This window comes from Rhizobium sp. BK181, assembly GCF_014193305.1.
In the GTDB taxonomy this organism is placed as follows: Bacteria; Pseudomonadota; Alphaproteobacteria; order Rhizobiales; family Rhizobiaceae; genus Rhizobium.
In genome coordinates this window covers 1-56,852 of record NZ_JACHZA010000014.1, presented here as the reverse complement: position 1 = coordinate 56,852, position 56,852 = coordinate 1, and the positions used below count along the sequence as shown (strand labels likewise).

The following is a 56,852-nucleotide window of genomic DNA, read 5'->3' as shown; positions in this document are numbered from 1 at the left end:
CGTGCTGGTCTTTCCACAGCTTGTGTTTCCCTTCGCGCCCGACAGACTGACGGCGACACTCTATTCTTTTGCGCTGTTTTCACTTGCATTCCTGGCACGACCGGTCGGATCGGTCGTGTTCATGACGATCGATCGCATCTACGGGCGCGGTGTCAAGCTGACGATCGCGCTCTTCCTGCTGGGGGGCTCGACGGCCTCAATAGCCTTCCTGCCCGGCTATGCCGAGATCGGCGCATGGTCGATCGCGCTGCTCGCGCTCTTCCGGCTCGGCCAGGGCTTTGCCCTTGGCGGTGCATGGGACGGCCTTGCCTCGCTGCTTGCACTCAACGCGCCCCCGAACCATCGCGGCTGGTATGCGATGATCCCGCAGCTCGGCGCCCCGATCGGCTTTGCGCTCGCAAGCGCGCTCTTCGGATACTTCATCGCGAACCTCTCCAGCGAGGATTTCCTGAGCTGGGGCTGGCGCTTTCCGTTCTTCGTCGCCTTCGCCATCAACGTCGTCGCACTGTTTGCGCGGCTCCGCCTTGTCATGACGCCCGAGTTCGGCACTGCCCTGGAGCAGCATGAACTCGAGGCCGCACCGATCCACTCCGTGCTGCGCGTTCATGGTCGCGACATCCTGCTTGGCGCTTTCGTGCCGCTCGCAAGCTTCGCCATGTTCCACCTCGTCACCATCTTCCCGCTTGGCTGGACGTCGCTCTATGGCACCCAGCCGGTCGGAGCCTTCATGGTGGTCCAGATCGTCGGCGCCGTCGTTGGCTTGATCGCCATCATCGTCTCCGGCATGATCGCCGATCGGATCGGCAGGCGCGCCCAGCTTGCCATCTGTGCCGTCTTGATCGCGGTCTTCAGCTTCGTGGGTCCATACCTTATCGCAGCCGGCCCGAAGGGGCTGGATGCCTTCGTGATCATCGGTTTCGGAGTTCTTGGCTTGTCATTCGGCCAGGCAACGGGTTCGATTTCATCGCGGTTCGGCAGGGGCTACCGTTATACCGGTGCAGCCTTTACCTCCGACCTCGCCTGGCTTGTTGGCGCGGGCTTCGCGCCACTCGTTGCCCTGACGCTCTCGAGCCGCTTCGGCTTGCCCTTCGTCGGCTATTACCTACTTTCAGGCGCCATCTGCACGCTCGCTGCCCTCGCATTCAGCAGGGCACTGGAACAGCGCGACTGAGCACTCGCCGCGCAGGCACCAGAAAGACCCGCTTCGCAGTCGCGAGGCGGGTCTTTTCAATTGACCAGTGCTGTTGAGCGGATCGGCCGGAGGCGACTACATCGCCGCAGCTTGCGTCTGCTTGGCTGAGCGCGCAGCCGTCAGTTCCGCTGTCGTGTGATTGAGGCGGTCGGCGAGCACGCGCATGATCTCGACTGCCATCTCGGGGAAATCGCTGAGCAGCTTCAGAAAGTGTTCCTTGCTGATGCGCAGGACCTCCAGCGACGAGGTGGCGCGCACCGTCGCGGTACGGGAAACGTCGCACAGGATCGCAATTTCGCCGACGATGGAGTTCAGTTCCACATCGGCGACCTTGATATCGCCGGCCGGCGAGTGAACGAGGATGTCGGCGGTACCTGACAAGATGACGTAGGCTGCATCACCCGGATCACCCTGATGGAAAAGATCCTGCCCGGCCTTGTATGACATTCGATCGGATGTGAAAGCCAACAACTTGAGTTTTGCCGGCGCAATCCTTGAAAAGATTGGCACGCGCCGCAGCATTTCGACTTCATCTCTCAAGAGCATATACGTACTACCCCTGCCGCACTTCTCCGGTGCGCGGCGCTAGACCGTGGCGCCTCTCAGGGGGCGCCATCTTTGTTGTCCCTCCTTAGAGTATTACGATAACAGTTCCTTGAACATACCGTTTTGCTCGGAAAGCTCCGGAAAGTTGCCCGCCTCGGCCAGCGTTCCCCTGTCGAAGAGCAGGATCCGGTCGAAGATCTCCGCCAGTTTCGCGTTCGACAGCACCCAGATGATGGCCGGTTTTTCGCCTTCCTTGTGCAGGCCCTCGACGATGTTCCTCGTGATCGCGTCCTGCACGCGCTGATCAAGCGCCGATAGCGGCCTGTTGAAGATCAGGTAATCAGAGCGTTTCAGGAGCGCGCGAGCAAGGTTCAGCTTCTGGCGCTGCACCATGGTGAGCCGCTTTCCGCCGGAGCCGACGTCGAATTCGAGGCCGATCGACATGACGTCGTTGGCAAGGCCGAGCGATTCAAAGAGGTCCCCCATCATCGACCGGATGCTGTCGGACGCATCCGCCTGCTGGTAGGCGATGCGTCCGAAAAGGACATTGTCCATCAGGCTCGCGGACGAGATGAAGTTCTCCGGATCGTAGCGTTCGATCACGGCTGCAAGATCATCCGGAATCTTCTCGTGGAACTGCTTGCGGGCGCTGACGATCTTGTCCATCAGCTCCTCGGTCAGAAGACCGAAACGATGCCGTGGCTCGATATAGGCGAAACTCAGCCGGATGATGGCCGAGCGTTCCTCGGGCGTTGCGTCGTCGAACTGCCGGCTCTGCAGCTTCTGCAGCAGCGCCTGGTAGGTCGGGATGTCATCTGCCGTCATGAAGGTCAGCTGCTGGAAGAACGGGTGGTCTGGCGGCAGGTCGTGGAAGAGCTCGACCGCGTTCTCCGCAATCTCCAGGCCCATTTCCCACAGATCGTTGCTCAGCCCGGTCTCCCGGAACAGCGTCTGGAAATAGGGATGCGCCGCTAGCCTGCGGTTGTTCATCAGCGGCCGCTTCATCGATCCGAACAGAAGGTTTTCGCCGACCGTCGCCTGGGGATTGTAGGCATCGAAATCAAAGGGCACGACGATGTTGCCATTCTCGGACTCCCGCATGCGCTGGCGCAGCGTCTCCCTGAGTTCAACGATGTGCTCGGCAAGCGCGACATGGACCGTGGTGTCGACGGTCGAGCGCAACGCAAGGTCGAGAATTTCCTGCGAAATCAGAACGGCGTCGAGCACCGGGCGGATTGCCGTCAGAATGTCGTTCGGACCCGTCGCACCGGCGGCGTGGTAATCTACCCAGTCGCTGTTGATGTCCATCGTCGGATTGCCGGCCTTGATGGCCTCCTCGGCATGCCACTTCGCCTCCTGGGCGGCCTTGCCATCGTAGTCAGGCTGCTTGAGCGGCGCGTGCTTCAGGCCGTAGAGCAGGTTGTCGCGCAGTGTTCCGTGGAAAAAATAGGCATCGGCGGACGCGTAGGAAATCCGTCGGCCGGTTACGGCCTCCGGCAGGTCGAGGAGATCCTTGCCGTCGATCGTGACGCGGCCTGAATCGGGCCACACCAGTCGACCGAGCGCTTCTGCGAAGGCCTCCGCCCCGCTGGAGTTCGGGCCGACCACGGCAACCGTCTCGTTCGGCTTGATCTCGACCGAAACGTGGTCGACCAGTCGCGCGCCACTGTCGTCGCTGACGGTCAAATTGGTGACGACGAGTGGCGCCGTCAAAGCGCCAACCGCCTCCGGCGATAGGTCCTGGATCCTGCCCTCGATCAGAGGCTCGACATTGAACTGCTCGTAGACCTGCTGGTACTTGACCTGCACGTCCTGGCGCATCTGGTCCCAGTCGATCAGTTCCTTGAGCGGACCCGGCAGGTCCTTGTAGGCGCTGATGACGGCGACGAGCTGGCCGATATCGAGCCGGCCCTGCAAGGCAAGATAACCGCCGATGGCGTAAAACAGGAAGGGTGTTACCTGGGCAAGAAAGTTGTTCAGGAACTTGACCAGGAACTTCCACTGGTAGAGGTCGTAGCGGATCGAGAAGATCAGGCCTAGGCGGGCGGCGATATCGGCGCGCTCGTAGTTCGACGTGTCGTTGCCATGGATCGTTCCGATGCCATCTACGATCTCGCCGACACGACCCGACAGTTCACGCGCCGTCAGCTGACGCTGGCGACCAAGCTCGAGCAGCCGCTTTCTCATGCGCGGGATTACGACCGCCTGGACGCCGACAATGGCAGCCGCAATCATGCCCAGCCAGAAGTTCTGGACGATGATGAAGGCAAGCGCAGTCACAGCCTGACCGCCAAGCAGGGCCGGCGCGACGAAGGCGTCACCGGTGAAGCCGCCCATCGGTTCGACCTCGTCCTTGATCATCGTCGCGATCTCGGCCGACTTGACCCGCTTGAAATGCGATGGCGGGAATCGCAGGACCCGGTCGATCAGCTCAAAGCGAATACGCCGCAGCATGCGCTCGCCAAGCCTGCCCTTGTAGGTGTTGATGTAGAATTTGAAAAGCCCGTTCAGAACCACAAGCGCCAGAAAGACGAGGCTCAGCCCCATCAGCATCTGCAGACGGTCAAGTTGAACGCCCTTGAAGAATTCCACCTCGCCGAAGAAGGGCAAGGTATAGGCGATCCGCATGAAGGTCTGCGTCGCGCCCTCGCCCTCGAAGCCCGCCCCCTGAATAGGACCGTTGACGATCTGTTTCGGCAAGTCAAAAGACAGGAAGTACGGGATCATGGAAATCGCGACAACCGCCAGGATCCAGAGCTGCTGCAGCCGCGTGTTCGACCAGATGTAACGCGCGAGGCTTTTTTCCATTGCTAACCGTCAATTGCCTGGGAAATCTGGGGGGCAATGGACCTGCGGCAGAACGATGAGGAATGCCGAATAGGGACCATGCAACCGGACCGCCGGATTTCAATATGAAAACAAGGCGAATCGACGTGCCGTCGTCATGTCGATTCTCGCCGGGATGTTTTTTATATCACATGACTTTCGAAAAGTGCGAGGGTTTCAGCCAGCCAGTGAACGAATGATTGCCGCCGTCTTTTCTGCTCCGGCAAGGTCGAGAGCCATAGGACCGCTCCGGAGCGCCGACAACGCGGTCTCGACGGCCTCGGCAACGATCCCCGGCGTCAACCCGGCCTCCGGCAGGATATCGGCAAGTCCAAGCGCCCTCAGCCGCTCGGCGCGCACCGTCTGCTCTGTCTCGCCGCCGGCAACAAAGGGGACGAGGATTGCCCGGCAGTCCGCCTGCAGGAGATCGCCGACCGTGTTGTAGCCCGCCTGCGAGATCGAGACACGCGCGCCCCGCAGAAGTGACGGAAAGTCCTTGCGGAAGCGCTGGAGCGTGACATTCTGAGGCGCAGCAGAGGCAAGCTCTGCAAAATCACGCTCCGGAAGATTGGGACCGCTGATCAACAGCCAGCGCAACGTTTCCGGAAGCCTTTCCGCCGCCCCGCTTGCCGCCCGAAGCAGGTCGATGCCGACAGCACCACCACCGGCTGACGCGATCACATCGAAGACCTCGGCCGGTTCTGCGGCCCGGGGGGCTGTCACCATGCCGGTGTAGTGCACTTTCGCGGCAATGTCGGCAGCCAGCGGAAATGTCTCTTCCAGCCGCACGAAGCCGGGGTCGCCGTGCACCAGCACACCATCGAAATGATCCCGCACGAGGGCTGCAGTCTCCTCGTTGCGTCCTGGCTTGCGGTTTTCCTGCAGGATATCGCGAACCGAACTCAACAGCTTCGGCCTTGGATGCGACTGCTCGATCGCCCCGATGAGCGGCAGAAGCTCGAAGCGCATCTGGCGCCTGCCGAAGGGAAACGCCTCGACGATGACGATATCGGGCTTCGCGCGATCGTAGGCCGAGAGCAGCATATCCCGACGCCGGCCAAGAAACGCCTCGTCCGCTGCAACCCCGTTTTCATCCGCAAGTCCGGTAAAACCCGCATTGCTCGCCACGACTGGCGGCAGTTCCACCGTGGTGACGCCTTCACCCGGAAAGCCCGGGACCGGCAGGCCGCCGGTGACGACGGTGACGTCGAAGCCGTCGCGAACAAGGGCGGACGCAATGCGGCTTGCCCGGGCAATATGCCCGATGCCAAGCAGGTGCTGGACGTAGAAGAAGACGCTTTGTCTGGTCATGAGGCTTTTCGCCACTCCTCCTCGAAGAGCTGTCCAAGCTGGTCGATGCTTGCCTGGTGATCGAAATGCTCGCGCACGCGCCGCTCTGCGGCATCGCCAAGCTGCATGCGCCTTGTAGGATCGCCAATCAGCGCAGCAAGCGCCGCCGCAAATGCCGCTGGATCCTCCGGCGGCACGACCATGCCGTTGACGCCGTCAATCAGAAGCTCCGGAACTCCCGATACCGATGTCGACACGCAGGGCAGGCGCTGGCTCGACGCCTCCACCAGCACGTTCGGCAGGCCGTCGCGGTCGCCGTCTGAGGCAATGCGACAGGCAAGCGCGAAGACATCGGCCCGCCGGTAATGCTCGAGCACATCTTCCTGGGCAAGCGCCCCTTTCCAGGTGACCCGATCGCCTACACCGAGTTCTCTCGCAAGCGCCTGCAATCTTGAAAGCTTGTCTCCCCCGCCAATATGCTCGAAGCGCCAATTGAGATCAGGGGGCAGCAGGGCAAGCGCTCTCAGGAGCGTTTCGTAGCCCTTCTTCTCCACCGCGCGCCCGACGCTCAAGAGAAGCACGGGATCAGCCGGGTCGCCGCCGTCGCGCCTCGATCGCGCGCCAGCGAAATGGCCGAAGCGTGCGAGATCGAGGCCATGGTAGCTCAGATGCACCGCATCCTTGCGCGGCGTCAGGGTGCGCATGTGGTCATATCCGCTGCGCGTGCAGGTCACCGTCCAGCGGGCGCTGCCGAGTTTTTCGTGCAGGTCCCAGTCAGGCGAGGTCCAGATATCCTTGGCATGCGCCGAGCAGGTCCAGGGAACGCCGGTCAGGATGCTCGCATATTCGGTGACCGAGGCCGGCGTGTGGATGAAATGCGCATGCAGCCAGCCGCCGTTGTCAGGCCATTCACGGCCAAGGACGAAGGCCTGCCCAAGCCGGCGGAAGCGATTGCGCGACACATCGCGTCCGAGGTCCTTCAGGAACCGCTTCCAAAGCGCCTTTATCCCCGGCTTGCCAAAGCTCGCAATAAGGCCCTTCAGGACGCGCAACGGCTCCTCGTGGAGGTACTCCGGAAGGTAGATGACGCGGGCCTTGATCTCGTCATGGACCGGATGACGCTTCTTGTCCGTGGGCCGACGCATCGAGATCAGCGTCAGGTCGAAGCCGGCCTTCTCCAGGCCGAGCAGTTCCTGCGCGATAAAGGTTTCCGAGAGGCGCGGATAGCCTTTCAGAACGACGAGAATCTTGCGGCGTTGCATCAGGATCCTGGACTTTACTCGGCCCCGACGACCGACAGGTGGCGGCCGCGGCCATCCAGCCAGCGACCGACGGTCTCAGAGATGTGATCAAGGCCCTGGAGCTGCAGGGTACAGCCGCTTTCTGAAGGCGGTGCGCGATTTGGAAGGCGCTTGAGCGCTTCGGACATCACGGCCGGATCCGCGGACTGGTCCGGCAGAAGCATGTCGATGAGACCAAGTTCGCTCGCCCGCTGGGCGCGCAGCAACTGCTCCTCGCGCGGCTTCACGCGGGGCACGATCAGAGCAGGCTTGTCGAAGGACAGGATCTCGCAATAGGTATTGTAGCCACCCATGGCGACGACACCGGTGGCACCGACGATCAGCTCTTCCATGTGATTGTCGAACTCGATGACCTCGATATAGGGAATGCGCGAACCCTTGGCGACGAGCTTGGAACGTTCGGCCGCCGGCATGTACGGCCCGAGGACAACGAGCGCCTTCAACTGTAGGCTGGCGTCCTGCTCGTAGGCGTTCATGACATCGTGAACCAGATCCGATCCGTCGCCGCCCCCGCCTGTCGTGACCAGGATGTAGTTGTCGGAGCGCGCATTGATCGACGTCTTGCTCGACGAGACGCTGCGCTGGAGGAAGCCGACGAAATCCATTTTCCGGCGCACACTCGCGGGCACGTCGAGCCCAATCAGCGGATCGTAGAAATCCGGCGGGCCGTAGACCCAGACGGAATCATAGTACTGGTCGATCTTCTGCATGATGCCATTGCGCTTCCACTCGGCATCGAGCAGGTGCGAGGCATCCATGATCTCGCGCAGGCCAAGCACCAGTACTGTGCCGCGGGCCTTGAGATAGGCAAGCGTTTCCTCGACTTCACCCTTCAGTCCCATCGGCTCCTTGTCGACGATGAAGATGTCGGGCTGGAAGGTTTCCGCAGTATGGCGAATGCTCGATTCGCGCATCTTGAGCGTTTCGTGCAGGTCAATATGGCTCGCCATCGACGTATATTCGCCGTTGCGAAGCTTGATGACGCTCGGAATTTTCACGAAGTCAACGCGTGCACGGTAATCAAACGCACCCGCAATCGTCGCCCCTGAAATGATAAGAATGTTGAGACCGCGATAATCCTCGACCAGGGCATGCGCGATGGCCCGGCACCGACGCAGGTGACCGAGCCCGAACGTGTCGTGGCTGTACATGAGGATACGGGCATCTTCCAGGCGCCGGGCCATGGGCGCTCCTTCTGCGCTTGATGTCATACTAGCACCGCCGGTTTCCGCTCGCAGTCAGCAGACAGAGCGGTGCTCCGCCGGGCTGGCCGCTATTTGTAGGGATCTGCCGCATCACGCAAGCCGTCTCCCAGAAAGTTGAACGCCAAAATTACCAGAACGACCGGTATAATCGGAAATAACAACCATGGATAGAACGCGATGACACTTACGCTCTTCGCCTCGGTCAGGAGAATACCCCAGCTGGTGATCGGCGGGCGCAGACCCAGTCCAAGGAAACTCAGTGCCGTCTCGCCGAGAATCATGCCCGGGATCGAAATCGTCGCCGAGGCGATCAGATGGGACATGAAGCCGGGAACCAGGTGCCTGCCGATGATGCGGGGCGTGCTCGCTCCCATCAGCTGGGCAGCCTGGACATAGTCTTCCTCGCGCAGCGCCAGAAGTTTCGAGCGCACGGCACGCGCCAGTCCCGTCCAGTCGATGATCCCGAGAATCACGGTGATCCCGAAATAGATGACGATCGGGCTCCAGGTCACCGGCATGATTGCCGCAAGCGCCATCCAGAGCGGCAGGCTCGGCAGCGACTGCAGCACCTCGATCAGGCGCTGGACGATCAGGTCGAAGATGCCGCCCCAGTAGCCGGCAAGTCCGCCGATGATGATCCCGAGGCAGAAACTGATGGCAATGCCGATCAGGCCGATCGTCAGCGAAATCCGAGCCCCGTACAAAATGCGTGAGAGCACGTCGCGACCGAGGCGATCGGTGCCAAGCAGAAACATCTGCCCGCCGACCGCCGGGCAGACCAGATGCCGGTCCATGCTCACCAGTCCCCAGAACTTGTAGCCGTCACCGCGGCAGAAGAAACGGATCGGCTGCACATCGTCAGGCTTGTCGGTGTAGATCCGATGGAGCGTGTCGAGGTCGAGCGACATGCTGCGGCCATAGACGAACGGGCCGACGAAATTCCCGTTGTGGAAGAAATGCACCCGCTGTGGCGGCGCATGGATGAAGTCGACATTCTTGGTGTGCAGCCCGTAGGGCGCAATGAATTCGACGATGATGATCATCAGATAGGTGCAAAGCAGGAAGACGCCCGAGGCGAGCGCCAGCCGGTGCTGCTTGAACTTCCACCACATCAGATGCTTTTGCGAGGCGAGATGGATGCGCGACTGCGCAGCCCCCATTCCCTCCGTCGCGGTGGGATCGAAGGGCGCCGTGGAGACGTAGTGTGGCATGGGTGCGCCGGGCGGTGGCAAGGGCGACATCTATTTGGTGCTCCTGCCTTGCAGGCGAATACGCGGATCGAGGAAGCCGAGTGCGATGTCGGAGACGAGAACCCCGATCACGTTGAGGAAGGCGAGGAACATCAGGAACGAGCCTGCAAGATACATGTCCTGGCTCTGCAATGCCTTGATGAGCATCGGGCCTGTCGTTTCGAGAGACAGGACGATCGCGACGATTTCCGCGCCGGAAATAATCGATGGCAAAATCGACCCGATGTCGGCAACGAAGAAGTTGAGCGCCATGCGAAGCGGATATTTCACCAGCGCCCGCAACGGGTGGAGACCCTTGGCACGGGCGGTGACGACATACTGTTTCTGCATCTCGTCGAGCAGGTTGGCCCTGAGGCGCCGGATCATGCCGGCTGTCCCTGCCGTGCCGACGATGATCACGGGTATCCACAGATGCGACAGGATCGATCGCGCCTTTTCCCAGCTCATCGGCTCGTTCAGGAACTTCTGGTCCATCAGGTGCCCGATCGAGACGCCGAACCAGATGTTGGCGAAGTACATCAGGATCAGCGCCAGCATGAAGTTCGGGATGGCGATGCCGAGAAGGCCGAGGAATGTCAGGCCGTAATCACCCCAGCTATACTGGTGGGTTGCCGAATAGATGCCGATCGGGAAGGCGATCAGCCAGGTAAGCAGGATCGTCGAAAAGGACACCAGCATCGTCAGCCATAGGCGATCGCCGACCACCTCCGAGACGGGCAGCTGGTATTCGAAGGAGTAGCCAAAGTCGCCGTGCAGCATGCCGCCGACCCAGTAGAAGTAGCGCAGGATCTCGGGCTTGTCGAAACCGTACTGCTTGCGGAGCTCCTCGATTTCCTGAAGGTTTGCGCTTTCCCCCTGCGCCCGCAGTTCGGCGATCTGGCTTTCGAAGAAGTCGCCTGGCGGCAGCTCGATGATGGTAAAGACGAGTGCCGAGATGATGAACAGCGTCGGCACCATCGCGGCAATGCGCCAGAGGATATATTTCAGCATTCCTCAGGCCTCCTTGAACCAGAAGGAATCCGGCATGTAGAGGCCGAGATAGGAGGTCGGATCGAAGCCATAGAGCGCCTCCGTCGGCACGTTCTGGAGCTTTGCCGAGCTCAGGATCGGCTGCAGGGTGCTATTGATCAGGCCGATCGAGAAGACCTGCTGGGTATAGAGCGACAGCATCTGGTGCCAGATCACCTCGCGCTCCTCGAACCGCATGGTATCGCCCCAATGCTTCAGGAGATCGACGAGCTGCTGGACCTCGGGCAGGTCCGGCGGACTGCCTTCCTGTCCGGCCGAGAGGTAATGCATTCCCCAGAGTGGCCATTGCAGCTGGTCGTCCATGGTCGGCGCGAGCTGGCCCGGGGACATGTCGGCGGTTGCGACACCGTTTTCGATGCCGTACCAGATCGACATCATGATCGTGCCGCTCATGGCGCGGCTGCGGAACACATCGCGCTGCGAAGTGCGGGTGTAAAGCGCGATGCCCACCTCGCGCCAATGATCGCGCACCAGCTCCAGGACATCGGTATCGAGGTTGCTCTCGCCAGCCGTCTCGACGGTGATCTCGGCGCGGCGGCCATCCGGCAGGAGACGGATCCCCTCGTCGTCCCGGTCCTTCAGCCCGACCTCGTCAAGGAGCTTGTTTGCCTGATCCTTGTCATGCGCGATGAACGCATCCGCATATTCCTGCCGGAAGAGCGGGCTGTCGGGCAGTACGGTGTCGGCGCTTGCCTTGCCGAGACCGTAGAAGGCTACCATGTTGATCTCGTGCCGGTCGATCGCGAGCGACAGGGCGCGCCTTACGCGAGTTTCGCGGAAGAGCTTGCGCCAGACATCGTCGGCACAGTTTAGGTTCGGCAGCAGCGCCACGCGCGACCCACGCACCTGCTTCCAAAGGTTGACCTTTACGGGGAACCGCTTTTCTGCATCCTTCAGGAAGGTGTAGTCGTTGAAGTCGACGCCGGTGGCCTGCAGGTCGGATTCACCGGCACCCGCCTTTGCCGCGATGATCGAGGACGAGCTGACGTTCAGGATGAACTTGTCGATATAGGGAAGCTGTACTCCGTTCTCGTCAACCCGGTGGAAGAAGGGATTGCGCACGAACACGAACTGTTCCGAGGGCAGGGGGGTGGTGTTCTGCCATGGATCGAGCGTCGGCAGCTCGGGATTCTCGGGGCGCGATGCCCGCGACATCTTGATGTGCAGGTCCGCCCACTTCTTGACCCGGTTCTGCTTCATCAGCGCCGAGAGACGAAAATCGTCCTGGTACTTCTTGTGAAACTGCTTGAGGTAGTGGCCAGGCCCGAAAATCACGAGAGGCAGCGGGCCGGCGAGGGCCGGCATGAACATCGGGTTCGGCCGCTCCCAGCTGTATCGTACCGTCAGGTTATCGACGACCTCGAATTTCGGCAGGTTGCCATGCGGCCTGAGCTCGAGCGCGCCACCGCCCGGTGTCAGGTTCTTGTCGAGGATCACGTCCTCCCACCAGTATTGGAAATCGTCGACCGTGAACGGGTGGCCGTCGGACCAGCGATGTCCCTCGCGCAGGTGGAAGGTGAAGACCGTATCGTCGGTCGATTCAAAACCAAGCAGGATATCGGGCTGGAACACCAGGTGCTTGTCGTAACCGACCAGGCGGGAATAGCCATAGACGGTCATGTAGCGGATGTCCTTCTGGCTGCCGATGATCGTGCGCACCGTGCCGCCATAAACGCCGGGTTGCCGCCCCGCCGCCCTCATGTTGACGATCCGCGGATGTGCCGGCAGCCGGTCCGCCATGGGAGGAATGCGACCGGCCCGTAGCCAGTCCCGCAAAAACTCCGGCTCTATGTCACGGTCTTCCGAGGCCGCCTTCACGGCAGCGGGAAGGACGGTCGAGCCAATCAGGCCAGTCAGAAATGTGCGTCGCGTTACCATGAGCGGAGCTCCTTTGCGTCCGCACCCTTGCGGGCCCTGACAAGGTGACCGTTGCCGAGATCGGCGTAGTCGAGCTCGGAAGCGTCGTCGTGTTCAGCCGTAAAGGTGACACCCCAGTTCTGCTTGTCGGCGGCGCCGTTCCTTCGCAGCGCCTCGAAGTCGAGTGGCCGGTCGAGGTCGGGGAAGGGAACGGCTGCCAGAAGCGACTTCGTGTAGGGATGGACAGGATCGCGCAGAATGATCGAGCGGGGCGCGATCTCGACAATGCGTCCCTTGCACATGACGGCGATCCGGTCGGCCATGTAATCGACGACCGCAAGGTTGTGCGAAATGAAAAGGTAGGTGAGCCCGAGTTCCTTCTGCAGGTCCTTGAGCAGGTTCAGGATCTGCGCCTGGACCGAGACGTCGAGCGCCGACACAGGCTCGTCGAGGATGATGAGCTTCGGCCCGAGCGCCAGTGCGCGGGCAATGCCGATGCGCTGGCGCTGGCCTCCGGAGAAGCTGTGCGGATAGCGGTTCAGGTAGCGCCGGTCCAGTCCGATCGCCCCCATCAGCGCCTCGACGCGCTGCTTGCGCTCGTCGCTGTTGCCGCGGTCATGGATCTCCAGCGGCTCGCTGAGGATGTTCCGGACCGTCATGCGCGGCGACAGCGAGGACACCGGGTCCTGAAACACCATCTGGACCTTCGTACGCAACTCCTGCAGGTCGTCGCCGTTGACAGAGAGAACATCGATGACGTCCTTGCCGTCGTTGAAGATCACCGAACCGCTATCGGGTGTCACGGCCCGCATCAGGATCTTGCTGACGGTCGTCTTGCCGCATCCGGATTCGCCGACGAGCCCGAGGCATTCACCCCTGCGGATGTCGAAGCTGACATCATCGACCGCGCGGACGACAGCAGCTTGGCGGGTTCCGAACAGGCCGCGATTGCGCGTCTTGAAGCTCTTCGAGAGATTGTTGACCGAGAGCAGCAATTCCGGTCCCTCGGCCTTCACCTTCTTCTTGCCGATCAGGGATTCCAGATTTACGGGAACATCCCTGAGCGCCTTGAGGCGCTCGCCTTCCCGCATGTCGAAATGCGGCACTGCAGCCATGAGCCCTTTGAGATAGGGATGCTGCGGGTTGCGGAAGATCGGACCGACCGGTCCCGCTTCCATGATCTCGCCGTGGTAGATCACCACGACCTCGTCGGCCATGTTGGCGACGACGCCGAGGTCGTGGGTAATCAGAAGCATTGCCATGCCGAGCTTGTGCTGCAGGTCGCGCAACAGCTCGAGGATCTGCGCCTGGATTGTCACGTCGAGCGCCGTCGTCGGCTCGTCGGCAATCAGAAGCGCCGGGTTGCAGATCAGGGCCATCGCGATCATCGCGCGCTGCCGCATGCCGCCCGAAAGCTCGAAGGGATACATGTCGAAGGTTCGCTTCGGATCGGCAAAGCCAACGAGGCCGAGCATTTCCTCGGTCTTCTCGCGAGCCTCCTTCTTGTCGGCTTCCGTATGGATCAGAAGTGCTTCACTGATCTGGTTGCCGACCGTGTGCAATGGCGACAGCGATGTCATGGGCTCCTGAAAGATCGTCGCCATGCGTCGACCGCGCAGGTCACGAATTTCCTCGCTGTCGCGCGAATACCTCAGGATGTCGGTGGTCTTGCCGTTTAGGGGGTCGGTAAACAGGATACGGCCTTCAGCCGTCGCGGCATTCGGGAGGATGCCCATGACGGCCTGGCTGATGACGGATTTTCCAGAGCCGGATTCTCCGACCAGGGCCGTCACCTTGCCTGGCAATATGCGAAGATTGGCGTTTCTTACGACGCGCAGTCGATCGCCGAAAACCGAGAATGAAATGTCGAGGTTCTCGATGCGCAACAGATCCGAGGCGGACGCCATACCAATGATATTCCCCAGTTTTTCTTTGTTCCCGTGCAGGCACACTACCGTACCGCAATGAGGGTGTCCAGTTGATGACGGACACGCAAAAAATGGGGCGTTTCAAGGGATTGAAAAGGCCGGCGACCGGCCCTTTACCGCGCGTCGGGACCCTGCTGGACGAACGTCTCGACAGCAGGCTTCACGGCCTGCCGGCGTGCGTCGCGATGAAGCATGATGACCTGCTCGGCTTCCGAAAGCGCTGCCGGCGCCACCTCGTGAAAGCCTTCCTCGACATGGATCGCCGGTGCCGCAATGCGGGGCTGCAGGACGGTAACCTTCTGGCGGACCCCGCGCAGCTTTTCCTCGCCGAGCGTATGCCATTCGCCGCCGCAGTAGCCGGCAAAAGCCTGGCTCGCCACGACCTCGCTCGAATATTTCTTTGTCAGCGACTGCAGGCGCTGCACTTCGTTGACCGCGGAGCCGAAGGCCGAGAAGGTCAGCCGGTCCTTGAGACCGACATTCCCGAACATCACGTTGCCGACGTGCAGGCCGATGCCGTAGGAAACCTTGCTGAGGCCCTGCTCGAGACGCTCCCTGTTCAGCTCGGCGACACGCGCCTGCGCCTGGTGAACAGCCGTCAACGCCGCCTGGCAGGCAATCTTGGAGGGGTCCTTGTGCCGGCCACAGGGATAGACCGCCAGGAACCCGTCTCCGAGGAAGCTCAGGATTTCGCCACCATTGCGGTTGAAGGGCGCGGCGATTGCGTCGAAGAACTGGTTCAGCGTGTCGATATAGGCCTGCCGGCCCTCCTTCTCGGCATAGACCGTCGATTGCCGCATGTCGCCCATGACGAGCGCGGCGCGGATCGTCTCGCCGTCGCCGCGCCGGATCTGGCCGTTCAGCACCCGCTTGCCGGCATCGCCGCCCAGGTAAGTGGTCAGCATGTTATTGGCGAGCTTGCCGAGGACGGCCATCTTCGCTGCGACGGCCAGGTGGTTCTGCATGCGCAGGAGCGCCTCGATCATGTCGTCGGAAAAGCCTACATGGCTGTCCGTCGACCATGACCCCATCATCCCCTGCACCGACCCGTCGCCGAACGGCTGGACGAAGGCGAGGTAGTCGGTGATCCCCTCCTGCCTAAGGTCGATGAACACCGGAAATTCCGCCGGACCCTCGGCCGGGATGCGGCGTCTTATGTGCTGCAGGTTGTTGTCGAGGAGATAATAATACGGGCTCTGCAGAAAGCGGTCCGGTTTCTGGCCGACGGTGTGGCGATAGCCTTCGATCGTGACGCCGCTCGCACGCCGCCAGGTAAAGCTCAAGGCATCGTAGAGCGGGTGCAGCATCGAGAAGGTCAGGTGCACACGCGCGATCGGCAGGCCAGCGGAGGCGATCCGCTCACAAAATCCGCGAACGATGGTCTCGAGATCATCGCCGGCAAGGGAGGAATTGGTTAGCCATTCGGCAACCCGGTCCAATAAAATAGACGAGACGCTGGATTCGATCGTGCCCATTCTCGGTAATATCCTCATAGAGCACGTCCAACCCAAAAAAACGCCAGAAACCCTGCCTGCAGCATCTTTTGCGCAAGAGGGGGAGGAGGATGGACGAGCGGTAATATAGTGTCAACGATCTGCCGGGAGCACGGCAGTGGCACCTGTCAACCCGTTGATGTGATGGGCAGGGCAGGCAATCCTTTCTCGTTTCGTTACTCCACGTAAATAGGCAGCGCGCAGGTTTCGAACAATGGTCTTGGCGCAGTTTTTGAGGCCCGACCGAATCTCCCGGGACGGGCTGAGTCATTTTTGTCACACTCACCGCAGGCGACAGGATCATCTCGCCGCCCCGGCGCAAGGCCTGTCAGAGTGGCTCTGTCAAAGCCGGTTTCCGGCATCGAACCATGTCGATTGAAGGCGGGTTTCAATTGCCACGGTCTTCCATTAGATCAGGAGAACCTTCAGCATTCACGCGAGATCTTCCTTGCCACGTTCCCCCGCCTATGACGCCCTTTCACGCAAGATTGAAGCACGCACCGCCCGGGCTGGTGTCATCGGGCTCGGCTATGTCGGCCTGCCGCTGGCGATCGCCATTGCCCGTAGCGGCTTTGCCGTCACCGGTTTCGACATCGACCCCGCCAAAGTCGTCTCGCTCGACGCGAAACGCTCCTATATCGATGCCGTCACAAGCGGCGACCTTGCGCTCGCGATCGACGAGAAGCGCTTTTCGCCCACCATAGATTTTGGAGAGCTTGCCGGCTGCGACGTCATCATCATCTGCGTTCCGACACCGCTCACCCGCCACCGCGATCCTGATCTTTCCTTCGTCGAGGCAACGGCCCGGTCGATCGCAGTGCATCTGAGAAGCGGCCAGCTCGTGGTGCTGGAATCGACGACCTATCCCGGCACGACCGACGATGTCGTCAAGGTGATCCTGGAGACCACCGGCCTCAAATCGGGCACCGACTTCTTCGTTGGTTTCTCGCCGGAACGCGAGGATCCGGGCAATCAGCACTTCAACACAGCGACCATCCCGAAGATCGTCGCCGGCGACGGCGCGGATGCCCTCTCGCTGATGGTTGGGTTCTACAGCGCCGCGGTCAAGACCGTCGTTCCGGTCTCGTCCAACGCAACGGCCGAGGCGGTCAAGCTGACGGAGAACATCTTCCGCTCCGTCAACATTGCCCTTGTCAACGAATTGAAGACGGTCTACGCCGCCATGGGGATCGATGTCTGGGAGGTCATCGACGCGGCCAAGACCAAGCCGTTCGGCTACATGCCATTCTATCCCGGCCCCGGCCTCGGCGGGCATTGCATCCCGATCGACCCCTTCTACCTGACCTGGAAGTCGCGCGAATACGAACTGCCGACCCGCTTCATCGAACTTGCCGGCGAGATCAACTCGGCCATGCCGCGCTACGTGGTCGCCAAGCTCGCCGAGGCGCTCGACATGCGTGCCGGCAAGGCGCTCAGCCGCTCGCGGGTGCTGGTTCTTGGTCTCGCCTACAAGAAGAACGTCGCCGACATCCGCGAAAGCCCGTCGCTGCGCTTGATCGAGGTCATCGAGGAGCGTGGCGGGAAGGCTGACTATCACGATCCGCTGGTCGGCGAGATTCCCTCGACACGCGAATATCAGCATCTGAAGGGCCGCGCGTCGGTCGACCTCACCCCCGAAACCATCGCGTCCTATGACGCAATCCTCGTCGCGACGGATCATGACCAGCTCGACTATGCAGCGATCACCCGCAACGCGCCGCTGATCGTCGATACGCGCAACGTCTTTGCGCGGCTCGGCCTTGCCGGAGACCACATCATCAAGGCGTAATGTCGGCGGGGGAAAGCGTCTTGCCTGAGATCTGGCTTGCGGCGACAGCGTAGCCGCCGCTGGCCCCATCGATGAAATGCACGTGGTCGTGCGACATCGGCGTCGGCACGAAGCAGGTCATCAAGGCGGAGGACTGGCGATGCAGCCCATAGCGGGCCACGCCCTTTGCCTCTCCCTCCTCGAGCAGCGCCTCGATCCGGGCAAGGTGCGAAGCATCGACGTCGATCGTCATTTTCAGGCCGTCGTCGAACTTGCGGAAATCGGAATTGCCGGACACCTCCTCGGTATAGCGGCGGGCGTCGAAACGGCCAAGCTTCAGGCCGAACGTGTGCAGCAGGACGATCATGATACTCTGGAACAGGATGAAGAGCTTCGTCCAGAGCCGCTTTCCAGGCGCTGCCAGGGCACGTGCCTCGCGATCGAAACCCTTGAACGAAAAGGAAAACTCGGGGCCACCTGATGGAACCGGGTGGCCGCCGCGCCCCTGTTCTGCCGCCAGCGCAATCACCTCCGTCACGAGCTTGCGGAATTCCGGGCTCGGCCTGCCATCTTCTGCCGGTATGGCTATGATCGAGACGATCTCGCCGTTGTGGGCCTTGATCGGATTCCACCGGCAGGACAAGCCGGTCAGATCGGGCCGAGCCCCTGATGGCGCCGGCTCGATGCCATAAAGACCGTTCTTCATCTGCCGCTCGGCCCAGGACGCGCCGCCGCCGGCAAACATCGCATAGGCGACGTTTTCGCTCGCCGCATGGCGCGCCACACGCACGTCGAGACCCTCCTTGCGAATATCCGCAAGCGGCACGATCGCGATTCGCAGCGCAAGGTCGAGTTCTTCATCCACCCATCGCTGCGTTGCCGCCAACGCGGCGCGCGCTGCCGTCTCGAACTCCTGTGGGAGTGCGACAACGGCACCGTCGCCGCCGAACACATAGGGATAGTCGCCCCTGTCCACCGCGTTCAGGACCGCGGAAATGACGCTGGCGCCGGCCATGTTCACGTCCTTGTAGCGGCCAGCGCCGATGGCCTTGGTCGATCCGACAATGTCGGCAACCGCCAGGAACCAGCCCTCCGGCAGCGGCCGGTAATTGCTCGTGTCGGTCACCCGCTCGAAGTCGGCAAAGACTGGCACGTCGGCGTAGAATCGATCGTTGGAGAGGTCGCTCATCTTCAAAAACCTAGCACAGACCCATGCTCTCACCGCAATGCGATTTTGCATCTACGGCAATCGACGGCCTGGGGTTTCATATGATAGCACCAGACCGAAAATTTAAGTGAATGGACAAGGGCATAGATGAGCCGCCTGGACAGTTTCATCCGCCGCCTGACGGCTCAGCGCGACATTTTGAATGCCGTGGTCGACCTGGTGAACGGGGCACAGGGCCCTGTGCTGGAATTCGGCCTCGGCAACGGACGGACCTATGATCACCTGCGCGAGCTTTTCCCCGACCGGCGCATCATCGCCTTTGACCGCGAGGTCCGCTCCTATTCCTCCTCGACACCACCGGAAGAAAATATGGTGACGGGCGATATCCGGGAGTCCGGCCAGGCCTTTCTCGGCATCGGCGCAGCACTGGCGCATGCCGACATCGGCACCGGGCATGACGAGATCGATGCCGTCACACTGACATGGCTGCCGCAGCTGATGGTGGGCGTGCTTGTCAAAGGCGGGATCGCTGTGAGCGGCCTTCCGCTTGACCGGCCAGAACTCGAGCCCATCGCACTGCCGACTGGTGTCAAAGAGGGGCGCTACTACCTTTACCGACGGATCTAATTAGCGCTGCTGGTTTGAAACTGTCGAGACGCCGCCGGATCTTTGCCATATCTGATGCCCGCCGAAGGTGTTCGGCGAACTCGCAAAGTGCAGCCGCGAGGGTATTACTCAAGTTCCAGCGTGGCAGCACGATGCCACTTACAATCAAGATGAGTTTGCAGGATAGTTCGCAACATCCACAATCGCCCCGGCACCGGTCTTAACCAAACGCACCGGGAGCGTCGATCGCTCGTCCTGGATCAGGGAAGGAAGAGTACGTCGTACTGCTCGACGCCGCCGGGGAGATCGACGACACGCATCTCGCGGGGCAGTTGCTCGTCGTCGAAGAAGACGAGGCAGGTCTCGTAGTAGCCTGCGAGCATCTCTACGAATTCTCCAGTCTGCTGCGGGCCGTAAAAGAGCGGCGTGAACTCCATGTAGAATGGCACGCGCCGGGACAGGAGAGGTGTCATGGACCGGCAGGCGACAGGTTCGTAGCCTTCAATGTCCATCCAGACGAGACCGACATCGGCAGGATTGATCAAAAGCTCCTGGAGAACCTCAGTCACCGGCCTCACCGGGACACTGATTTTTCGGTCGCTGGGGCTTTTCCTGAAGGCACTGCTCTTGCCGTGGTTGTTTTCGTTCATGAAGAAGTCGATCCGGCCCGTGGTCGCTCCCGCGGCACAGTTGACGACCGTCACCGTCCCATCGAGGCCGTTCTGGTCGATATTCTTCCGAAGCAATTCGACGTTGCGCGGGTCGGGCTCCATGCTGACGATGCGCCGGTAAGCCCCGCTGAGCGCGAAGTAGACGGTCTGCGTGCCGATGTTGCCACCGATCTCAAGCAGACAGCTTGGCTGGTGCGAAAGTCCGCGTTCCCGCAGCACCGCCAGCAGCCGGTCGACATGCTGGCGCTCGAAATGTCCCTTGCGAAACACCTTCCGCCCGATGTAGTCGGCCGGCGAAAACGTCATCAGATGATCGCCAGCATCAACCGTCATCGACACCACTCGCGGGCCGATGTTCTCGATCAGCAGCCGCCGTCCGGTGCGGGTGTCGAAAAGCCTGGTCAGGACAGCATTGCGCGCCTTGCGAAGGCGCCTGCTCCAGAATTTCGCCGTCAGCCAGACGCGGCCGCTCATCTGTCTTTTCCTTCGATGAGGTTGACGGCCTTGTCGCTCGAAATGACGTAGACTTTCAAGGGCAGGGCGCGGCCGCGGACGCTGATTTCGCGGCTTTCCGCATGGGTGGTGTCGGCACCCGCAAGGCTTGCGACCGCATCGGAAATGACGATCGCAGCGTTGAACTCCTTGGCAGCAGTCTCCAGGCGGCTTGCGACATTGACCGTATCGCCGATGGCCGTGACGCTGCGCGTTCGGCCATAGCCAAGGGTTCCGACAACGGCGGGCCCGGTATGAATGCCGATAGCAATGTGAAGTGGCATGATGAGCTCGTCTCTCAGCTCCGCATCGAGCTTTGCGATGTCACGGACGATCGTGGCAGCCGCTTCGATCGCCTGGCGACACGCGTCCTCGGCCGAGTTGCCGATGCCGAAAAGCGCCATGGCGCCATCACCAATGAACTTGTCGATGCGCCCGCCAGCCTTTTCGACGGCATTGCCGACCAGCGCGAAATACCGGTTGAGCAGAAAGACGATATCGAAGGGAAGCCGTGTCTCGGTGAGCGAGGTGAAGTGGCGGATGTCGCAGAAGAGCACGGTGATCTCACGCTCACGCCCCGGGCTCGTCTCCTGGGTGTTGGGCGGTAATGTGTTTTCCGGCGCGGCCACCAGCAACGGCGCGACGGTGATGTCGTGTGTGGGCCGCAACTGGCAGGCAAGACGCACGTCAGAGGCCGCCTTGATCCTCTTGAGGGTCGACTGCTCCAGCTTATCGGGAGGCGGCAGGTCGTTGTCGTCGCTGAGGATCTGGACGCGGCAGGTCGAGCATTGCCCCTTGCCGCCGCAGACAGAGTAGTGCGGAACTCCGCCAAGACGGCTTGCCTCCAGAACCGTGAAGCCGCGCGGGACGCTTATCGCCTCGCCATCTGGATAGCGCACGGTGATCTGGTCGACGCGCTCGCGCCACCGTCTCAAGGTCCTGGCACCGACAACGATCAGGAGCGCTGCGGAAAACGAGCCATAGAGACCGGCCCGGATCATGGCGATCGTCTGCTGCGCCTCGGGGTTGGAGTAGTAGCGCGTGTTGAGGTTGTCGCGATAGCGATCGGTATTGACCATGCCCTCGTAGGCCGGCTCGGCGATCGTTCGACCCATTTCGATAAAGCCGAGAATGGCGAGTACCGGCAGCAGGATCGCGACGGCTAGGAGCATCGCGGCGACACGGTCATACCAGGGCCGGTAGCGCAGCCAGAAATGCAGGCCGATGCATCCGTGGGTCCAGACGAAAAGAAGGGCGACGACCTGTCGCCAGCCGGCGCCCGGAGAGGTGACCCAGAGCAGGCGAACGATCGTCTCGTAGTCATCGCGGTAGTGGAAGAGGGTATGGGCGATCCGGGTACCGATCACATGGTCCATCAACAGCAGCGGAATGGCGAGCCCGAGCACCATCTGCGCCATCTCCGCTGCCGGCATGACCAGGCTGCGGCGCTTGTAAACGGAGCGAAGGACAAGGCAGATATGGACGAACACCGCAGTGTAGAACACGAAGGTGCCCACGGGGTTGCGCCAGATCGCCAGGAAGATGCGTCGCCCGTCGTCTGCGGCCGACACTGAAATCAGTCCGAGCGCGTGGTTGGATAGATGCAGCAGGACGAACAGGAACATGACAAGCCCGGAGCCAAGCCGGGCCCTTCTGATCGAGCGCTCTGAAAAAATACCGGTGGCAGCGACTGTCGCCATTCATTCCCGTTCTTGAATACCAGGTGCCAAATACAATAGAGATGACGGAATTGAGGTTGAATTGCCGCCGCTGCGATTGCGAACGCCTTTCACTCTATCAGCAGAAAGCAGGCATGCTGACAATAACGTATTTTCCGGCGGCAGGCCCGGGCATCTGTTGTAAACAGTGTGTCTCGGCGGAGACATGGTGATGCGGGTTGCATTCTACGCGCCGCTGAAGTCCCCGAACCATCCCGTGCCTTCAGGCGATCGCCTCATGGCACGCCTCCTTGTGCAGGCTCTCGCGCTCCGCGGCCATTCCGTCGAGGTCATCTCCGAATTTCGGAGTTTTTGCGCGACCCCGGAAGAGACCGTCAAGCGTCAGGCTGCCGCGCGCAAGGAGCTGGCGCGATTGCGCAATGTCCTGTCTGGCGGCCTTCGGCCCGATCTCTGGTTCTGCTACCATCCCTATTACAAATCGCCGGATCTTTTCGGACCAGTCCTTTGCCGGGAGTTCTCGATCCCCTATGTCACGGCCGAGGCGTCTTATTCGAAAAAGCGCGACGAGGATGCATGGGCCTCGTTTCAAAGGCTGGTTATCGATGGTCTCGGACAGGCTTCCGTCAACATCTCGCTGACCGAGCGTGACAGGAGGGGCCTGTCGGAGGCTTTGCCCTCCGGTTCGTTTGCCATTCTGAGGCCCTTCATCGATACCGCACTTTTCCAGGGATCGCCGCATGCCCGGGAGCCTGGGCGTCTGATTGCCGTTGCGATGATGAGGAGCGGGGACAAGATGCGCAGCTATGTCATGCTTGCGCAGGCACTGGCCGGTCTGCAGGACCGTCCCTGGACACTGGCGATCGCCGGCGACGGGCCGATGCGCAGCGAGGTCGAGCAGCTGTTTTCCGGCTTCGGTGAGCGCATTGAATGGCTGGGACAGCTTGGAGCCGAGGAAGTTGCCCGCGAACTGTGCCGCTCCGGTCTCTACATATGGCCGGGCGCAGGGGAGGCCTATGGCCTTGCCTATCTCGAGGCGCAAGCAGCCGGCCTTCCCGTGGTCGCCCAGAAGACGGCGGGTGTTCCCGAGGTGGTCGTCGACGGCGAGACGGGCCTGCTGACAGCGGACGGCGACATCGAGGCGGTTTCTGCAGCGATCGCAAGGCTGCTCGACGAGCCCGACAGGCAACAGGCGATGGGCGCAAATGCCCGCCGCTTCGTTCTTGAAGAGCGGTCGCTCGAGATTGCGGCGCAAATGCTTGACCAGATCCTGCAGACCTGTTTGACACGACAGTCATGAGCGATGACCAAACCTTTGCGGCCTTGCGCCAGGAACTCGACCGCTGGCGGTCCGCCGGCCGGACAGCGCGCCTGTGGCTGCGGGACGACGATGCCGTCGAGGTTACGGGCGCGCTGGAACAGTTGCTCGATACCACCAGGCAGGCCACCGTTCCGCTGACCCTTGCCGTCATTCCGGCCTTCACAGGCGAGGCGCTGGTGGCACGGCTTGCACGGGAAGATCATGTGCTTGTTGCCGTTCACGGCTGGTCGCATGAAAATCATGCGGGTCCAGACGAAAAGAAGCAGGAACTCGGAAGCCATCGGCACGCCGACGTCGTGTTGGCACAGCTCCGCAACGGTCTGGACAGGCTCCGGCTCCTTCACGGTCCGAAGCTTGTTCCCATGCTGGTGCCGCCATGGAACAGGATCAGCGCGGAGCTTGTCCCGCGCCTTGAAGAGCAAGGCTTCGAGGTGCTGTCTGTGTTCGGCAGAATGAGGGACAATAGCCCGATCCGGCTCCTGAACACGCATGTCGACGTCGTCAATGCCCGGGGCCAGCGGGGCGACCGACCGCATGCGGATCTCGTCAGGGAACTGGTTGGCGAATTGCGGACCCGTTTTGCCGGCGGAGAGGACCCTTGCGCGCGGGAGCGGCCCGCCCCGGTTGACGAGCCGATCGGCATCCTCACCCACCATCTTGTCCATGGCGCCTCAGAGCGGGCGTTCCTTGCCCGTCTATTCGAAGAGACGGTGGATCATTCGGCCGTGTCCTGGATGTCCGCGACGGATCTGGTCGGCGGGCTGGGCCTTCCACAAGGGCGGGTAGAGTGAAGGGGAAGCCACGCCCATATCGGCCTTTCTGTCGATGTGCCTTCGGGCATGGGGTAACTATCCGGTCAGGACCGCAGCAGCCTGGGCACTTTGCCGTGCCTTTTTTGACACCGGCTCCCGCGGAGTCGGGTCGCAAATGCCACGTGTGTTGCGAACAATCTGCTGAAGGGATCCCGCATTGGGTGAACAGGATTATGTGCTCGCTGAGCTCGGAGGCCGGATAGTCGTCATATGCACAGAAGCAGCCGTCTTCAGAAAACATCTCAATCAAACATTCCCGCAAAAAGCCTTCGTCCTCATTGAGCATCGCTGCAACGTATTTCAGGGTAGGCTCCAGTCGCGGTAGTTCATGCTGCCCTGCTCCTTGAGATTTGATCAGTGCTGCCGGTTTTTGCTCTTCGCGAAACCAGCTTTTCCAAGCGTCCGACGGCGAGCGAGTTTGCCGATTTGATCCTGAACGCGATCAATGCTGATGTCTTTGGGGTCAAAGTCGCCTCCGTACCAGCGCTTCAATCGTCGGTGCTCCGGATGCCTTGGCTTCGCCATCACCTTCAGGAACTCCTCGAACCCTGATGTGCTGCCGACATCCTCGGGTGGCGCTCTGCGCTCTCCATTTATGAAGCGCGGATATTCGAGCAATGGATCAACCTCCTCAACGGCTTCGACCGTGATTGTGTGTTCCCAGTTGTCACCGAAATCATATGTGTAACGAAAGGTCGAAATCCCGCGCTCGATCAGCGCGGCGATCCGGGCGTTACTGGCGGCGTAAGTCTTGCGCCCATAGAACTCTTCCGGATCCGGCACATCGTAATACCGCCCACCAGCCTCGAACTCGAAGAGATGATAGCCTTCGAACAGCATTACCGCTTGAATGACATCATGCAAGGCTTTGAGGCTGCTTGTCAGAGGGACTTCGACCCTTCGCCATATTGGAGGTTCGAGATCGTTCAGCTGAATATGCAGCCTGGCAATTCGATCGGCGCTCATGGTGTCATGGCCGCTTTCTGGCGCAGTTCGTCGCCACGTTGGCGGTCGAGACAAGCCGCCGCAGGTCTTTGTCTACCCCAAGGTTCGTTCGGCAGTTCCGACTCCATCACTTAACTCGTTCCGGTCTTCAGTGCAGGGTACATCGATCGAGTTGACCAGAGAAGACTGGAGCAGAGGGTTGCTAGGCGGATTTGAGCGCACGCTGCATTTGAAGAGGTGAATCTGGTGAAGCGGTGCATCTGGTCTGTTCGCCTGGGCGGCCGCGCAGGTACCGGCTCGCGCCTCGCCGGAAAGTGCGACGCCCACAACCCAGAACGGACGGATTCGGCTGTCCCTTAAGCTTATCCGCATTCACGTTCCAAACGCTCGCTTGCCGCGCGAGTTCAATTAAATAGCAAAGTGATATTCCCGCAGCTCCGCTACTGTTTTAGGAAGCCCCTGGCGCTCGAGGGTTTCCAAATACTCTACTGCAGTCCTCGGTGGATTTTTTAGCCGGGCGCGACAGCGTTGCGCTGCGATTATTACACCAGCATTGTTCAGGCCGAATTGGTGAAAGATAAAATCGTCGGGGTGAAGGACTTCGATACCGTACTTGGAGGCGGCCTTCTTAGGAAAATCAGAGAGATTGAACGTTACGATGGCGTCGCTCGACGAGACTATTGCTGCGGCTAGAATGTGCCGATCGTCGGCGTCGGGAAGCGAGAGAGCGGGTACAAGGTCACCATAACCCTCAACGACACTGTCCGGCACCGCTGAGTTCATAAGTTCCTTTGTGCGGTTGAGCTGTTCGAGCGTTAAATCCTCGCGGTTCTTAAGAACATTGCGGATCCATTCATCATGGATCTGCTCTGACCACTTCGCTCGGAACAGCCCTGCCGCCGCGAGCTCCATGAGGAAATCTCGCAGCGGCGCTGGATAAAGGACGCAAGCGTCCAGGACGACGGTGTAGCTAGACTTCTTAATAGCCCATCCCCAAATCTTGGGCCTGGCTCGTCAGCTCGTCCATGAGCCGCTTTCTTTCGTCTTCGGTCTTTCGACGGTAATCGTCGAGGTCGCTGAATTTAATACGGCGATGGCTTCCGACCATATGGAAAGGGATTTTTCCTTCTTCCAAAAGCTTGATTAGGTAAGGGCGCGACACGTTGAGGTGATCTGCTGTCTCCTGAGTTGTCAGCTCAGCATGTACCGGTATCAAAGTTACAGCATTGCCCTGAGCCATTTCGGTCAGGAGGTGATACAGCAACTCACTGACAGCTTTGGGGAGCTTTAGGAGCTCTCCGCCGTCAACTTGGACTCGAAGTTCGGCACCTTCGTGCTTCGCGCGCGAAATGTAGCGACTAGCCTCAGCGGCCAATTCAGTATCGTCAGCCGACGGCAATATTGGGCGTTCTAGTAGTTGCGACATTGGTGACATCCTTCTTTTAATTTTTAGGAGGATATAGCAGTGTGAATCACTATTCGCAATATCCGCAACGACTGCAATATTCGCAACAAGTAAACTTTTTACGATGATGTTGGTTCCGCGAGCATCACGGCGGCTTTGGCTCCAAACGCGACGTAACGAAACATTAAACTGTCCGGGCCGGAACAGGTCTGGGGTTGCGCACGGCCGGAGAGCGAATCTCGCCCACGCTTCGCCGGTGCTTCCCCGAGAAGATGGGGACCTGACGCCAAGCGGGATCGAACCACTGGCCTCTTGCATGCCATGCAATGGGCCATCGTTTCCGGGTGTTTCCGTATGCCGTCGCACGTTGCCGTAACACCATCCATTTCAATGAAAATCTAGCACCATGCCTCCGTACGTTTCCGCTGGTTCCGATTTCGTGCTGTCGGCGGGATTATGGCTGAGATAGCCAGTTTCGTTCAGTCGTCATAAACCTTGCCCCGAAGTCGGTTGCCATCCACGTCGCTGATCTCGACAAGGTGGCCTCATGAACTCGCACATCCGAGTCCTTCAATTCAGCCGCAAGGCGGTAGAGGCTAAGATTGAGGAACTTATCGCGGCTCCTCGATCAACTCGACGGCGATGTGGATCTTGAACACGGCGCCGACAATGAACCATCTGTCGGCTCTGCATGGGTAGGAAATCGAGTGGTAGACGACATTGAGTTCGACGAGGCGGAGCGAGGCATCGCTGATAAGGACGCGCTTGAACTTTTCCAGAGTGATGGTGGGTTCGGGGAAGGGTTCCACTTCGACGGTTCCGGGCAGGCGATAGCGCGTCAGATGCTTGCAGGTAATCGTTAGCATCGACCTTGACGCCCCTTCCTTTCAGTGTCAGTTCGCTCTGGCGGCACTGAGAGGAACGAATGTCCAAAGACCAGAAGCCGCCGCATATCCACCTTGCCGTCGAAAATGACCGACTTGAACTGAATCGGCGTAATGCTGAGTTTGATCTACGCTGGCCTCTCAAGAGGTTGGCCGCCAACGTCCTTCGGATTGTGCGAGGCGCTGGCCGCCCGGAAGAGCTTGGGCGCCAGTGTGCTGAGGTAGTGAAAGCCTATCGCGACTATCATGATGCCCTGGGCGAATGGCCCAGTTCCTTCCTGATCTCTGACATTCTCCCCCTTCGCCATCGGGAGTATCACGCGCAGACCGACCGAGCGTGGGAATGGGAGGATGGGGTTCGGCAAATGGTCGCCGGGGTCTGCAGATTGCTGCGTCGCAACTGCTGGCTCAGAATACCCAGGAGCGCGCTGGGGAGAGTGAGATGTTTGATAGGCTGCGTATTATCGAAAAGCAGCGAAGTGAGAACGCCGCCGCTCGTACTCCCAAGCTGAGGAAGCCCGCAAAGCTCAAAGCGAAGCCGCAGGAGGGCCGCGGCTCCTAGAAGACCACAGATCGACTAATCCTAGGTTCCTGAAAGTTAAAGGTATCGGCACTCAGAAACGCGTCCAGATCAGCAACTAGGGACAGAATGGGTGCGCTTTCTGCGTGGTGTTAGCCTGTGGCCTCGTTCAGAGAAGCTGCTATGTCCTTAGTCGGCAGAATGAGACGCCGCTCCATGTTCTTCGTCTCCTGAAAGCCGAATTTTTTATAGAAAGTGACGGCCTCATCATCGAGAGCGTGGATTATCACGGCGCGAAAAGCGACTACTTGCGCGGCGGACACCACACTCATGAGCGCGTTTCTGAGGAGCGCTTTTCCAAGGCCATTACCTTGATATTCGGCATCGACCGCAAGTCGGGCTAGAACTGCAATCGGAATTTCGGTGGGAGCTTTTGACCCCTTCACCGATCGGGAAACATCGCTTCGGTGTATCATGCCCGCACAAACCGAATGGTAACCTACGACTTTGAAGTTTTCGTCCGCAATTACAAATGTACGGGTGTATCCCTGCTCCTGATTATGTAAGGCCATTTCCTTTAGCCACGAATCCAAGGAGGGCTTCCCCGACGAGAAGCCCTCAATGATGTGCTGATTTGCAATAGGGCAAGGTTTCCGATACGGCAAACGTCAGTCCATCCAATCTACTTTGATCTGAAAAAGCTTGACCAAGTTGTCTCTGGCGACGCCTGGAGCAGCAAGCTGCTCACTTACAGCTTCAAACACGTCAGCGGAAACGCCTATGAATCGTTGATCTAGCAACTCTTCTTGCGCGGCATACACAGAGGCTTCGGTCATGAACGCAGTTATGCTCTTTCCACAAACCTCAGCAGCACGTGCAATTAGATCATGCGTTTCCGGTTCAATCCGAAGATTGACGGTTTTGGTTTTCCTAAGAGCGGACATCATACTTCTCCATCAATCGCACAGTTGATTTTGATTTGTGCGACGTACTTGATGAACGTTCGAATACGATCATGTGTAGTCAATGTACATACGTTTCTATAATTTTCAATTACTGAAAAGCTTGCATTTCCGCTAATGCGCTGAATCCATTTCTGGATTTTTGTCATTCCGTAGCTTCGCGCGCCGACTATATGAGCACAGAGGAGGATACTGATTTCAGACATCAGCGCTTGTACTTCCCTGGTGCTTCCCCGGAACGAAGTCAATTTTTCGTCACGACCCAAGCCAATCCATATGGAATTGATTTTACAGGCAAGAATTTGGTGGAGCTAAGCGGGATCGAACCACTGGCCTCTTGCATGCCATGCAAGCGCTCCCCATCGATACCGACCAGCGAACGGGTCCCGAGATGCGCCGCGCGCTTTGATTAGCTCAGATCTCGACGAGCTGATTGTCATGCGCCGCAAAGGCGCCCGAAAATTCCGCCCTGGCATCGCATTCCATCTGATCCAGCTGTGTGTCCGTGCGCGAGGGCGCATGATGGAAAAGCGCGAACTTCTTGGCGCCCGCCATCTTCGCGAGTTCGACGCCGTGTTCCCAGGTGGAATGGCCGAAACCCTTGAAACGCTGCATCTCGTCTTCGTTGTAGGTGCAATCGTAGACGACGAGGTCGGCGTCCTTCATCATCTCCAGCGCAACCGGATCATGAACGCCCGGGATATGCTCGATGTCGTAAATCAGTGCGACCGAGCGACCGTTCCACTCGACGCGGTAACCGATCGCCCCACCCGGATGGTTCAGTGTGTAGGTCTTGATCTTGACGCCGGGACGCGGTTCCAGCGTCTGGCCGGCATGAAAATCGCGGAAGTTCATCGTCGCCTGGCAGATGTCGGTCTTCACAGGGAACCATGGCGGGCTGATGAACTGCTCGATCATCTCGCGCGTGCTCATCTTGCCGTCCAGGTGCCCCGACCAGATCGTCAGATCGATGGTCGGGTAGTAGATCGCCTTGAAGAACGGCAGGCCAATGATGTGGTCGTAGTGGCAGTGGCTGAAGAACAGGTCGACGTTGTGGACGTCCTCGCTGAGCATGGCAAGGCCGGCTTCGCGTACGCCCGATCCGGCGTCGAAGATCATCCGGTATTCACCGCAGCGGATTTCGATGCACGAGGTGTTGCCACCGTAGCGGACGAATTCGGGACCCGAGACCGGGATGCTGCCGCGAACGCCCCAAAACTTTACCTGAAACTGATCTTTACTCATCGCGTTTTCAAAATGGGCCGACCTAACAACGCTATCGTAATCCTATCACGATTAGCAAGCGACGCGTTGTTTTCCATGGACTTCCCTGTGTCGTTGGTACCGTTTCTAACCCTATCCGGTGAAGTGGTAGATTTTCCTAAGCAATCTGTTTTCGTTCCGGAAAGCAACTGCCTATGGTTTGTATTCGGTAAACGGACCCTGATGCCCGGCAAGGGACGCGGCAGGGTTCCGCAGCCTTCCTGCATTAAATGGTTGCTCGGCCCTGAAAATACAAATCCCGGCTCCTTACCCATTCGTCTTACCGGATCACGGCAGTATCGATCTTCGCCGGATGCCGCCGTCGTCTCAGTGCAACCCGCCGACACCTAGAAGACGCTCAACTGCATCCTGATCCTCAAGCAACGTTTGCGGCGCACCGGTAAACGCCAGGCGGCCGCGTTCGAGGACGATCACATGGTCGGCAAAGTCAAGCGCGCTCTGGATCCGCTGCTCGACAAGCAGGATTGTCATGTCGCCCGTGCGTGCCAGCTCGGCGAAGGCCGTCATCAGCTCCTCGCAGATGACGGGCGCCAGCCCCTCAAGCGGCTCGTCGAGCAGAAGCACCGACGGCCGGCCGAGAATGCTGCGTGCCGTCGATAGCATCTGCTGTTCGCCGCCCGAGAGCTGACCGCCGAGGTTGCGGCGCCGCTCCTTCAGGCGTGGGAACATCCCGTAGGCTTCCTCCAGTGCGCTTCTCGGGCGCCCCTTCAATCCGACGAAAAGGTTTTCCTCCACGGTCAATGTCGGGAAGATGCATCGTGCCTGCGGCACGTAGCCCAGTCCGGTGTGGGCGCGTGCTGCACTCGCCATTGCGGTCACATCGGTAGCACCGATGCGGATCGTGCCCGCGTAGCGCCTGGTCTGGCCGGCAAGTGTGGCAAGCAGCGTCGTCTTTCCCATGCCGTTTCGACCGAGGATCGCAAGGCGTGCGCCGGCCGGAACCTTGAACGAAACGTTTTCGAGGACGCGGGTCGGCCCATAGCCGGCCGACAGGTTCTCGACGTCAAGCGGCGTGGCTGGCATTGGCATAGCTCCCGAGATAGGCCTCGCGAACGCAGGCATCCTTGGTGACGTCAGCGGGCGACCCGTCGAAGATGATCGCGCCTGCAGCGAGGACGACGACGCGTTTGGCGAAGCGGAAGACGAGGTCCATGTCGTGCTCGATCATCAGGACGGCGAGATCGGCGGGCAGGTCGGCGAGCGCCTGCTCGATCCGTCCGGTATCGCTTTGGGGAACGCCGGCCGCCGGCTCGTCGAGGAGCAGTACCTTCGGCCTGAGAGCCATGGCAACGGCGATTTCGAGAAGCCGTTGCTGGCCATAGGCGATCTCGTTCACCCTGCGGTGCATCAGATGCGCAATGCCGAGTGTGGAAAGAAGGTCATTCACCTCGTCCATCACATCAGGCATGGAAAGGAAATTCCCGAACATGCGACCAGAACGTCTGCGGCGCTGGAGGATGGCAAGGGCAACGTGCTCGGCGGGCGTCATCTCCAGGAACAGCCGGGTGACCTGGAAGGATCTAACCAGGCCACGCTGGACGCGGCCGTTGGCGCCAACCCTGGTGACGATTTCGCCAGCAAGCCGGACATCTCCGGAATCGGGCTTCAGATTGCCCGTCACCAGATTGACGAAAGTGGTCTTTCCCGCGCCGTTTGGTCCGATCAGCGCCACCCGGTCGCCTGGCTCCATCGACAGGGAGACGTCGTTCGTCACAGCAAGCCCGCCGAAGGACTTCCTGAGGTTGATGACTTCGAAGACGGCGCTCATTCTCCCGCCTCCCTTCTGCGGCCGAGCAGGGCTGCAACGGAACCGTAAAGCCCCTTCGGCGCAAACAGGACCACCGCGATCAAAAGCACGCCCACCATGGTCAGCCAGTGAAACGGGTTTGCCGCCGAGACATAGTCCTCAAACAGCATGAAGATGACGGTTCCCGAAAGCGCGCCGAACAGCGAGCCCGTTCCACCGAGGACAAGCATGACCAGCGATTCGGCCGACAGCGTGAAGGAGAGACTGTCCAGACCAACCACCTGCGTGGTGATGGCGTTCAATGCCCCTCCGACGCCCGCAACGGCGCCGGAGACGACGTACATCTTCAACAGCGCTGCCTTCGGCGAGGCACCCATGGCGCGGATGCGCACCGGATCCTCCTTGATCCCGCGACACAACATGCCGAAGGGCGAGCGTACGAGAAGGCGCAGAAGCACGAAGACGAGAACAAGCAGGACGATCGCGAAAACATAGGCGGTGTGGCCGTAGAGATCGAATTCGAACGTACCGAAGATCGGGTCAGCGGAAATGCCGGACAGGCCATCACTGCCGCCGGTCCAGCTTGATGTCTTGTTGGCGAATTCGTGGAAGAGATGGATGAGGGCGATAGACAGCACCAGTTGGGGAAGGCCATGGCCACGCAGGATGACCACGCCGCTGACGAGCCCGGCGAGCGCGCCGCCGAGGACGCCTGCCAGCGTCATCAGCAGGGGATCATTGATGCCGTAGTGCGCCGACAGGATGCCGGCCGCATATGCGCCCGATCCGAAGAGGGCTGCATGGCCGAGCGTCGCGATGCCACAATAGCCGGTGACGAGGTCAAGCGACAGGACAAGCAGGGCGACTGCGACGATGCGGGTGAGCAGGGCCAGATTGTCTGGGAAAAGCAGGTAGCCGACGACGGCAGCAATGGTAATGACGGCAACGCCCGCCAGATCCCGTCCCGCCTGACGGCGCGGGCGGGCTTGAGCAAGCAGGGCTCTTTCGGTGTTCATGACGGCAGCCAATCTATTTCATCCTCCCCGCAAGGCCACGCGGAAAGATGCAGATGATGGCGATGACCGCGAGGTAGAAGAAGAATTCGCCGAATTCCGGCATGAGGTAACGCCCGGTCGTGTCGACAGCACCGAGAAGCAGGCAGGCAATGAGTGCGCCGGGGATCGAGCCCGCGCCGCCGACCGAGACGACGACAAGGAAGGTCACCATGTACCTCAGGGCATAGTAGGGTTCGACGGGCAGCAGTTCCGCGCCGACCACGCCGCCGAAGGCGGCAAGGCCGACGGCAACGGCAAAACTTAAGGCATAGATGATTTCGGTGCGCACCCCGAGTGCAGCCGCCATGGCGGCATTGTCGACGGAGGCGCGCAGCTTGACCCCGAAGCTGGTTCTTTCAATCGCATACCAGAGACCGGCGGCGACAGCGAGCCCGCAGAAAATCGCGAAGAGTCGGTGAACGGGAATTGTCCGGAACCCGAGATCGGCCGAGCCCTGAAGATCTTGCGGCAGGGGGATCGTCTTCAGCGTCGGGCCGAACACATAGTTGGCAATGCCTATGATGCAGAAGGTGATGCCGATGGTCATCAGCACCTGCGTCAGCTCAGGCGCTCCGTAGATGCGCCGGTACAGAAAGCGTTCGATAGGAACCGCGATAATGACGGTGCCGACAACCGCCAGAAGGACAGCGATGCCGTAGCCAAGCCCGAGGTCGCGCGCAGCATAGGAGGCAATGTAGCCGCCGATCATGGCGAATGCGCCGTGCGCGAGATTGACGACCCGCATCAACCCCATCGTCACCGACAGACCGATCGAGATGACGAACAGTACCATGCCATAGGCGAGCGCATCGACGGCTATGCTGAAGACAGTTTGCATGAGGCTATCCCGATGCTGTTTGGGCGCGGCAGGCAAGCCCGCCTGCAGCTTTTGCGCTGCAGACTTTCCTCTCCGGCCGCAGGATCAAAGGCCTTTACTTGGCGGCCGCAAGGCCAGGGTCGCCCTGCTTTTCGAACGTCTGGATCTCCTTGTTGTAATAGGTGCCATCGTCGGCCTTCGTCACCTCGCGCAGGTAGATGTTCTGTGTGATATGGCGGCTCTCGGGATCGATCGTTACCGGACCGCGCGGGCTGACCCAGGTCAGGCCTTTGACCGCTTCGACGGCCTTGGCCGCATCCTGCTTGCCGCCGGTTGCCTCGATCATCTTGTAGATGACATTCATGCCGTCATAAGCACCGACGGCTGGAAAGGAGAGTTCCGCCTTGTTGCCGATCGCCTTTGCCGCAGCCTCGACGAAGGCCTTGTTCTCGGGCGAGTCGTGCGAGACGGCATAATGGAAGGTCGTCTTGATGCCGAGAGCGGCATCGCCGAGGGCCGGAAGGTCGGATTCCTGCGTCAGGTCGCCAGGAGCAAAGAACTTGATGCCGGCAGCCTTGAGGCCGTTCTCGTTGTAGGCCTTGACGAAGCCGAGCGTAGTCGGGCCTGAGGGCAGGAACGCAAACACCCCTTGGGCGCCCGAGTCCTTGATCCGCTGCATGATAGGACTGAAATCATTGGTCGAGAGCGGCATGCGGATCGCCTCGACGACCTTGCCGCCTTCCTTCTCGAAGGCAGCCTTGAAGGCGTTCTCGGCATCGACGCCCGGACCATAATCGCTGACCACCGAAATAACTTTGCTGACGCCGTCGTCATGGGCAACCTTGGCGATCGGTGTCGAGGTCTGCCACGTGGTGAACGACGTGCGCACCACCAGTGGGCTCTTCGTGACGATGGCCGATGTTGCCGCATTCATGATCACGAGCGGCGTGTTCGCCTGCTTCAGGATCGGTGCCACGGCCATGGCGTCGGGCGTGAAATAGAAGCCAGCGAGGTACTGCACCTTCTCCTTGACCACCAGTTCCTGCGCCAGGGCCTTCGACTGCGCGGGATCGGCGGCCGGCAGGTCGCGATAGATCACCTCGACGGTGTTGTCTGCGACCTTGGCGCCGTTGATCGCCATATAGGCGTCAATGCCGGCCTTGAAATTCTTACCCTGCAGGGCAAACGGACCCGAGAACGGACCGACCACGCCAACCTTGATGGTCTCTGCATAGGCCCCCGTGCTCATGACAATCGCCGCGACGGCAGCCAGGACAAACCGTTTCATAAAATCCTCCCAATAACGATGGCGCACTCCCACGCCGGATTAGCAAAGAGCCAAAACCGTGGCGATAGTGTCTCACCCAAAACGGTGATGTAAAATGAAATAAAAGCCGCAAATCATAGTTCAGGGGTTATGGTTTCGCGCCGATCCTTTCGATAGTTCCTGCCAGTTGAAGGCCGAGCCGAAGGGATGCGGCCGATGCCATAACCATTTGCGGCAGGATCAACCATTCCAGCATCCAGGCAGCACCCGAGCGCTCCTGTTCGTGCACCAGCGACTGGTGGCATCCAGACAGCAGGGTTGCATTGAACCGCGCAAGCGCCACCAATGCTTCCGCAGCCACCGGGTTCTGCTTGTGCGCCATGGCGGAGGAGCCGCCTCCGCCCGAAAGCTCGATCTCGTCGCCCGCCTGCGCAAGCAGCGCGACATCCTGGCCGAACTTACCGAGGCTGCCCGAGATCAGCGACAGCAGACCCGCATAGTCGGCAATGACAGCGCGCTGGCTTTGCCATTGCGGGATGTCGGAAAGGCCGATTTCCCTGGCAAGGGTCGCGCGGATCGCATCTGCCCTGTCATCCAGCCTGTCCAGCGTGCCCGCGGCACCCCCGAACTGCAAGGGCAGACGCTGCTCGGTCAACCTGTCGCGATAGCAGTCGATGGGTGCCCGCCAGGCGCAAATGCGATCCGAAACGATAATCTTTATCGCCGCCTGCATGCGCGTCCGCCCCATCAGCGGATTGTGTCCAAAGGACCTGTCGAGATTGTCAAACGCGGTCGACAGGTCAGAGAGCCGGTTGGATAGCAGGAAGGCGACAGCCTTCAGGCGGACCATGAGGCTGGTGTCGATGACGTCCTGGCTGGTGGCGCCGAGATGCACGAACTCGGAATAGGGATCGCCAACGACCTTCCGGAGCTGTTTGACGAGATCGGCAACGACCACGCCGTCGCGGGCTGTCGCGACCCTCAGCTCCAGAAAATCCGGCCTGAAGGTCTTGCAGGCGTCGCCGATGTGGTGGGCAGCTTCATGCGGAATGAGGCCCTCGGCCGCTTCGGCCTTTGCCAATGCAGCCTCGAAGGCAAGCATGGTGCTGATATCGGTCTCTACCGAAAAATAGTGGCCAATTTCTTCGTCGCCGAGAAGCCCGGACAGTAAAGGGTGGTCAAAGGCTGAGACGGTCATCTGTGGTTCCCTTCCTCAAATATCGAGGAACACGGTCTCCCGCTCGCCCTGGAGACGGATATCGAAGGTCAATGTCGACCCCTCCCTCGTCGCGATCAGTGTATCGACACGGTCCCGGTGCTCGATGCGCAAGAGCAGCGGGTCTGCCTGGTTCGCCTCGACCTCCTCGGGAAAATACATGCGCGTGTGCAGGCCGATGTTGATGCCGCGAGCGACAATCCAGACGGTTAGGTGCGGTGCCATCTTTCGTCCGTCCTTGAACGGGACGACACCTGGCTTGACGGTTTCGAAGGTGAAGACGCCATCCTCCGCGCGGGTTGCGCACCGGCCCCAACCGGTAAAGTTCGGATCGGCAGTGCCGCGCATTTCCGAGGGGCTGTTGTAGAGGCCGGCGCTGTCGGCCTGCCAGATTTCGATGACGGCATCGCGCACCAGCGCGCCCGCACCGTCGAACACGCGGCCTGTCACCGTGATGCGCTCGCCGAGCGTCTTGTCGTTGACCATGACCGTGCCGAGGTCGGTGTCGTAGACCCCTTCGATCGCACAGAAGTTGGGGGTGAGCCCGATGTGAACGTAAGGGCCCGCCGTCTGCGACGGCGTTTCCTTGAGGTAGCCGAGTTCCTGTACCATCAGTTTCCCTCCGGGCGGTTTTCGAACATCGTCGAGCGGCGTCCGCGCAGCACGATGTCGAACTTGTAGGCGCGAGCGTCCATCGGGATCGTGTTGCCCCAGTCGAGCGGCGCAATCAACTGCTCGATGGCGCGCTTGTCGGGGATGGTGCCCACGATCGGACATTTCCAGATCATCGGATCCCCCTCGAAATACATCTGGGTGATCAGGCGCTGGGCAAAGCCGTGGCCGAAGATCGAGAAATGGATATGGGCCGGCCGCCAGTCATTGACCCCATTCGGCCACGGATAGGCGCCGGGGCGAACGGTCCTGAAGGCATAGCGCCCCTCGTCGTCCGTTACACAGCGCCCGCAACCGCCAAAGTTCGGGTCGATCGCGGCAAGGTAGGTTTCCTTCTTGTGTCGGTAACGGCCGCCGGCGTTGGCCTGCCAGAACTCGACGAGGGCACCCGGTACCGGGCGCGCGCGCTCATCGAGGACACGGCCGTGGACGACGATACGCTCGCCGATCGCACTTTCACCCGGCCGGGCATAGTTGTGGATCAGATCGTTGTCGAGCTCGCCGATCATCGATTGCCCGAAGACCGGGCCAGTTATCTCGGAGATCGTTCCTTCGAGCGACAGGAGCGCGCGCTGCGGCGAGCGCAGGACGGAGGTCTTGTAGCCCGGCGTGAGGGCTGGTGCATGCCAAGCCCGGTCACGGGCAAAGAAGGCGCCTGTTTCCGGCTTGCGATTGGTGAGGTCGGACATCCCTTAAGCCTTTCGGACTGCCGTTCCGGCGTCCATCTGTTCGAACACGTGCTTGGCAATCTTGATCGCGTGATTGGCGGCCGGGACACCGGCGTAGATCGCCACATGCAGCAGCGCCTCGCAAATATCGTCGCGCGATGCGCCGGTGTTTTCGGTGGCACGCACATGCATCGCCACCTCGTCGTCCTGACCGAGTGCTGCAAGCAGAGCGATGGTGACGATCGACCGCTCGCGACGCGACAAGGTCGTGCGCGACCAGACATGTCCCCAGGCAGCTTCCGTGATCAGGTCCTGGAACGGCTTGTCGAATGGAGTAGCGTTTGCCTCGGCCCGGTCGACATGGGCATCACCGAGGACGGCGCGGCGCGTGGCCATCCCCTGCTCAAACCGTTCTGAGGGCTGGTGGGGTTCGTTCATGGGCTCGTTTCTCCATGCAATGCGCTATCGATGAATGCCCGGATCAAGACCGCCAGGGCCTCGGGCTGCTCTACACAGGGGATATGACCGGCGTCGTGAATGACCTCGAAGCGCGCGCCAGGAATGAGTTTTGCAGTCGACTTCACCAGATCAGGCGGAGTTGACCCGTCCTCTTCCCCGACGACACAGAGCGTCGGCACCGTGATCTTTGCCGCAGCATCGGTGTAGTCGGCATCGCGGATGGCCTCGCAGGTGGCGATGTATCCCTCGACGGGCTGGCGAACGAGCATGTTGTGGTAGCCGCGGTAGGCGGTGTTCTCCGGCCGCCTGAAGGCCGGGGTGAACCAGAGCTTCATGACGCCGTCGACGATGCTTTCGATGCCCTTGCTTTTGACCGTCGCAATCCTTGCGTTCCAGCTCTCGGCCGTGCCGATCTTGTGCGCGGTATCGCAAAGGATCAGTCCCTGCACGAGGTCCGGCCGCGTGCTGTAGAGCGCCTGCGCGATCAGTCCGCCGACGGAAAGTCCGCAGATGATCGCCTTCCTGACCGATAGAAGCTCGAGCAGGCCAGCAAGGTCAGAGGCATGGTCTTCGATCGAATAGGGAACCTGGCCAACGTCAGAAAGTCCGTGCCCACGCTTGTCGTAGACAATGATCCCGTAGTCACCGGCCAGGCGCACGATCACATCCCGCCAGATGCGGAAATCGGTGCCGAGCGAATTGGAAAAGACGATGACCGGCTTGTCGGCGGGGCCGCCGATCAGCTGGTAGTGGATCGCGATGTCGTTGATGCGGGCAAACTGCACGGCTTTCTCCTCCCTACGGCAATCCCGGGCAAGCCGCGGGTCGACTTGATGGAGGATCTGCGCGGGCCCGGGATCAAATTGGATGTTTAATCTGGTTAGGTAAAATGATATTTCATGGCATTCCGATAACCCACAAGTTATGAGAACCATGATCGACAACCGGGTCAAGTTTCGTCATCTGCAGACATTTGTCGAGGTCGCGCGCCAGAAAAGCGTCATGAAGGCGGCTGATCTCCTGAATGTCAGCCAACCCGCTGTGACGAAGACGATCCGCGAACTGGAAGAGGTGCTGGGCGTTGCCGTTTTCGAGCGCGATGGTCGCGGCATCAGGATCACCCGTTACGGCGATGTGTTTCTCAGGCATGCGGGCGCAGCACTGACCGCGCTTCGCCAGGGTCTCGATTCGGTCAGTCAGGAACGCTTCGGGGAAGCGCCGCCAATCCGCATTGGGGCACTGCCAACAGTGTCGACGCGCATCATGCCGCGAGCGATGGAGCTGTTTCTCAAGGAAAACACCTGGAGCCGCATCAAGATCGTCACGGGCGAGAATGCGGTTCTTCTCGAGCAGCTGCGCGTGGGCGACCTTGACCTTGTCGTCGGCCGGCTTGCCGGGGCCGAGAAAATGGCCGGGTTTTCCTTCGAGCATCTCTATTCGGAAAAGGTGGTATTCGCCGTTCGGGCGGGTCATCCGCTGCTGAAGACCAGACAATCGCTGTTTTCGAGCCTCAGCGAGTACACGGTGCTGATGCCGACGCGGGCATCAATCATCCGCCCCTTCGTCGAAAGCTTCCTGATCGCCAACGGAGTCGCCAGCCTGCCGAACCAGATCGAAACGGTTTCGGATTCCTTCGGGCGCGCCTTCGTGCGCACGAGCGATGCCATCTGGATCATTTCGACGGGCGTCGTTGCCACCGACATTGCCGATGGCCTGCTTTCGGTCCTGCCGATCGATACGAGCGAGACGCAAGGGCCGGTCGGACTGACAATGCGTACCGATGAAATCCCCTCACTGCCGCTGTCGATCCTGATGCATACCATCCGTGAAGCGGCAACCGAGGCAACCGCAGCCTAGCCGGCCTATTCCCTGGAATGACCGCGTGTTATCGTGACACGCGTGCAACTGCGCCGGGGAGCCAGACGATGGGAAGTGCAGCCGCATTACATGGGACATGGCGAATGATTTCCTGGACGCGTCGGGCCGTCGCGACTGGAATGGTCACGAATGCGATGGGACCGGATCCGGTCGGCTATCTCTCCTACCATCCGGATGGGAGGGTGATGGCTGTCGTGGTTAGCCGCGAGCGGCCGGCGATCAAGGGAGAGGTGCCTACTGACGCGGAAAAGGTTGCGCTGTTCGATTCCATGCTCGCCTACGCCGGCACCTACACCTTCGAGAACGGACGCGTCGTGCACCATGTCGATGCAAGCTGGAACCCCGCCTGGGGCGTTAGCGACCTGATCCGTCCGTTTTCCATCGACGGCAACAGGCTGAAGATCAGCGGCGCCCCCGGGGTCGATCCGAAGACTGGCGAGGAAGTTGTCTACGAACTTGAGTTCCGCAAGGTATGATCTCGGATCCGAATGAAGTTCATCTTCAGAACTGAACACCATTCGCGCTCAGACGCTGCGATGGATAAACTGCTGTTTGCGCAGAAGAAGGCTGATGACATCCTTGGCATGATCCAGGCCGGGGCAGCACTCGTTCCGCTTTCAATGCAATAAGACCGATCCCGCTGTCGTACTATCGGCACAGCCCGTGGAACACCGACTCCAATGGCTAAGGACCCGCGACGGGAAAGAGAGACGCTTCCCAAACGGCACTCAGTTGATCCTGGTTGAAATTTTGTTTTCCTAAAGCAACTGCGCAGTGCAGGGCATCGCCGACCGCTCATTCAGTCGCGCATCTGGCCCTGTTACCGGGGCGAGCAGCGGTGGGACGCATTTACCACCGCCGCTCTCCATGCACCCTTCCGTGGATGTCGGAAGGGATCTAGTAGGGAAGGCCGACGTAGTTTTCCGCAAGCGCAGTCGCTGCTGCTCTCGAATGCGTCAGATAGTCGAGTTCGGCTTCCTGAATCCTTTGGTCGAAGTTACCGGCGTCGGGAAACCGGTGCATCATTGTTGTCATCCACCAGGAGAACCGTACCGCCTTCCACACCCGAGCAAGCGCTCGCTGGGAATAGGCGTCGATGCCTGCGTTCGAACGATCCTGGTAGTGTTCGAGGAGGCCCGAGAAGAGATAATGCACGTCGCTCGCGGCGAGATTGAGACCTTTTGCACCGGTCGGCGGAACGATGTGGGCGGCATCGCCGACCAGGAACATTCGGCCGAAACGCATCGGCTCGGCAACGAAGGAACGCAGCGGCGCGATCGACTTTTCGAATGAGGGCGCCGTCTGAAGTGCCTCTGCATGGTGTACTGGGAGCCGACGACGAAGCTCGTCCCAGAACCTGTCATCGCTCCAGTCTTCAATCCTCTCGGTCAGCGCACACTGGATGTAATAGCGGCTGCGGTGCGTTGAGCGCATCGAACAAAGCGCAAAGCCTCTGGCATGGTTGGCGTAGATCAGTTCGTGGCTGACGGGGGCAACCTCGGCCAGTATTCCAAGCCAGCCGAAGGGATAGACCTTCTCGACCGTGCGCAGCGATCGCTCCGGCGCCGCCTTGCGGCTGACGCCGTGGAAGCCATCGCAGCCGGCGATGAAATCGCAGTCGATCCGATGAGAACTGCCGTCCTTCTCGTAGGTCAGGTAAGGGCTGGCGCCATCGAAATCATGCAGGAGGACATTCGCTGTCTCGTAGATTGTCACAGCCCCACTTGCCTCGCGTCGCTCCATCAGGTCGCGGGTCAGTTCGGTCTGACCGTAGACCATGACCTTCTTGCCGCCGGTCAGGGCAGATAGATCGATGCGGTGATCGCGTCCGTCGAAGGCAAGGGAGAATCCTTCATGCGGAAGGCCTTCAGCGTGGATGCGGGCGCCGGCCTTCGCCTGGTCGATCAGGCCGACGGTTCCTTCTTCCAATACCCCGGCGCGAACGCGGCCCAGAATGTAGTCTTTTCCGACGCGGTCCACGATGACGTTGTCGATGCCGGCCTCGGTCAAAAGCTGCCCGAGAAGAAGGCCAGACGGGCCCGAGCCGATGATGGCGACCTTCGTGCGCATGCTCTCCTCCCGCACTTGCCTTTGGTCAAATTTTGACGATGCAAGGCGCGGTCAGCAATGGACAATTCCATCATCAGATTGCACAGTTCGAACATGCTGAGGGAGGCGGCCGGGATGGTGCGGAATATTCCGACATATGAGCTGTACGGCGAAATGGCCGCCGGAAAGCCGGATTTCTGGCTGCATTGCGAGACCATCGTCTCTCGCAGCAGTCTGCATCACTTTGAAATTCGACCGCATCGCCACGACAGTTTCTTTCAGATCCTGTACATTGCCGGCGGTACGGGAGAAGCGATGTTCCAGAGCCTCTGGCACCCGATCAGGCCGCGATCGGTCATCACGGTTCCCCCTGGCGTCGATCATGGCTTCCGGTTCTCAAGGGATATCGACGGTTTCGTCATCACGGTTTTGAACTCGCATCTGAAGGCGATCCCGGGCGACCGCAGCCGGCTCGGTGCATGGATGGCATTGCCGCATCTGACTTCGCTTGATCCGGATGACGAGGATGCCGGGCATATCGCCGCCTGCCTGATGCGGCTCGGGCATGAATTCCCGCATCGGCGGGCCGGGCGCAACGATCTCCTGGAATCCTATCTGACATCGGCCCTGCTTCTGACGGCACGACTTTCTTCCAAAGTCCGGGAAGACGATACTGCTGCCAGCGAGAACGAGCGACGTATCGAGGCGCTTCAAGACCTCATCCACCGGCATTTTCGATCGCATGAACCGGCTGCCTTCTATGCCAGGGCAATCGGAATTTCGCCGACGCACCTGAACCGCATCGTGCGCGCTGCGACCGGCCTTGGCCCTCACGAACTGATCGCGCGCAAGCTTCTCGATGAGGCGAAGCGCGAACTCGTCTTCACCTCGGGCAACGTGCAGGAGATCGCCTATCGGCTTGGCTTCTCCGATCCTGCCTATTTCTCGCGGTTCTTTCTGAAGGAGACCGGCAGGACCCCGCGCGCCTGGCGCATAGCGGAACGCGCAAGGCTCGGGGTCTAGCGCAGCACCAGGCGCAGCGCCTGTTGGGTCTCCTTCAGCAGCGGCAGATACAGTGCCGGCATGTCGGCGGCCGGCACGTGGGCGGCCGGAGCTCCGATATTGATGGCGGCGACGGTCTGGCCCCCGTTATTCTCGACAGGCACCGCAATCGAGCAAAGTCCGATCTCCAGCTCCTGGTCGATCACGGCGTAGCCCTGTTCGCGTACGCGCCGGAACTCGGCAACCAACTCCTCGATATCGGTCTTGGTATTCTTCGTATTCGCCTTGAGCTCGGTGCGGGAAAGGATTGCCCTTGCCTCCGTCTCCGGCAGTGCCGCAAGCAGGACCCGGCCCATCGACGCACAGTAGGCGGGCAGGCGGCTGCCGGGGGTCAGGTTGATCGACATGACACGACGCTGGGAAGCGCGCGCGATATAGACAACCTCGGTATTTTCGAGGACGGATGCAGAGGCGCTCTGGCCTGCCTTTTCGGACAATTGGTCAAGATGCGGCTGGATCAGAACGGGCAAGGGAGTCGCCGAAAGATACGCATGCCCGAGCCTCAATATCTTTGGCGTCAGAGCAAAGAACTTGCCGTCATAGTCCGCATAGCCGAGTTGGGCGAGCGTCAGCAATGACCGCCTCACCGTGGCGCGGTCGAACCCGGTCAGCTTTGAGGCCTCCGCAATCGACAGGCGCTGGCGCGTCTCCTCAAAGGCCTCGATCACCTTTAGTCCCCGTGCGAACCCGCTGACAAAGTCGGTCTCTCTCATGGCGTCCTCCGTTCACTTCAATTTGTGCGATATACGAACAAATGTCAAATAGCGCACAAAAACATTTGACGGTTGCCGTCGCAGGGCGCTTATTGACCCGCATTCAAGAGCTCACTGCGGGAGGCCATATGGCGAAGATCGTATCGTTGAAGGAAGCTGTCGCCGACAATGTCAGGGATGGCGACACCGTCGCCATGGAGGGCTTCACCCACCTTATTCCCTACGCGGCCGGCCACGAAGTAATCCGTCAGGGCAAGAAGGATCTCTTCCTGATCCGGATGACACCCGATATCATTTATGACCAGCTAATCGGTGTAGGTGCTGCGCGCGGCATGAAATTTTCCTGGGGCGGCAACCCCGGCGTCGGCTCCCTGCACCGCTTTCGCGATGCGGTGGAGAACCAGTGGCCCCGGCCGCTTGAAATCGAAGAGCATAGTCATGCCGCGATGGCCAACGCCTATGAGGCTGGTGCCGCAAACCTTCCGTTTGCGACGTTCCGTGGCTACCTCGGCGCCGATCTTCCGAAAGTCAATCCCAACATCAGGTCCGTGACATGCCCCTTCACGGGCGAGGTGCTTGCCGCCGTTCCAGCCATTCGGCCCGATGTCACGATCATCCATGCGCTTCGCGCCGATCGTAAGGGCAATGTCCTCCTGGAAGGCATCGTCGGCGTCCAGAAGGAAGCAGTCCTTGCCGCCCGACGCTCGATCGTGACGGTCGAGGAAATCGTCGACGAGCTCGACCCGCCGTCGCCGAACTCCGTCGTGCTGCCTAGCTGGGCTGTCACGTCAGTTGCCCATGTGCCGGGGGGAGCATTTCCGTCCTATGCGCAAGGCTACTACGCCCGCTCGAATGCTTTCTACATCGCATGGGACGCGATCGCGCGTGAACGCGATGCCTTCCTGACATGGATTGATGAAAATGTCCTGCGGGCAAGTCCTGACGATTTTGCCAAGCATGCGACGAAGGTTGCGTAAGGAGACCCGGGATGAGTGACTTTACCCCCACTGAGATGATGACCATTGCCGCAGCCCGCGCGCTCACAAACGACGACGTATGCTTTGTAGGCATCGGCGCGCCGTCCGCCGCCTGCAATGTCGCCCGCCTGACGCATGCCCCTGACATCACCTTGATCTACGAGAGCGGCACGGTTGGCACCAAGCCCGACGTTTTGCCGCTTTCGATCGGCGATGGCGAGCTCTGCGACACCGCGCTGTTTACCGTCTCCGTGCCGGAGATGTTTCGCTACTGGCTGCAGGGCGGCCGCATCACGACAGGCTTTCTCGGCGGCGCGCAGATCGACAGGTTCGCCAATCTGAACACCACTGTTGTCGGTCCCTACGATCATCCGAAGGTCCGGTTGCCAGGCGGCGGTGGCGCACCCGAAATTGCCAGCAATTGCGGGCAGATATTCATCACCATGGCGCTTTCCAAGCGTGGTTTCGTCGAGAAGCTCCCCTTCATCACCTCCATGGGCCATGGCGAGGGCGGCAATCACCGCGAGCGTCTGGGGATGAAGACAAAAGGACCGACCCGGGTCATTACCGATCTCTGCATCCTCGAGCCGGATCCGGTGACGAGGGAGCTCACCGTCGTCTCTATCCATCACGGCGTCACTCGCGAACAGATCACCGACAATTGCGGCTGGGCAATCCGCTTCGCAGATCAGGTAATCGAAACGCCTGTGCCGACAGAGACGGAACTCGCAACGCTCCGCGACATCAATACACGTACCAAGAAGGCCCACCAGGGCAACAAGGAGGCCGCATAAATGGCTGACGCTTTCATTTGTGACTACATCAGGACGCCAATCGGCCGCTTCGGCGGCTCCCTGTCATCGGTTCGCGCCGACGATCTCGGGGCGGCGCCACTGAAGGCACTCACCGAGCGCAACCGGGACGTCGACTGGGAAGCGGTTGACGACGTGATTTTCGGGTGTGCCAACCAGGCGGGTGAGGACAACCGCAATGTCGCCCGCATGTCGATATTGCTCTCAGGCCTACCCATGTCCGTGTCAGGGACCACCATCAACCGGCTCTGCGGCTCGGGCATGGACGCTGTAATCGCCGCCGCCCGGGCGATCCGCGCCGGCGAGGCAGACCTCATGATTGCTGGAGGCGTCGAAAGCATGTCGCGCGCGCCGTTCGTCATGCCGAAGGCTGAGACGGCTTTCTCACGCAACGCCGAGATCTATGACACGACGATTGGCTGGCGTTTCGTCAATCCGCTGATGAAACAGCAATATGGCGTCGATTCCATGCCGGAGACCGGCGAGAATGTCGCTGCCGACTACAAAGTCTCGCGCGAAGACCAGGACACCTTCGCTGTCCGCAGCCAGGCCAAGGCCGCCGCCGCACAGGCCAGCGGTCGGCTCGCAACAGAAATCACCTCCTTGACCATCCCGCAGCGCAAGGGCGATCCCATTGTCGTCGGCAAGGACGAGCATCCGCGGGCAACCACGATGGAGGCACTCGCGAAACTCTCCACGCCCTTCAGAAAGGAAGGCGGAACGGTCACTGCAGGAAACAGCTCCGGCGTTAATGACGGCGCCGCCGCTCTCTTGATCGCCAGCGAGGCTGCCGCGAAAAGATACGGACTGAGACCGATCGCACGAATTCTCGGGGGAGCCGCCGCCGGCGTCCCACCGCGCATCATGGGCATTGGTCCTGTGCCTGCATCCCAGAAGTTGATGGCCCGTCTTCACATGAAGCAGGACCAGTTCGACGTCATCGAACTCAACGAAGCCTTCGCGTCGCAAGGCCTTGCCGTGCTCCGGGAACTGGGGATTGCCGATGATGATCCTCGTGTGAACCGCAATGGCGGGGCGATCGCTCTCGGCCATCCGCTCGGCATGACCGGTGCGCGCATTACCGGCACTGCCGCGCTGGAACTCAAGGAAACCGGCGGACGCTACTCGCTGTCCACAATGTGCATCGGCGTCGGCCAAGGCATTGCGATCGCTCTCGAGCGCGTCTAAGCCCATCGAAACCGGGAACCGGCGTCGAACAGGCGCCGGTCACCAAATCCTCAGTGCCGCATCAAGGCATCAGCTGGCCACCGTTGACCTCGATGATCTGGCCCGTCACGTAGCCTGACAGTGTTGGCGATGCGAGGAAGAGGTAAGCGCCGACGCAGTCCTCCGGCGTCCCAACGAAGCCCATCGGTATCGACTTCCGCTGCAACTCCATCTGTTCGTCATTGGTGTATCGCTCGTGAAAGGGGGTAGCGATAACCCCAGGAGCGACGGCATTGACGCGAATGCGATCCGGGACGAATTCCTTGGCCTGTCCGCGGGTAATGGTCGAAACGAAGCCCTTTGATGCGGCATAGAGCACCGCGCCATTGCCACCGCCGTTGCGTGCCGCGATCGAAGTCGTGTTGATAATGAAGCCACCCTGCTTCTTCAGCCACGGGTGGGCCGCGCGTGTCGCGGCGAGAACCGAACGGGCATTCAGATCCATGACTTTCTCATAGTGTTCGTCGGTATACTCCGAGGTTGGTTTGCGGCCGAGCATACCGCCGGCATTGTTCACCAGCCCATCGAGATGGCCGAAGGTCCTCGCGGTCTCCTCGACAACGCGCTCCGTTTCGCCCTCTTTCGACACGTCGCCGTGCACGAGGTGCACCGTGCCGCCAGTCGCCCGGATTTCCTCCGCGAGCGCTTCGGCCGGTTCCCGGCTTGCATTGTAATGAATGCCAACCTTCATCTCCTGGGCGGCAAAGGCGCGCGAAAGCGCAGCACCTATGCCGGTCGACGCACCGGTGATCAGCACGGCCCTGCCGGCGAGGTCCGGGATCTTGATGGATGCAAGCAATTGAGCAAGGTTTGCCATGGCAGCGATAGCCTCCGAACATGAAGCGGGATTGATTTGGCGAGTGGGGACGAGCTTAACAGCCGGAGGCTGACCGGAGCAATGCCGATCCTGTTACGGTGTCGTGTCGAGCTCAGGGTAGTGCCGGAAGATCCCATCCTCATTGAAGGCAAGCCTTCGCTTTGAGCCCAGGTAGGCGGCAATCTTGGGGCGGACGGCGACGGCGTCGTGCAAGGCAATCAGGCCGGGATAGTCACCGTCTTGAGCCTTCATCGCCTTTGGGAAGGCATAGCGAAGACCCTCGATCACCTGGAACAGAGACAGGTCGACATAACTCAATGCATCGCCAACAATGTAGCGCGATCCCCCGGGATTCTGTTGCAGCACCTGTTCGAAATACCCGAGGAACTTTGGAATCCGTTCGCCGATGAAGGCTTTCGTGCGGGCTTTTGCCGCATCCTTCTGATCTTCATAATAGAGTGAGGTCGCGATCGGGTGGTGGGTATCATGCACTTCCGCCACGAGATCGGTGATCGTGAGCTGCAGGCCGTTCACAATGTAACGCAACGTTTCATTGTCAGGGACAAGGCCAAGCTTCGGGCCGAGATAGAAGAGAATGTTGGCGACATGCGAGACGATCAGGTCGCCATCCCTTAGGAACGGCGGCGCGAACGGAATGTGCGGCTCGCTCTTGCTCTTCATCAGTTCCAGCATGGCGCCTGTGCCCATGCCCCGGCCGGACTGGCGTGCAACATCGACATAATCGACGCCGGCTTCTTCCAGCGCCAGGCGAACGAACTCGCCCCGTCCCTGAATTCCGTCCCAGTAGTAAAGTTCATAGGCCATCGATCCCCTCCCGGTAGCCATTCCAGTCTGGATCAATCAGTGATGCGAATGGTGCTCGTTACGCTTGCGCGTTGCGGCTGCCTTTTTCGCGGATGCAGAGCGCTCAGCTGCCGACCGCGATGCGGAGGCGGCGCCCCCCCTGCGTCCACCCTTCTCGGATGACTCGTGGGTATCCTTCTTGCCGCGACCGGATCCCGATTTGTTGCCGCCACCGCTTTCCTTGTTGACAGTCGCCCAGGCCCGACGTTCGGCTTCCTTGGTTGAGACGCCGCGGTCCTCGTAGCCTTCCTCGATATGCTCGGCCTTGCGCTTCTGCTTGTCCGTGTAAGCGGATTTGTCGCCTTGTGGCATGATTGCCTCCATGTCTTGAACGAACAGGCAACTTGCTGGCACACGAAAAGTTCCAGTCATTTGCTGGGGTCGTCAAACCGACGCCCCTTCCCGGGGTAGCAGGCTACTTGCGATAATATTTGCGGGAAACAGCGATCATCTTGCTGAGGGTGATGAGCCCGAATGGAGCGGAACGCGTCGCGGGAAAGAACAGCGCGACCATGTTGTCGATCGCATAAACAAGGACAAGAGCCAACGCGAGATAGGCGATAGTTGCCACGATGAGTGCGGTCATCTCGGCCTCACATGGGCGCCACGAGGAGGTAGCAACTCGCTACGGCGAGGGAAAGGAGGATAACGTCGAAATAGCTTCTGCTCATGGCGAATACTCCAGTTGCCGCTATGAACAGCGGAACTGGATTTTGGTTCCATCGCGAAAGGCTGCCTCAGCAGATTTTTTGCGAGGTCGGAACAGTACGCACTCATCTGTGGTCTTTCCCTCAAAAGGCGCTGCGCGCGCCTCCCCGAAAAATCAATAGAGCAGAAGCAATGCAATCATGTGACGAAGGCGTCACGCATGACGCCTTCTCTATCTGAAGTCAAAGGGTTAGGCCGATTTACCGTTGGCAGCCTTTTTCGTTGTCGCGGGCTTTGTGACACTGCGGGTGGCTGGAGCCGTTTTCGGGGGGGAGACCGTGCGCTTGCGCGTCTTGACCTCCTTGCCGTCGACCGAAGCCGCCGATCCTTCGAGCGAAAGCCGCTCTGACCGGGCCTGTTCCCAATGAGCGACTTCTCGCCCCGCGGGGTGCCCTTCCTCTTCCCAAAGCGCATAGGCGCGCTTTCTGATCCACTCGTCCCGAGTTTCCGTCATCGCCGATCTCCAGTCAGGGTAAAGCCCGTTGCGTAACTAGATCCTAATATTCAAAGTTCCAGACCACGACGAATGTTTCAAGCTTTTTTTGACACACTGCAAAGAGAAATTGCGCATTGCAGCATCAGGCCGGCTATTTGACCATGCTGTAACCGGATCCACCAACATTTGGTCGCCGGCCCGAGCCGTAAATCTCCCCATTGGCGCCGGATTGAACGTTGCCGCTTAAGCGTTATAGTTCAGCTCAATGTTTTATCTCATATCGACCTACTGGCCTCATATTCTATTCATTGTTTCGCTGGCCATGGGTGCAGCGGCAGCGATCCATGCCGCAATGACCAAGGAAGAGGTCAGGGCCGCAATCGGCTGGGTCGGCGTCATCATCCTTTCGCCAATCGTTGGCGCTGTTCTCTACGCCATCGCCGGCATTAACCGGATCCGACGGGCGTCGCTCAGCCTCCGGCGTGATGCGCTCATCCCGGAAGCGGACCTCGACGAACTGGAGAGCTTCGACGCCGATACCGAGATCGTCATCAGCGGCTTCGGGCGTCGTTTTGCTGCCCTGCAGACGCTCGGCGACAGGGTTGCCCGTATTCCACTCGCGACTGGCAACACGATCGACATGCTCGAGACGGGCGACGATTGCTATGCAGCCATGAAAACCGCGATGGGGGCTGCGGAGCGAAGCATTCTTCTGGAGACCTATATTTTTGATCGCGACCCGATCGGATTGAGGATTGCCGACGCGCTCATCGCCGCCGTCAGGCGCGGCGTGGAGGTCCGCGTCCTGATCGATGCCGTAGGCGCCCGCTATTCCGTGCCAAGCATCCTCGGCTACCTTGCCGATGGCGGCGTGACCGTCTCGGTATTCAATGGCAACGTGATCATGGGCTTGCGCCTGCCCTATGCGAACCTGCGCACTCACCGCAAGATCCTGATCGTCGATGGGCGTATCGCCTTGACAGGGGGCATGAACATACGGGCCGGGTTCACCCGCGAAATGGCGGGGGACGATTTCGCCCGCGACACCCATTTCAGCGTAACCGGACCTGTTGTCGCCGATCTCTTCAACGTCGCAGCCGAAGACTGGCGCTTCACGACGGGCGAAATCCTTGAGGGGCAAGCGTGGCGCACCGCAATGCCTGAGAGAAACCCGGGCGACCCGGTCTTCATGCGGGTGGTGGCATCGGGTCCTGACAGAAGCGTCGAGACGAACCACAAGATGCTGATGGGCGCCTTCTCGATCGCCCGAAAATCGATCCGCATCATGTCTCCCTACTTCCTGCCAGACCGGGAACTGATCAGCGCGCTGGCGACTGCGGCGCGGCGCGGCGTGGAGGTCGACATCGTGGTTCCCTCGGTCAACAACCTCGTCCTTGTCGACCGGGCAATGACGGCACAGTTCGACCAGATCCTCAGCAGCTATTGCCGGATCTGGCGCTCGAGCGGAGCATTCAGCCACTCCAAGCTTCTGTCGATCGACGGGGTCTGGTCCTATGTCGGATCCTCGAACCTCGACCCGAGATCGCTGCGATTGAATTTCGAGATCGACCTCGAGGTGCTGAACGAAGGCTTTGCCAACGAGATCGATGAGCACATCGATGAGGCCATCAAATCGGCGTCTCCAGTGACGCTGGAGGGACTGCGATCACGCCCGTTCCTGGTCCGGCTGCTCGAGAAGGTGCTTTGGCTGGGCTCGCCATATTTGTAGCAAATTTCTGGGGTGAAAACGGTGGCAACTTGAGGTGCCGGGCCTATAATCCCGACAGAGTCCTTCGATCAACGGAGCCCATGCGAAACTCCGATGCATGCCAGAAACGACAGTCTGCCCGCCAATATTCTTGCCTCGATCCGCAATCGAAAAAAGCGGCTCGATGCAGCGCATCTGGAGCAGAAACCCCGGTCCGATGGCACGCTGATTGCCTCCTACAACGTCCACAAGTGCATCGGAAACGACCGTCGTTTCGACCCCGAGCGCACCAGCCGCGTGATCCACGAAATCGATGCCGACGTCATCGCGTTGCAAGAAGCAGATACCCGGTTTGGTGAGAGGACAGGTATCCTGGATCTTGGCCGGCTTGAGCGGGAAACAGGACTGATACCGGTCCCCATCAGCGGTATGGCCAAGGCTCACGGCTGGCATGGGAACGTCGTTCTCTTCAAGAGGGGATTGGTGCGGGATGTCCACCAGATCAACCTGCCGGGGCTGGAGCCGCGCGGTGCCCTTGTTGCCGAACTCGATCTGGAAAACGGCGGAGCCTTGCGGATCATCGCGGCGCATTTCGGCCTGCTACGCCACTCGCGGGCCCAGCAGGCCAAGACGCTTGTCCAGCTGATGGCCGACAAAAGAGAGGTCCCAACCATCCTGCTCGGCGATCTCAACGAATGGCGGCTTGGCGACCGATCGTCGCTGCACACATTTCAGTCGGCCTTCGGACCACAGCCGACGGCCGTGCCGAGCTTTCCCGCGCGACTTCCGGTCCTGGCACTTGATCGGATCATGGCAAACCGAAGGGGTGTTGTGACAGCCGTCGAGGCGCATGATACGCCGCTTGCTCGGGTCGCTTCAGATCATCTGCCCATCAAGGCCGTGGTCAATCTCAAACGTGTTGAGGAGCTCACCGCGAAAGGTTGAGCACCTTCCTGAGCCCGTTCGCAAACTCGTCGTGCCGGAACGAGCCATCCCCTTTACCTCTGCGATGACTTGACACTGCCTGATGCCGTGGCAGGCTCTGCCCATCTCGAGATAGCTTTGATAGGGAGCTGGATGGTGCTGCAATTGGCCGGGGGTTCGCAGGACAAAGACGCCTCGAGGCGCTTGGCACCGATTTCAAAAATTACCTTGATGACGTGGCTAGCCGCATGTCTGATCGTCGGGATCTCATCAAGCGCAGCGATGGCCGCGGGTCCAACTCCACACACTGAGGGATCCAAGGAACAGGTCCGCAAGCTCGTCGACACCATCAAGAAATACTACGCTGACGCCGACAGTCTTCGCGACCGCCGTCGGGCCTTCGAAGATCTCATGGAATCCACCCCCGAGCCAACACGAGTGCAAATCAGATCGGTAGATGTCGGCGGTGTCGATGCACAGCTTATCTGGCCAGCAAGGCTGCATCATCCGCTCGGGCGGCGCGCCATCCTCTATCTTCACGGTGGCGGCTTCTATAGCGGTTCATTGCGCACACACCGTGCGATCGCTGGGTCGCTCGCGAAGGCGGCTTCAGCGGACGTTCTTCTGGTCGACTATCGCCTCGCGCCCGATAGCCCTTATCCCGCCCAGATCGACGACGCACTTAGTGCTTACAGATGGCTTCTCGATTCCGGCTATGAGAGCGGCAACATCGTCATCGTCGGCGATTCCGCAGGCGGAAATCTTGCGATCGAAGCCACGCTGCGGCAAATGCGGGTGAGCGGACAGCTACCCGCTGCAGTGGTTGCGATGAGCCCGATCACCGATCTCGTGGCCACAGCTGCGTCCTTGGCAGCAAACAATACCGATCCACTCATCGGCAAAGATCAACTTACATTGATCCGTAACGCCTATCTCGGCACCCGCTCACCCAGCGATCCCCTTATATCGCCGCTTTATGCGGACATGACGGGATTTCCCCCACTTTTATTGCAGGTTGGATCTGGTGACGCCCTTCTGGACGATACCCTGCGTCTAGCTGACAGAGCGAAGACGGCCGGCGTGGACGTCAGGACGGAGATCTGGCCAGGCATGGTTCATCAGTGGCAGTTATTCCCCTCCCTGCTCGATGACGCAAGGAAATCGAACCAACAGATCGCAGACTATGCGATCGAGCATTTCGCGGACAAGCCCAAGTAATAGGCAGCGGGCTCAGGCTTCTCGTAAACTCCATCAGTTTTTTCAAAAGTCCTACGCGGCCGATAGAATTCGCTCTCGCACGGGTACGCAGGCCGCTTCTATCTACACGCTGCGACCAAGCGAAGGCAGATGCATAAATCGGACGACTTTCACGCAGGTCGGCAAATAACATCGTTTTTTAAGATCCTGCTTTCGAGACTAGCCTGGGCGTCCCCACGGGTTTTGAGTGCTGAACAATCGGGAAACAAATCCCCAAATCCATCTGACCGTCACCAATGAGCCCTGCAAACAGCCTTGCCTAGAGAGCGCCGTTGCGGCAACGAAGGAAGGCGCCAACGTGCCGCGGCAACTGTGAAAAACGCACTGCTCTGGCGACGGGCCGGACGGTCGCCGACCTCCTGTAAGAGCCAACTACACCTAAGCCACCGAAACCACTGGGCAAACGGCTATAAGCGACGAAATCCCGAGCTGGCAGCCATAGCCGATTGGCTGTCTTGACGAGAAAGATCCGGGATCTGAAAGTCGAAGCGGCTCGCATCACTGAAGCAGGCGATTGACCCGCTGCTGAAGGTCGCTGCCGTCTTGGGTGACTCTACAGGTTCAAACGCTCAATATCATGGACGAATTGCTGACGTCGTTTTCGACGTCGCCGGAAAGGACCGCGATCGAACGGGTGGACAAGGATCGCGCCGGAAGAAAGGGCGACCGATGCTCCAAAAAACCAAGGGTAGCGGCAACCTCGAAAGCTCCTAGTGGGGAGACCAGACATGAAAACCGCGATTGCGTCAGTTCTAGTTGCCGCGTGCATTTCGGCAAACGCCAGCGCCATGTCCATCGAACTGCGCGGTGAGCGCGGCGATCGGCGTCGGGTTATTCACCTCGAAGGGGATATCAAGCCAGGTGATGTTAAGCGCATTCGCAAGGTAATTGCTGATCTGCGGAAGCGACACGAAGTGCTGCGCGGTTTCGTGATCATGAACAGTCCGGGGGGTGAAGTACTGGAAAGCTTCTATTTAATGGACTTGTTCGCCAACACGCAGCAGCCGATCTTAATCAAGGGCGATTGTCTAAGTGCCTGCGGCTTCATAGCAGCTGGGCTGGCAGCGACTGGAAATCTCTACCTCGACGAAACTGCCGCCGTTGCCGTCCATCGGGTCTATGATCTGCACGGGAGGGATGACCTGCAAGCATCTTTGGAAGCGGCGCAGATGTTGGCTGAGGATGGCGTCCCCCCATCGATCGTATACAAGATCGTTTCGACGTCATCGACGAGGTTGTCCGATATCACCGGCGACCTACGACTGATGCTCGCGACACGCGTGAGAAACTGACGACGCCATCGAACGATCCAACCTGCCCTCGGCTATCTTCTTTACCGAGAGGCCAAGCCCGGGGGAGGCCGAACGCCAATGCCGAGCTGGATCGAAGGGCAATCCATCACCGACAATTGCGTTTAGCATCGGCCCTGTCGTCAGGAGCCTGGCGGTTTGGTTCTGTCGTCAAGGTCCCGACCGCATTTACGACGTAACTGACTCGAATTGAGTTCAGACAAAGACGCCTTTGCCTCGGCTGAAGAAGTCAAACGACCAATCTCGATCGGTGGTGGCACTATCGCAGCGCGACTGGGACCCAGCTTCGCGGCTTCGCCGAGCCTCAAGATTGCACGAGCCCAACCTCAGGCATGCAAGAGCCTATGGTCACCGAGAGCACCGCCTCTGCATCAAGACCATCATTCTCAAGACTCCGCCACACGTCAGAAGGGCGGCCCCGCAGCCTTGGTCAAAGTCACTTCGGTACGTCTCTCGTGTCAATGATATCTGCGCCGCGGACACTCCCGGTCAACTGCGTGGTGTCGCCCGACATGACAACCCCAAAGACGTAGAGCATCACTGCAAGTACTGCGACAAGAGCAAGTACCGACGCATTCAAAATAGCCGGCGAAGGGAAGGCTTGATTTTTGTCACTCATGTCGCTCTTTCCGTTGCTACGGAAACTCAACGTGCGTTCTCATGGAGCGTTCCCGCCCAAGGACTTAGGTCCGTCTCCAATCTGACTTCAGTTGTACTGATGAGTTGGCGATTCTTGCCAGCCCCTCGGTTCCTTGTTCACCGCTATATTTGAACTGTTCGATAGATCACGGGCTGTTTTCGGCGATTGTCAGTGTTTCGCGACTAGCAGCGCGATCAGCGTCGAAGCGTTAGGGTTGTACACTACGGCTTCTGCCACGACGATCACGTCCGATCCCGTGGCCGCAGAATTGAACCATCAGCGCGCCGAACAAAACCCCCCTCGCGATGTGCCGAGTCACCCAACTGGAGAGGAGTGAGCGAGACCAATGTCTGATATCTTCGGCGCGAAGGCGATCAATCGCGTCGATAGCTTCTTCGGCAGACCACCCGGCGCGCACCGCTGCGGCAACCAGGCGCGCTTCAGTCTCTAGTTCCAGGGACAAATACAACCCTTCAAGGGCCTCCTTGGCGGTGACGACGTGATCTTCGTTTGAAGCAACGTCTGAAACTCTGGCAGTCAAAGGCACGGCGGAATCCTATCCTTGACGATTCTTGCAGATTTTCGACGTGAGGAGGCGGTGCCTCGATAGGCATTACGCTGTCAAAAATCGTTTGTTCCAGTCATTTGATAGACTTGCGCACTGTCTTCAGTGACCGGTCAACAGCAGTTCATCTGGTGAGACCCAAAGCTTGAGCGTGCCAAACCTGTCGCCTCCTGGCAATCAGGGCTGAATGCAGGCATGCATCGTCCTTCCGCTCTGGCAGCCGCAGGCAAATCCCTCGTCTTCGGATTACGGTCCGGCGATAGCGATGCTCCCGCCGTCCTCTCGAATGCGCTGCTGTCAGTCTGCCGTTCCTGAGGGTCGGCCTTCGTGAGGCCCTTCCTGTACCTCTCCTCCGGTCATGGCCGCGCCTCGCGTCCTGCCCCGGCTGTTGGTCCTGCCAGGCCCCGCGCAGTCCCGCAACAGCTTTGCCGTCTTCCACCTTCGTTTCGGCCCTTCGGGTGCGGATCAGCGCTTGCGGGCCCGGCTGTCGGACCGCCGTAGCAGGTCGCGATGGTCGCGACTTCAAACGGAGGTTCCAACATGAGCAGGCAGCCCATTCACCAACGATCCGAT

The 56,852-nt window shown here is 60.1% G+C and carries 54 protein-coding genes (1 of these 54 running past the window's edge); 16 read left to right on the top strand and 38 right to left on the bottom strand.

Features of this window, described 5'->3' with window-relative positions; translation table 11 throughout:
- Positions 1-1,171: the 3' portion of an MFS transporter gene (locus tag FHT77_RS24030; protein ID WP_183757341.1), read on the top strand. 164 nt of this gene lie to the left of the window's left edge; the window shows 1,171 of its 1,335 coding nt (coding positions 165-1,335); its start codon lies off the left edge, out of view; the stop codon is at positions 1,169-1,171.
- Between the two features lie 96 nt (positions 1,172-1,267).
- Here FHT77_RS24030 and FHT77_RS24025 read toward each other — a convergent pair whose 3' ends face one another.
- From FHT77_RS24025 to FHT77_RS23980, 10 genes are all read right to left on the bottom strand, one after another.
- The gene (locus FHT77_RS24025; protein ID WP_028827815.1) at positions 1,268-1,738 is read right to left on the bottom strand and encodes a cyclic nucleotide-binding domain-containing protein; all 471 of its coding nucleotides are present in this window, start codon (positions 1,736-1,738) and stop codon (positions 1,268-1,270) included.
- Between the two features lie 93 nt (positions 1,739-1,831).
- The gene (locus tag FHT77_RS24020) at positions 1,832-4,546 is read right to left on the bottom strand and encodes an ABC transporter ATP-binding protein (RefSeq protein ID WP_183757340.1); all 2,715 of its coding nucleotides are present in this window, start codon (positions 4,544-4,546) and stop codon (positions 1,832-1,834) included.
- A gap of 195 nt (positions 4,547-4,741) precedes the next feature.
- Positions 4,742-5,875 carry a glycosyltransferase family protein gene (locus tag FHT77_RS24015; protein WP_183757339.1) on the bottom strand — a complete coding sequence of 378 codons (1,134 nt, stop codon included), beginning with the start codon at positions 5,873-5,875 and terminating at the stop codon, positions 4,742-4,744.
- Complete coding sequence (locus FHT77_RS24010) at positions 5,872-7,119, bottom strand: glycosyltransferase (protein ID WP_183757401.1); 1,248 nt, start codon at positions 7,117-7,119, stop codon at positions 5,872-5,874. The genes FHT77_RS24015 and FHT77_RS24010 overlap by 4 nt, the downstream gene beginning before the upstream one ends.
- Positions 7,120-7,130: 11 nt before the next feature.
- Positions 7,131-8,339, bottom strand: a complete 1,209-nt coding sequence (locus tag FHT77_RS24005; protein WP_183757338.1) for a glycosyltransferase family protein — start codon at positions 8,337-8,339, stop codon at positions 7,131-7,133.
- An 89-nt stretch (positions 8,340-8,428) separates the two neighbouring features.
- Positions 8,429-9,601 carry an ABC transporter permease gene (locus FHT77_RS24000; RefSeq protein ID WP_183757337.1) on the bottom strand — a complete coding sequence of 391 codons (1,173 nt, stop codon included), beginning with the start codon at positions 9,599-9,601 and terminating at the stop codon, positions 8,429-8,431.
- On the bottom strand, positions 9,602-10,600 hold the full coding sequence (locus FHT77_RS23995) for an ABC transporter permease (RefSeq protein ID WP_016557565.1): 999 nt from the start codon (positions 10,598-10,600) through the stop codon (positions 9,602-9,604).
- A 3-nt stretch (positions 10,601-10,603) separates the two neighbouring features.
- On the bottom strand, positions 10,604-12,517 hold the full coding sequence (locus FHT77_RS23990) for an ABC transporter substrate-binding protein (RefSeq protein ID WP_183757336.1): 1,914 nt from the start codon (positions 12,515-12,517) through the stop codon (positions 10,604-10,606).
- Positions 12,511-14,403, bottom strand: coding sequence for an ABC transporter ATP-binding protein (locus tag FHT77_RS23985; RefSeq protein WP_183757335.1), 1,893 nt, complete (start codon positions 14,401-14,403; stop codon positions 12,511-12,513). Before FHT77_RS23985 ends, FHT77_RS23990 begins: the two co-directional genes overlap by 7 nt.
- 134 nt (positions 14,404-14,537) lie before the next feature.
- On the bottom strand, positions 14,538-15,899 hold the full coding sequence (locus FHT77_RS23980) for an adenylate/guanylate cyclase domain-containing protein (protein WP_183757334.1): 1,362 nt from the start codon (positions 15,897-15,899) through the stop codon (positions 14,538-14,540).
- A gap of 466 nt (positions 15,900-16,365) precedes the next feature.
- Between FHT77_RS23980 and FHT77_RS23975 the strand changes: the two genes are divergently transcribed.
- Positions 16,366-17,706, top strand: coding sequence for a nucleotide sugar dehydrogenase (locus FHT77_RS23975; RefSeq protein ID WP_183757333.1), 1,341 nt, complete (start codon positions 16,366-16,368; stop codon positions 17,704-17,706).
- Here the strand turns inward: FHT77_RS23975 and FHT77_RS23970 are convergent.
- The gene (locus FHT77_RS23970) at positions 17,696-18,874 is read right to left on the bottom strand and encodes a DUF3095 domain-containing protein (protein WP_183757332.1); all 1,179 of its coding nucleotides are present in this window, start codon (positions 18,872-18,874) and stop codon (positions 17,696-17,698) included. The two genes, FHT77_RS23975 and FHT77_RS23970, sit on opposite strands and share 11 nt — an antisense overlap.
- Positions 18,875-19,000: 126 nt before the next feature.
- On the opposite strand from FHT77_RS23970, the gene FHT77_RS23965 reads away from it, so the two are divergent.
- On the top strand, positions 19,001-19,480 hold the full coding sequence (locus FHT77_RS23965) for a class I SAM-dependent methyltransferase (protein ID WP_183757331.1): 480 nt from the start codon (positions 19,001-19,003) through the stop codon (positions 19,478-19,480).
- A 239-nt stretch (positions 19,481-19,719) separates the two neighbouring features.
- Here the strand turns inward: FHT77_RS23965 and FHT77_RS23960 are convergent, their stop codons facing one another.
- Both FHT77_RS23960 and FHT77_RS23955 read right to left on the bottom strand, forming a co-directional pair.
- Positions 19,720-20,604 (bottom strand): FkbM family methyltransferase, encoded by an 885-nt coding sequence (locus FHT77_RS23960; protein WP_183757330.1) that lies wholly within the window; start codon positions 20,602-20,604, stop codon positions 19,720-19,722.
- On the bottom strand, positions 20,601-22,322 hold the full coding sequence (locus FHT77_RS23955; protein ID WP_183757329.1) for an adenylate/guanylate cyclase domain-containing protein: 1,722 nt from the start codon (positions 22,320-22,322) through the stop codon (positions 20,601-20,603). Before FHT77_RS23955 ends, FHT77_RS23960 begins: the two co-directional genes overlap by 4 nt.
- Before the next feature lie 190 nt (positions 22,323-22,512).
- On the opposite strand from FHT77_RS23955, the gene FHT77_RS23950 reads away from it, so the two are divergent.
- Both FHT77_RS23950 and FHT77_RS23945 read left to right on the top strand, forming a co-directional pair.
- Positions 22,513-23,598 carry a glycosyltransferase family 4 protein gene (locus FHT77_RS23950; RefSeq protein WP_183757328.1) on the top strand — a complete coding sequence of 362 codons (1,086 nt, stop codon included), beginning with the start codon at positions 22,513-22,515 and terminating at the stop codon, positions 23,596-23,598.
- On the top strand, positions 23,595-24,410 hold the full coding sequence (locus FHT77_RS23945; RefSeq protein ID WP_183757327.1) for a polysaccharide deacetylase family protein: 816 nt from the start codon (positions 23,595-23,597) through the stop codon (positions 24,408-24,410). Before FHT77_RS23950 ends, FHT77_RS23945 begins: the two co-directional genes overlap by 4 nt.
- Positions 24,411-24,785: 375 nt before the next feature.
- Here the strand turns inward: FHT77_RS23945 and FHT77_RS23940 are convergent, their stop codons facing one another.
- From FHT77_RS23940 to pcaD, 17 genes are all read right to left on the bottom strand, one after another.
- Positions 24,786-25,397: a plasmid pRiA4b ORF-3 family protein gene (locus FHT77_RS23940; RefSeq protein WP_183757326.1), complete on the bottom strand. Its 612-nt coding sequence runs from the start codon at positions 25,395-25,397 to the stop codon at positions 24,786-24,788.
- Between the two features lie 387 nt (positions 25,398-25,784).
- Positions 25,785-26,333, bottom strand: a complete 549-nt coding sequence (locus FHT77_RS23935) for a PIN domain-containing protein (RefSeq protein ID WP_210281015.1) — start codon at positions 26,331-26,333, stop codon at positions 25,785-25,787.
- A gap of 22 nt (positions 26,334-26,355) precedes the next feature.
- A complete protein-coding gene (locus FHT77_RS23930) occupies positions 26,356-26,802 on the bottom strand; it encodes a helix-turn-helix domain-containing protein (protein WP_183757325.1) in 447 nt (148 codons plus the stop codon).
- Between the two features lie 590 nt (positions 26,803-27,392).
- Positions 27,393-27,647, bottom strand: coding sequence for a hypothetical protein (locus FHT77_RS23925; protein ID WP_183757324.1), 255 nt, complete (start codon positions 27,645-27,647; stop codon positions 27,393-27,395).
- A 690-nt stretch (positions 27,648-28,337) separates the two neighbouring features.
- Entirely contained in the window at positions 28,338-28,778 is a 441-nt protein-coding gene (locus FHT77_RS23920; RefSeq protein WP_246712747.1) for a GNAT family N-acetyltransferase, read from the bottom strand.
- A gap of 75 nt (positions 28,779-28,853) precedes the next feature.
- Complete coding sequence (locus FHT77_RS23915) at positions 28,854-29,132, bottom strand: DUF1778 domain-containing protein (protein ID WP_183770363.1); 279 nt, start codon at positions 29,130-29,132, stop codon at positions 28,854-28,856.
- Positions 29,133-29,561: 429 nt separating this feature from the next.
- Positions 29,562-30,392, bottom strand: coding sequence for an MBL fold metallo-hydrolase (locus FHT77_RS23910; protein WP_183757322.1), 831 nt, complete (start codon positions 30,390-30,392; stop codon positions 29,562-29,564).
- Between the two features lie 345 nt (positions 30,393-30,737).
- On the bottom strand, positions 30,738-31,454 hold the full coding sequence (locus FHT77_RS23905) for an ABC transporter ATP-binding protein (RefSeq protein ID WP_183757321.1): 717 nt from the start codon (positions 31,452-31,454) through the stop codon (positions 30,738-30,740).
- A complete protein-coding gene (locus FHT77_RS23900; RefSeq protein ID WP_183757320.1) occupies positions 31,435-32,199 on the bottom strand; it encodes an ABC transporter ATP-binding protein in 765 nt (254 codons plus the stop codon). Before FHT77_RS23900 ends, FHT77_RS23905 begins: the two co-directional genes overlap by 20 nt.
- A complete protein-coding gene (locus tag FHT77_RS23895) occupies positions 32,196-33,206 on the bottom strand; it encodes a branched-chain amino acid ABC transporter permease (protein WP_409527471.1) in 1,011 nt (336 codons plus the stop codon). Before FHT77_RS23895 ends, FHT77_RS23900 begins: the two co-directional genes overlap by 4 nt.
- A 1-nt stretch (position 33,207) precedes the next feature.
- Positions 33,208-34,071 carry a branched-chain amino acid ABC transporter permease gene (locus FHT77_RS23890; protein ID WP_183757318.1) on the bottom strand — a complete coding sequence of 288 codons (864 nt, stop codon included), beginning with the start codon at positions 34,069-34,071 and terminating at the stop codon, positions 33,208-33,210.
- A 94-nt stretch (positions 34,072-34,165) separates the two neighbouring features.
- Complete coding sequence (locus tag FHT77_RS23885) at positions 34,166-35,338, bottom strand: ABC transporter substrate-binding protein (RefSeq protein WP_183757317.1); 1,173 nt, start codon at positions 35,336-35,338, stop codon at positions 34,166-34,168.
- A 127-nt stretch (positions 35,339-35,465) separates the two neighbouring features.
- Complete coding sequence (locus FHT77_RS23880; RefSeq protein ID WP_183757316.1) at positions 35,466-36,515, bottom strand: 3-carboxy-cis,cis-muconate cycloisomerase; 1,050 nt, start codon at positions 36,513-36,515, stop codon at positions 35,466-35,468.
- 15 nt (positions 36,516-36,530) lie between these two features.
- Complete coding sequence (gene pcaG, locus FHT77_RS23875) at positions 36,531-37,145, bottom strand: protocatechuate 3,4-dioxygenase subunit alpha (RefSeq protein ID WP_183757315.1); 615 nt, start codon at positions 37,143-37,145, stop codon at positions 36,531-36,533.
- Positions 37,145-37,894 (bottom strand): protocatechuate 3,4-dioxygenase subunit beta, encoded by a 750-nt coding sequence (gene pcaH / locus FHT77_RS23870; protein ID WP_183757314.1) that lies wholly within the window; start codon positions 37,892-37,894, stop codon positions 37,145-37,147. Before pcaH ends, pcaG begins: the two co-directional genes overlap by 1 nt.
- Positions 37,895-37,897: 3 nt before the next feature.
- Positions 37,898-38,311 carry a 4-carboxymuconolactone decarboxylase gene (pcaC, locus tag FHT77_RS23865; RefSeq protein ID WP_183757313.1) on the bottom strand — a complete coding sequence of 138 codons (414 nt, stop codon included), beginning with the start codon at positions 38,309-38,311 and terminating at the stop codon, positions 37,898-37,900.
- The gene (gene pcaD, locus FHT77_RS23860) at positions 38,308-39,117 is read right to left on the bottom strand and encodes a 3-oxoadipate enol-lactonase (RefSeq protein ID WP_183757312.1); all 810 of its coding nucleotides are present in this window, start codon (positions 39,115-39,117) and stop codon (positions 38,308-38,310) included. The genes pcaC and pcaD overlap by 4 nt, the downstream gene beginning before the upstream one ends.
- 148 nt (positions 39,118-39,265) lie before the next feature.
- Between pcaD and pcaQ the strand changes: the two genes are divergently transcribed.
- From pcaQ to FHT77_RS23845, 3 genes are all read left to right on the top strand, one after another.
- The gene (gene pcaQ, locus FHT77_RS23855) at positions 39,266-40,189 is read left to right on the top strand and encodes a pca operon transcription factor PcaQ (RefSeq protein ID WP_183757311.1); all 924 of its coding nucleotides are present in this window, start codon (positions 39,266-39,268) and stop codon (positions 40,187-40,189) included.
- 68 nt (positions 40,190-40,257) lie between these two features.
- Positions 40,258-40,686, top strand: a complete 429-nt coding sequence (locus FHT77_RS23850) for a lipocalin-like domain-containing protein (RefSeq protein ID WP_183757310.1) — start codon at positions 40,258-40,260, stop codon at positions 40,684-40,686.
- Positions 40,687-40,698: 12 nt separating this feature from the next.
- On the top strand, positions 40,699-40,839 hold the full coding sequence (locus tag FHT77_RS23845; protein ID WP_183757309.1) for a hypothetical protein: 141 nt from the start codon (positions 40,699-40,701) through the stop codon (positions 40,837-40,839).
- 268 nt (positions 40,840-41,107) lie between these two features.
- Here the strand turns inward: FHT77_RS23845 and pobA are convergent, their stop codons facing one another.
- Positions 41,108-42,280, bottom strand: coding sequence for a 4-hydroxybenzoate 3-monooxygenase (gene pobA, locus FHT77_RS23840; RefSeq protein WP_183757308.1), 1,173 nt, complete (start codon positions 42,278-42,280; stop codon positions 41,108-41,110).
- Positions 42,281-42,394: 114 nt separating this feature from the next.
- Here pobA and FHT77_RS23835 point away from each other — a divergent pair, with 114 nt between their 5' ends.
- Complete coding sequence (locus FHT77_RS23835) at positions 42,395-43,282, top strand: helix-turn-helix domain-containing protein (RefSeq protein WP_183757398.1); 888 nt, start codon at positions 42,395-42,397, stop codon at positions 43,280-43,282.
- On the opposite strand, the gene FHT77_RS23830 is transcribed toward FHT77_RS23835, so the two are convergent.
- Complete coding sequence (locus FHT77_RS23830) at positions 43,279-44,034, bottom strand: IclR family transcriptional regulator C-terminal domain-containing protein (RefSeq protein ID WP_183757307.1); 756 nt, start codon at positions 44,032-44,034, stop codon at positions 43,279-43,281. The two genes, FHT77_RS23835 and FHT77_RS23830, sit on opposite strands and share 4 nt — an antisense overlap.
- Before the next feature lie 128 nt (positions 44,035-44,162).
- On the opposite strand from FHT77_RS23830, the gene FHT77_RS23825 reads away from it, so the two are divergent.
- Genes FHT77_RS23825 through pcaF form a run of 3 tightly spaced genes read left to right on the top strand, consistent with a single transcriptional unit; the run spans position 44,163 to position 47,011 of the window.
- Complete coding sequence (locus FHT77_RS23825; protein WP_183757306.1) at positions 44,163-45,011, top strand: CoA transferase subunit A; 849 nt, start codon at positions 44,163-44,165, stop codon at positions 45,009-45,011.
- An 11-nt stretch (positions 45,012-45,022) separates the two neighbouring features.
- Entirely contained in the window at positions 45,023-45,805 is a 783-nt protein-coding gene (locus FHT77_RS23820) for a CoA-transferase subunit beta (RefSeq protein WP_183757305.1), read from the top strand.
- A complete protein-coding gene (gene pcaF, locus FHT77_RS23815; RefSeq protein WP_183757304.1) occupies positions 45,806-47,011 on the top strand; it encodes a 3-oxoadipyl-CoA thiolase in 1,206 nt (401 codons plus the stop codon).
- A 61-nt stretch (positions 47,012-47,072) separates the two neighbouring features.
- Here the strand turns inward: pcaF and FHT77_RS23810 are convergent, their stop codons facing one another.
- The 5 genes from FHT77_RS23810 to FHT77_RS23790 form a co-directional block, all read right to left on the bottom strand.
- Positions 47,073-47,867, bottom strand: a complete 795-nt coding sequence (locus FHT77_RS23810) for an SDR family NAD(P)-dependent oxidoreductase (protein WP_183757303.1) — start codon at positions 47,865-47,867, stop codon at positions 47,073-47,075.
- A gap of 93 nt (positions 47,868-47,960) precedes the next feature.
- Positions 47,961-48,692 carry a glutathione S-transferase gene (locus tag FHT77_RS23805; protein ID WP_183757302.1) on the bottom strand — a complete coding sequence of 244 codons (732 nt, stop codon included), beginning with the start codon at positions 48,690-48,692 and terminating at the stop codon, positions 47,961-47,963.
- Positions 48,693-48,728: 36 nt separating this feature from the next.
- A complete protein-coding gene (locus tag FHT77_RS23800) occupies positions 48,729-49,043 on the bottom strand; it encodes a plasmid stabilization protein (RefSeq protein ID WP_183757301.1) in 315 nt (104 codons plus the stop codon).
- 103 nt (positions 49,044-49,146) lie between these two features.
- Positions 49,147-49,317 (bottom strand): hypothetical protein, encoded by a 171-nt coding sequence (locus tag FHT77_RS23795; protein WP_183757300.1) that lies wholly within the window; start codon positions 49,315-49,317, stop codon positions 49,147-49,149.
- Between the two features lie 312 nt (positions 49,318-49,629).
- Positions 49,630-49,893 (bottom strand): DUF2934 domain-containing protein, encoded by a 264-nt coding sequence (locus FHT77_RS23790; RefSeq protein WP_183757299.1) that lies wholly within the window; start codon positions 49,891-49,893, stop codon positions 49,630-49,632.
- Positions 49,894-50,140: 247 nt separating this feature from the next.
- On the opposite strand from FHT77_RS23790, the gene FHT77_RS23785 reads away from it, so the two are divergent.
- The 4 genes from FHT77_RS23785 (at position 50,141) to FHT77_RS23770 (ending at position 55,056) form a co-directional block, all read left to right on the top strand.
- Positions 50,141-51,604, top strand: a complete 1,464-nt coding sequence (locus FHT77_RS23785; protein ID WP_183757298.1) for a phospholipase D-like domain-containing protein — start codon at positions 50,141-50,143, stop codon at positions 51,602-51,604.
- A 93-nt stretch (positions 51,605-51,697) separates the two neighbouring features.
- Positions 51,698-52,528 (top strand): endonuclease/exonuclease/phosphatase family protein, encoded by an 831-nt coding sequence (locus FHT77_RS23780; RefSeq protein WP_183757297.1) that lies wholly within the window; start codon positions 51,698-51,700, stop codon positions 52,526-52,528.
- A gap of 210 nt (positions 52,529-52,738) precedes the next feature.
- Positions 52,739-53,725 (top strand): alpha/beta hydrolase, encoded by a 987-nt coding sequence (locus tag FHT77_RS23775; RefSeq protein WP_246720134.1) that lies wholly within the window; start codon positions 52,739-52,741, stop codon positions 53,723-53,725.
- Between the two features lie 767 nt (positions 53,726-54,492).
- Complete coding sequence (locus FHT77_RS23770) at positions 54,493-55,056, top strand: hypothetical protein (RefSeq protein WP_183757295.1); 564 nt, start codon at positions 54,493-54,495, stop codon at positions 55,054-55,056.
- Between the two features lie 454 nt (positions 55,057-55,510).
- Here FHT77_RS23770 and FHT77_RS23765 read toward each other — a convergent pair whose 3' ends face one another.
- Positions 55,511-55,693, bottom strand: coding sequence for a hypothetical protein (locus FHT77_RS23765; RefSeq protein ID WP_183757294.1), 183 nt, complete (start codon positions 55,691-55,693; stop codon positions 55,511-55,513).
- Positions 55,694-56,852 lie beyond the last annotated feature (1,159 nt).

Coding starts and splice junctions, on each gene's coding strand:
- FHT77_RS23940 (WP_183757326.1), bottom strand. CDS start 25,397: ATGAGCGCCGATCGAATTGCCAGGCTGCATATTCAGCTGAACGATCTC.
- FHT77_RS23820 (WP_183757305.1), top strand. CDS start 45,023: ATGAGTGACTTTACCCCCACTGAGATGATGACCATTGCCGCAGCCCGC.
- pcaF (WP_183757304.1), top strand. CDS start 45,806: ATGGCTGACGCTTTCATTTGTGACTACATCAGGACGCCAATCGGCCGC.
- FHT77_RS23800 (WP_183757301.1), bottom strand. CDS start 49,043: ATGCCACAAGGCGACAAATCCGCTTACACGGACAAGCAGAAGCGCAAG.
- FHT77_RS24000 (WP_183757337.1), bottom strand. CDS start 9,601: ATGTCGCCCTTGCCACCGCCCGGCGCACCCATGCCACACTACGTCTCC.
- FHT77_RS23930 (WP_183757325.1), bottom strand. CDS start 26,802: ATGTCGCAACTACTAGAACGCCCAATATTGCCGTCGGCTGACGATACT.
- FHT77_RS24025 (WP_028827815.1), bottom strand. CDS start 1,738: ATGCTCTTGAGAGATGAAGTCGAAATGCTGCGGCGCGTGCCAATCTTT.
- FHT77_RS23985 (WP_183757335.1), bottom strand. CDS start 14,403: ATGGCGTCCGCCTCGGATCTGTTGCGCATCGAGAACCTCGACATTTCA.
- FHT77_RS23885 (WP_183757317.1), bottom strand. CDS start 35,338: ATGAAACGGTTTGTCCTGGCTGCCGTCGCGGCGATTGTCATGAGCACG.
- FHT77_RS23945 (WP_183757327.1), top strand. CDS start 23,595: ATGAGCGATGACCAAACCTTTGCGGCCTTGCGCCAGGAACTCGACCGC.
- FHT77_RS23795 (WP_183757300.1), bottom strand. CDS start 49,317: ATGACCGCACTCATCGTGGCAACTATCGCCTATCTCGCGTTGGCTCTT.
- FHT77_RS23905 (WP_183757321.1), bottom strand. CDS start 31,454: ATGCCAGCCACGCCGCTTGACGTCGAGAACCTGTCGGCCGGCTATGGG.
- FHT77_RS23890 (WP_183757318.1), bottom strand. CDS start 34,071: ATGCAAACTGTCTTCAGCATAGCCGTCGATGCGCTCGCCTATGGCATG.
- FHT77_RS23980 (WP_183757334.1), bottom strand. CDS start 15,899: ATGGGCACGATCGAATCCAGCGTCTCGTCTATTTTATTGGACCGGGTT.
- FHT77_RS23965 (WP_183757331.1), top strand. CDS start 19,001: ATGAGCCGCCTGGACAGTTTCATCCGCCGCCTGACGGCTCAGCGCGAC.
- pcaG (WP_183757315.1), bottom strand. CDS start 37,145: ATGGTACAGGAACTCGGCTACCTCAAGGAAACGCCGTCGCAGACGGCG.
- FHT77_RS23970 (WP_183757332.1), bottom strand. CDS start 18,874: ATGAGCGACCTCTCCAACGATCGATTCTACGCCGACGTGCCAGTCTTT.
- FHT77_RS23990 (WP_183757336.1), bottom strand. CDS start 12,517: ATGGTAACGCGACGCACATTTCTGACTGGCCTGATTGGCTCGACCGTC.
- FHT77_RS23955 (WP_183757329.1), bottom strand. CDS start 22,322: ATGGCGACAGTCGCTGCCACCGGTATTTTTTCAGAGCGCTCGATCAGA.
- FHT77_RS23775 (WP_246720134.1), top strand. CDS start 52,739: ATGACGTGGCTAGCCGCATGTCTGATCGTCGGGATCTCATCAAGCGCA.
- FHT77_RS23950 (WP_183757328.1), top strand. CDS start 22,513: ATGCGGGTTGCATTCTACGCGCCGCTGAAGTCCCCGAACCATCCCGTG.
- pcaC (WP_183757313.1), bottom strand. CDS start 38,311: ATGAACGAACCCCACCAGCCCTCAGAACGGTTTGAGCAGGGGATGGCC.
- FHT77_RS23835 (WP_183757398.1), top strand. CDS start 42,395: ATGGTGCGGAATATTCCGACATATGAGCTGTACGGCGAAATGGCCGCC.
- FHT77_RS23995 (WP_016557565.1), bottom strand. CDS start 10,600: ATGCTGAAATATATCCTCTGGCGCATTGCCGCGATGGTGCCGACGCTG.
- FHT77_RS23830 (WP_183757307.1), bottom strand. CDS start 44,034: ATGAGAGAGACCGACTTTGTCAGCGGGTTCGCACGGGGACTAAAGGTG.
- FHT77_RS23780 (WP_183757297.1), top strand. CDS start 51,698: ATGCATGCCAGAAACGACAGTCTGCCCGCCAATATTCTTGCCTCGATC.
- FHT77_RS23765 (WP_183757294.1), bottom strand. CDS start 55,693: ATGAGTGACAAAAATCAAGCCTTCCCTTCGCCGGCTATTTTGAATGCG.
- FHT77_RS23850 (WP_183757310.1), top strand. CDS start 40,258: ATGGGAAGTGCAGCCGCATTACATGGGACATGGCGAATGATTTCCTGG.
- FHT77_RS24005 (WP_183757338.1), bottom strand. CDS start 8,339: ATGGCCCGGCGCCTGGAAGATGCCCGTATCCTCATGTACAGCCACGAC.
- FHT77_RS23900 (WP_183757320.1), bottom strand. CDS start 32,199: ATGAGCGCCGTCTTCGAAGTCATCAACCTCAGGAAGTCCTTCGGCGGG.
- pcaQ (WP_183757311.1), top strand. CDS start 39,266: ATGATCGACAACCGGGTCAAGTTTCGTCATCTGCAGACATTTGTCGAG.
- FHT77_RS23790 (WP_183757299.1), bottom strand. CDS start 49,893: ATGACGGAAACTCGGGACGAGTGGATCAGAAAGCGCGCCTATGCGCTT.
- FHT77_RS23770 (WP_183757295.1), top strand. CDS start 54,493: ATGAAAACCGCGATTGCGTCAGTTCTAGTTGCCGCGTGCATTTCGGCA.
- FHT77_RS23785 (WP_183757298.1), top strand. CDS start 50,141: ATGTTTTATCTCATATCGACCTACTGGCCTCATATTCTATTCATTGTT.
- FHT77_RS23825 (WP_183757306.1), top strand. CDS start 44,163: ATGGCGAAGATCGTATCGTTGAAGGAAGCTGTCGCCGACAATGTCAGG.
- FHT77_RS23880 (WP_183757316.1), bottom strand. CDS start 36,515: ATGACCGTCTCAGCCTTTGACCACCCTTTACTGTCCGGGCTTCTCGGC.
- FHT77_RS23960 (WP_183757330.1), bottom strand. CDS start 20,604: ATGAGCGGCCGCGTCTGGCTGACGGCGAAATTCTGGAGCAGGCGCCTT.
- FHT77_RS23915 (WP_183770363.1), bottom strand. CDS start 29,132: ATGATGTCCGCTCTTAGGAAAACCAAAACCGTCAATCTTCGGATTGAA.
- FHT77_RS24015 (WP_183757339.1), bottom strand. CDS start 5,875: ATGACCAGACAAAGCGTCTTCTTCTACGTCCAGCACCTGCTTGGCATC.
- FHT77_RS23810 (WP_183757303.1), bottom strand. CDS start 47,867: ATGGCAAACCTTGCTCAATTGCTTGCATCCATCAAGATCCCGGACCTC.
- pcaH (WP_183757314.1), bottom strand. CDS start 37,894: ATGTCCGACCTCACCAATCGCAAGCCGGAAACAGGCGCCTTCTTTGCC.
- FHT77_RS24020 (WP_183757340.1), bottom strand. CDS start 4,546: ATGGAAAAAAGCCTCGCGCGTTACATCTGGTCGAACACGCGGCTGCAG.
- FHT77_RS23910 (WP_183757322.1), bottom strand. CDS start 30,392: ATGAGTAAAGATCAGTTTCAGGTAAAGTTTTGGGGCGTTCGCGGCAGC.
- FHT77_RS23925 (WP_183757324.1), bottom strand. CDS start 27,647: ATGCTAACGATTACCTGCAAGCATCTGACGCGCTATCGCCTGCCCGGA.
- FHT77_RS23845 (WP_183757309.1), top strand. CDS start 40,699: ATGAAGTTCATCTTCAGAACTGAACACCATTCGCGCTCAGACGCTGCG.
- pobA (WP_183757308.1), bottom strand. CDS start 42,280: ATGCGCACGAAGGTCGCCATCATCGGCTCGGGCCCGTCTGGCCTTCTT.
- FHT77_RS23805 (WP_183757302.1), bottom strand. CDS start 48,692: ATGGCCTATGAACTTTACTACTGGGACGGAATTCAGGGACGGGGCGAG.